52 protein-coding genes, 1 tRNA gene and 1 pseudogene (1 of these 54 only partly in view) are annotated in these 57,671 nt (G+C 39.7%); 28 read left to right on the plus strand and 26 right to left on the minus strand.

Annotation, left to right across the window (positions count from 1 at the left end; all coding sequences use genetic code 11):
• Window positions 1-190 precede the first annotated feature (190 nt).
• Entirely contained in the window at window positions 191-409 is a 219-nt protein-coding gene (locus tag PROVRUST_RS01275; protein ID WP_006812856.1) for an ogr/Delta-like zinc finger family protein, read from the plus strand.
• A 33-nt stretch (window positions 410-442) separates the two neighbouring features.
• Here the strand turns inward: PROVRUST_RS01275 and PROVRUST_RS01280 are convergent, their stop codons facing one another.
• Together PROVRUST_RS01280 and PROVRUST_RS01285 are read right to left on the minus strand one after the other, a co-directional pair.
• Window positions 443-1,027: a hypothetical protein gene (locus PROVRUST_RS01280; RefSeq protein ID WP_006812857.1), complete on the minus strand. Its 585-nt coding sequence runs from the start codon at window positions 1,025-1,027 to the stop codon at window positions 443-445.
• A gap of 325 nt (window positions 1,028-1,352) precedes the next feature.
• Window positions 1,353-1,574 (minus strand): DUF2594 family protein, encoded by a 222-nt coding sequence (locus PROVRUST_RS01285; protein ID WP_006812858.1) that lies wholly within the window; start codon window positions 1,572-1,574, stop codon window positions 1,353-1,355.
• Window positions 1,575-1,813: 239 nt separating this feature from the next.
• Here PROVRUST_RS01285 and PROVRUST_RS01290 point away from each other — a divergent pair, with 239 nt between their 5' ends.
• The 3 genes from PROVRUST_RS01290 (at window position 1,814) to PROVRUST_RS01300 (ending at window position 3,796) form a co-directional block, all read left to right on the plus strand.
• The gene (locus PROVRUST_RS01290) at window positions 1,814-3,013 is read left to right on the plus strand and encodes a sugar transporter (protein WP_006812859.1); all 1,200 of its coding nucleotides are present in this window, start codon (window positions 1,814-1,816) and stop codon (window positions 3,011-3,013) included.
• A 107-nt stretch (window positions 3,014-3,120) separates the two neighbouring features.
• On the plus strand, window positions 3,121-3,453 hold the full coding sequence (locus PROVRUST_RS01295) for a DMT family transporter (protein WP_006812860.1): 333 nt from the start codon (window positions 3,121-3,123) through the stop codon (window positions 3,451-3,453).
• A 37-nt stretch (window positions 3,454-3,490) separates the two neighbouring features.
• Complete coding sequence (locus tag PROVRUST_RS01300; RefSeq protein WP_039854021.1) at window positions 3,491-3,796, plus strand: DUF333 domain-containing protein; 306 nt, start codon at window positions 3,491-3,493, stop codon at window positions 3,794-3,796.
• A 53-nt stretch (window positions 3,797-3,849) separates the two neighbouring features.
• On the opposite strand, the gene dsbB is transcribed toward PROVRUST_RS01300, so the two are convergent.
• Both dsbB and nhaB read right to left on the minus strand, forming a co-directional pair.
• Window positions 3,850-4,365, minus strand: coding sequence for a disulfide bond formation protein DsbB (dsbB, locus tag PROVRUST_RS01305; RefSeq protein ID WP_039854022.1), 516 nt, complete (start codon window positions 4,363-4,365; stop codon window positions 3,850-3,852).
• A 211-nt stretch (window positions 4,366-4,576) separates the two neighbouring features.
• Window positions 4,577-6,127, minus strand: coding sequence for a sodium/proton antiporter NhaB (nhaB, locus tag PROVRUST_RS01310; protein WP_006812863.1), 1,551 nt, complete (start codon window positions 6,125-6,127; stop codon window positions 4,577-4,579).
• Window positions 6,128-6,347: 220 nt separating this feature from the next.
• On the opposite strand from nhaB, the gene fadR reads away from it, so the two are divergent.
• The 4 genes from fadR (at window position 6,348) to PROVRUST_RS01330 (ending at window position 10,852) form a co-directional block, all read left to right on the plus strand.
• Window positions 6,348-7,064 (plus strand): fatty acid metabolism transcriptional regulator FadR, encoded by a 717-nt coding sequence (gene fadR / locus PROVRUST_RS01315; RefSeq protein WP_039854370.1) that lies wholly within the window; start codon window positions 6,348-6,350, stop codon window positions 7,062-7,064.
• A 461-nt stretch (window positions 7,065-7,525) separates the two neighbouring features.
• Complete coding sequence (locus PROVRUST_RS01320) at window positions 7,526-8,827, plus strand: D-amino acid dehydrogenase (protein ID WP_006812866.1); 1,302 nt, start codon at window positions 7,526-7,528, stop codon at window positions 8,825-8,827.
• Window positions 8,828-8,865: 38 nt separating this feature from the next.
• Window positions 8,866-9,930, plus strand: a complete 1,065-nt coding sequence (gene alr / locus PROVRUST_RS01325; RefSeq protein ID WP_006812867.1) for an alanine racemase — start codon at window positions 8,866-8,868, stop codon at window positions 9,928-9,930.
• A 169-nt stretch (window positions 9,931-10,099) separates the two neighbouring features.
• Window positions 10,100-10,852 carry a MipA/OmpV family protein gene (locus PROVRUST_RS01330; RefSeq protein WP_006812868.1) on the plus strand — a complete coding sequence of 251 codons (753 nt, stop codon included), beginning with the start codon at window positions 10,100-10,102 and terminating at the stop codon, window positions 10,850-10,852.
• Window positions 10,853-10,916: 64 nt separating this feature from the next.
• Here the strand turns inward: PROVRUST_RS01330 and PROVRUST_RS01335 are convergent, their stop codons facing one another.
• Window positions 10,917-11,798 (minus strand): D-hexose-6-phosphate mutarotase, encoded by an 882-nt coding sequence (locus PROVRUST_RS01335; RefSeq protein ID WP_006812869.1) that lies wholly within the window; start codon window positions 11,796-11,798, stop codon window positions 10,917-10,919.
• A 199-nt stretch (window positions 11,799-11,997) separates the two neighbouring features.
• A complete protein-coding gene (gene gapA / locus PROVRUST_RS01340) occupies window positions 11,998-12,993 on the minus strand; it encodes a glyceraldehyde-3-phosphate dehydrogenase (RefSeq protein ID WP_006812870.1) in 996 nt (331 codons plus the stop codon).
• Window positions 12,994-13,348: 355 nt separating this feature from the next.
• Here gapA and msrB point away from each other — a divergent pair, with 355 nt between their 5' ends.
• Both msrB and PROVRUST_RS01350 read left to right on the plus strand, forming a co-directional pair.
• On the plus strand, window positions 13,349-13,762 hold the full coding sequence (gene msrB / locus PROVRUST_RS01345; RefSeq protein WP_006812871.1) for a peptide-methionine (R)-S-oxide reductase MsrB: 414 nt from the start codon (window positions 13,349-13,351) through the stop codon (window positions 13,760-13,762).
• A gap of 138 nt (window positions 13,763-13,900) precedes the next feature.
• Entirely contained in the window at window positions 13,901-14,191 is a 291-nt protein-coding gene (locus PROVRUST_RS01350) for a YeaC family protein (RefSeq protein ID WP_006812872.1), read from the plus strand.
• A 41-nt stretch (window positions 14,192-14,232) separates the two neighbouring features.
• Here PROVRUST_RS01350 and pncA read toward each other — a convergent pair whose 3' ends face one another.
• From pncA to sppA, 3 genes are all read right to left on the minus strand, one after another.
• Window positions 14,233-14,856 (minus strand): bifunctional nicotinamidase/pyrazinamidase, encoded by a 624-nt coding sequence (gene pncA / locus PROVRUST_RS01355; protein WP_006812873.1) that lies wholly within the window; start codon window positions 14,854-14,856, stop codon window positions 14,233-14,235.
• 24 nt (window positions 14,857-14,880) lie between these two features.
• Complete coding sequence (ansA, locus tag PROVRUST_RS01360; protein ID WP_006812874.1) at window positions 14,881-15,900, minus strand: asparaginase; 1,020 nt, start codon at window positions 15,898-15,900, stop codon at window positions 14,881-14,883.
• 180 nt (window positions 15,901-16,080) lie between these two features.
• Window positions 16,081-17,934, minus strand: coding sequence for a signal peptide peptidase SppA (gene sppA, locus PROVRUST_RS01365; RefSeq protein WP_039854024.1), 1,854 nt, complete (start codon window positions 17,932-17,934; stop codon window positions 16,081-16,083).
• Window positions 17,935-18,320: 386 nt separating this feature from the next.
• On the opposite strand from sppA, the gene PROVRUST_RS01370 reads away from it, so the two are divergent.
• Genes PROVRUST_RS01370 through PROVRUST_RS01380 form a run of 3 tightly spaced genes read left to right on the plus strand, consistent with a single transcriptional unit; the run spans window position 18,321 to window position 21,877 of the window.
• Window positions 18,321-18,872: an NAD(P)H nitroreductase gene (locus PROVRUST_RS01370; RefSeq protein ID WP_006812876.1), complete on the plus strand. Its 552-nt coding sequence runs from the start codon at window positions 18,321-18,323 to the stop codon at window positions 18,870-18,872.
• An 11-nt stretch (window positions 18,873-18,883) separates the two neighbouring features.
• Entirely contained in the window at window positions 18,884-19,927 is a 1,044-nt protein-coding gene (selD, locus tag PROVRUST_RS01375) for a selenide, water dikinase SelD (RefSeq protein WP_006812877.1), read from the plus strand.
• Between the two features lie 3 nt (window positions 19,928-19,930).
• Window positions 19,931-21,877: a DNA topoisomerase III gene (locus tag PROVRUST_RS01380; RefSeq protein WP_006812878.1), complete on the plus strand. Its 1,947-nt coding sequence runs from the start codon at window positions 19,931-19,933 to the stop codon at window positions 21,875-21,877.
• 60 nt (window positions 21,878-21,937) lie between these two features.
• Here PROVRUST_RS01380 and xthA read toward each other — a convergent pair whose 3' ends face one another.
• Window positions 21,938-22,753 (minus strand): exodeoxyribonuclease III, encoded by an 816-nt coding sequence (xthA, locus tag PROVRUST_RS01385; protein ID WP_006812879.1) that lies wholly within the window; start codon window positions 22,751-22,753, stop codon window positions 21,938-21,940.
• Between the two features lie 443 nt (window positions 22,754-23,196).
• Between xthA and PROVRUST_RS01390 the strand changes: the two genes are divergently transcribed.
• Entirely contained in the window at window positions 23,197-24,072 is an 876-nt protein-coding gene (locus PROVRUST_RS01390) for a LysR family transcriptional regulator (protein WP_006812881.1), read from the plus strand.
• Window position 24,073: 1 nt separating this feature from the next.
• On the opposite strand, the gene PROVRUST_RS01395 is transcribed toward PROVRUST_RS01390, so the two are convergent.
• From PROVRUST_RS01395 to PROVRUST_RS01405, 3 genes are all read right to left on the minus strand, one after another.
• Window positions 24,074-24,158 (minus strand) — tRNA-Tyr (locus tag PROVRUST_RS01395).
• Window positions 24,159-24,297: 139 nt separating this feature from the next.
• The gene (purU, locus tag PROVRUST_RS01400; protein WP_006812882.1) at window positions 24,298-25,146 is read right to left on the minus strand and encodes a formyltetrahydrofolate deformylase; all 849 of its coding nucleotides are present in this window, start codon (window positions 25,144-25,146) and stop codon (window positions 24,298-24,300) included.
• A gap of 86 nt (window positions 25,147-25,232) precedes the next feature.
• Window positions 25,233-25,712 (minus strand): YchJ family protein, encoded by a 480-nt coding sequence (locus tag PROVRUST_RS01405; RefSeq protein ID WP_039854025.1) that lies wholly within the window; start codon window positions 25,710-25,712, stop codon window positions 25,233-25,235.
• A 118-nt stretch (window positions 25,713-25,830) separates the two neighbouring features.
• Here PROVRUST_RS01405 and rssB point away from each other — a divergent pair, with 118 nt between their 5' ends.
• Together rssB and galU are read left to right on the plus strand one after the other, a co-directional pair.
• Window positions 25,831-26,847 carry a two-component system response regulator RssB gene (gene rssB / locus PROVRUST_RS01410; RefSeq protein ID WP_006812884.1) on the plus strand — a complete coding sequence of 339 codons (1,017 nt, stop codon included), beginning with the start codon at window positions 25,831-25,833 and terminating at the stop codon, window positions 26,845-26,847.
• Window positions 26,848-27,002: 155 nt separating this feature from the next.
• Window positions 27,003-27,932 (plus strand): UTP--glucose-1-phosphate uridylyltransferase GalU, encoded by a 930-nt coding sequence (galU, locus tag PROVRUST_RS01415; RefSeq protein WP_006812885.1) that lies wholly within the window; start codon window positions 27,003-27,005, stop codon window positions 27,930-27,932.
• Window positions 27,933-28,285: 353 nt separating this feature from the next.
• Here the strand turns inward: galU and hns are convergent, their stop codons facing one another.
• Window positions 28,286-28,696: a histone-like nucleoid-structuring protein H-NS gene (hns, locus tag PROVRUST_RS01420; RefSeq protein WP_039854026.1), complete on the minus strand. Its 411-nt coding sequence runs from the start codon at window positions 28,694-28,696 to the stop codon at window positions 28,286-28,288.
• 526 nt (window positions 28,697-29,222) lie between these two features.
• Here hns and PROVRUST_RS01425 point away from each other — a divergent pair.
• Entirely contained in the window at window positions 29,223-29,852 is a 630-nt protein-coding gene (locus PROVRUST_RS01425) for a thymidine kinase (protein WP_039854027.1), read from the plus strand.
• Window positions 29,853-30,209: 357 nt separating this feature from the next.
• On the opposite strand, the gene PROVRUST_RS01430 is transcribed toward PROVRUST_RS01425, so the two are convergent.
• Both PROVRUST_RS01430 and adhE read right to left on the minus strand, forming a co-directional pair.
• The gene (locus PROVRUST_RS01430; protein ID WP_039854028.1) at window positions 30,210-30,920 is read right to left on the minus strand and encodes a fimbrial biogenesis chaperone; all 711 of its coding nucleotides are present in this window, start codon (window positions 30,918-30,920) and stop codon (window positions 30,210-30,212) included.
• A 209-nt stretch (window positions 30,921-31,129) separates the two neighbouring features.
• The gene (gene adhE / locus PROVRUST_RS01435; protein WP_006812889.1) at window positions 31,130-33,790 is read right to left on the minus strand and encodes a bifunctional acetaldehyde-CoA/alcohol dehydrogenase; all 2,661 of its coding nucleotides are present in this window, start codon (window positions 33,788-33,790) and stop codon (window positions 31,130-31,132) included.
• A 493-nt stretch (window positions 33,791-34,283) separates the two neighbouring features.
• Between adhE and PROVRUST_RS01440 the strand changes: the two genes are divergently transcribed.
• The 7 genes from PROVRUST_RS01440 to oppF all read left to right on the plus strand — a co-directional run bounded on the left by PROVRUST_RS01440 (window position 34,284) and on the right by oppF (window position 42,728).
• Entirely contained in the window at window positions 34,284-34,928 is a 645-nt protein-coding gene (locus PROVRUST_RS01440; protein WP_006812891.1) for a YchE family NAAT transporter, read from the plus strand.
• Between the two features lie 536 nt (window positions 34,929-35,464).
• Window positions 35,465-37,084 (plus strand): ABC transporter substrate-binding protein, encoded by a 1,620-nt coding sequence (locus PROVRUST_RS01445; RefSeq protein ID WP_006812892.1) that lies wholly within the window; start codon window positions 35,465-35,467, stop codon window positions 37,082-37,084.
• A 94-nt stretch (window positions 37,085-37,178) separates the two neighbouring features.
• Complete coding sequence (oppA, locus tag PROVRUST_RS01450; protein WP_039854029.1) at window positions 37,179-38,819, plus strand: oligopeptide ABC transporter substrate-binding protein OppA; 1,641 nt, start codon at window positions 37,179-37,181, stop codon at window positions 38,817-38,819.
• A 66-nt stretch (window positions 38,820-38,885) separates the two neighbouring features.
• On the plus strand, window positions 38,886-39,806 hold the full coding sequence (gene oppB, locus PROVRUST_RS01455; protein ID WP_006812894.1) for an oligopeptide ABC transporter permease OppB: 921 nt from the start codon (window positions 38,886-38,888) through the stop codon (window positions 39,804-39,806).
• 14 nt (window positions 39,807-39,820) lie between these two features.
• Window positions 39,821-40,729 (plus strand): oligopeptide ABC transporter permease OppC, encoded by a 909-nt coding sequence (gene oppC / locus PROVRUST_RS01460; protein WP_006812895.1) that lies wholly within the window; start codon window positions 39,821-39,823, stop codon window positions 40,727-40,729.
• 11 nt (window positions 40,730-40,740) lie between these two features.
• Complete coding sequence (gene oppD, locus PROVRUST_RS01465; RefSeq protein WP_006812896.1) at window positions 40,741-41,730, plus strand: ABC transporter ATP-binding protein; 990 nt, start codon at window positions 40,741-40,743, stop codon at window positions 41,728-41,730.
• Entirely contained in the window at window positions 41,727-42,728 is a 1,002-nt protein-coding gene (gene oppF / locus PROVRUST_RS01470; protein WP_006812897.1) for a murein tripeptide/oligopeptide ABC transporter ATP binding protein OppF, read from the plus strand. Before oppD ends, oppF begins: the two co-directional genes overlap by 4 nt.
• Window positions 42,729-42,799: 71 nt before the next feature.
• Here the strand turns inward: oppF and PROVRUST_RS01475 are convergent, their stop codons facing one another.
• The gene (locus PROVRUST_RS01475) at window positions 42,800-43,132 is read right to left on the minus strand and encodes an HI1450 family dsDNA-mimic protein (RefSeq protein WP_006812898.1); all 333 of its coding nucleotides are present in this window, start codon (window positions 43,130-43,132) and stop codon (window positions 42,800-42,802) included.
• Window positions 43,133-43,154: 22 nt separating this feature from the next.
• On the minus strand, window positions 43,155-44,615 hold the full coding sequence (gene cls / locus PROVRUST_RS01480; protein ID WP_006812899.1) for a cardiolipin synthase: 1,461 nt from the start codon (window positions 44,613-44,615) through the stop codon (window positions 43,155-43,157).
• Between the two features lie 286 nt (window positions 44,616-44,901).
• On the opposite strand from cls, the gene PROVRUST_RS19695 reads away from it, so the two are divergent.
• On the plus strand, window positions 44,902-45,075 hold the full coding sequence (locus tag PROVRUST_RS19695) for a YciY family protein (RefSeq protein WP_126436873.1): 174 nt from the start codon (window positions 44,902-44,904) through the stop codon (window positions 45,073-45,075).
• A gap of 125 nt (window positions 45,076-45,200) precedes the next feature.
• Window positions 45,201-45,935 (plus strand): TonB family protein, encoded by a 735-nt coding sequence (locus tag PROVRUST_RS01485; protein ID WP_006812901.1) that lies wholly within the window; start codon window positions 45,201-45,203, stop codon window positions 45,933-45,935.
• Between the two features lie 78 nt (window positions 45,936-46,013).
• On the opposite strand, the gene yciA is transcribed toward PROVRUST_RS01485, so the two are convergent.
• Both yciA and PROVRUST_RS01495 read right to left on the minus strand, forming a co-directional pair.
• Entirely contained in the window at window positions 46,014-46,433 is a 420-nt protein-coding gene (gene yciA, locus PROVRUST_RS01490) for an acyl-CoA thioester hydrolase YciA (protein WP_006812902.1), read from the minus strand.
• Window positions 46,434-46,622: 189 nt separating this feature from the next.
• The gene (locus PROVRUST_RS01495) at window positions 46,623-47,183 is read right to left on the minus strand and encodes a septation protein A (protein ID WP_006812903.1); all 561 of its coding nucleotides are present in this window, start codon (window positions 47,181-47,183) and stop codon (window positions 46,623-46,625) included.
• 239 nt (window positions 47,184-47,422) lie between these two features.
• Between PROVRUST_RS01495 and PROVRUST_RS01500 the strand changes: the two genes are divergently transcribed.
• Window positions 47,423-49,162: a SulP family inorganic anion transporter gene (locus PROVRUST_RS01500; RefSeq protein WP_006812904.1), complete on the plus strand. Its 1,740-nt coding sequence runs from the start codon at window positions 47,423-47,425 to the stop codon at window positions 49,160-49,162.
• A gap of 56 nt (window positions 49,163-49,218) precedes the next feature.
• Here PROVRUST_RS01500 and PROVRUST_RS01505 read toward each other — a convergent pair whose 3' ends face one another.
• Window positions 49,219-49,971 carry a YciC family protein gene (locus tag PROVRUST_RS01505; RefSeq protein WP_006812905.1) on the minus strand — a complete coding sequence of 251 codons (753 nt, stop codon included), beginning with the start codon at window positions 49,969-49,971 and terminating at the stop codon, window positions 49,219-49,221.
• A gap of 409 nt (window positions 49,972-50,380) precedes the next feature.
• Here PROVRUST_RS01505 and ompW point away from each other — a divergent pair, with 409 nt between their 5' ends.
• Window positions 50,381-51,031, plus strand: a complete 651-nt coding sequence (gene ompW, locus PROVRUST_RS01510) for an outer membrane protein OmpW (protein WP_039854030.1) — start codon at window positions 50,381-50,383, stop codon at window positions 51,029-51,031.
• A gap of 352 nt (window positions 51,032-51,383) precedes the next feature.
• Here ompW and trpA read toward each other — a convergent pair whose 3' ends face one another.
• From trpA to PROVRUST_RS01540, 5 genes and pseudogenes are all read right to left on the minus strand, one after another.
• A complete protein-coding gene (gene trpA, locus PROVRUST_RS01515) occupies window positions 51,384-52,190 on the minus strand; it encodes a tryptophan synthase subunit alpha (RefSeq protein ID WP_006812907.1) in 807 nt (268 codons plus the stop codon).
• On the minus strand, window positions 52,190-53,380 hold the full coding sequence (trpB, locus tag PROVRUST_RS01520; protein WP_006812908.1) for a tryptophan synthase subunit beta: 1,191 nt from the start codon (window positions 53,378-53,380) through the stop codon (window positions 52,190-52,192). Before trpB ends, trpA begins: the two co-directional genes overlap by 1 nt.
• 47 nt (window positions 53,381-53,427) lie before the next feature.
• Entirely contained in the window at window positions 53,428-54,804 is a 1,377-nt protein-coding gene (gene trpCF, locus PROVRUST_RS01525) for a bifunctional indole-3-glycerol-phosphate synthase TrpC/phosphoribosylanthranilate isomerase TrpF (protein ID WP_006812909.1), read from the minus strand.
• Between the two features lies 1 nt (window position 54,805).
• Window positions 54,806-56,436, minus strand: a pseudogene (trpD, locus tag PROVRUST_RS20085) (bifunctional anthranilate synthase glutamate amidotransferase component TrpG/anthranilate phosphoribosyltransferase TrpD).
• Window positions 56,436-57,671, minus strand: the 3' portion of a protein-coding gene (locus tag PROVRUST_RS01540) for an anthranilate synthase component 1 (RefSeq protein WP_006812912.1). The gene runs 339 nt beyond the window's last position; the window shows 1,236 of its 1,575 coding nt (coding positions 340-1,575); the start codon falls outside the window, past its right edge; the stop codon is at window positions 56,436-56,438. Before PROVRUST_RS01540 ends, trpD begins: the two are co-directional and overlap by 1 nt.

Below are 57,671 nucleotides of genomic sequence, written 5' to 3' on the forward strand. Positions count from 1 at the left end.
GAAATTGATAATGCTGAGTGGACATTAACGCGGGTTGTTCATTCACTCAATGATAGTGGATATATGAGCGCATTAGAGCTTGAGGTAAAAGTTTCAGATCTAGATATGGCAGGAGAAGAAAATTAACACTGTATAAAATCACATGTTATACTGTATGCAATATTAACATCATGACGAAAGGTATATTATCATGATGAATTGTCCTCTTTGCGGTTACGCAGCTCATACCCGTAGTTCTCAGCAAGTCTCAAAAGAAACCAAAGAACGTTATAACCAGTGCCAGAATATTAATTGTGGTACAACGTTTGTGAGTCATGAATCAGTATCAAGATTTGTGGTTAAACCTAAACTTGTAGAAGCTGTAAACCCCCACCCTGATAAATATCAGCAAGCCTCTTTGTCATTATAAAAATATGCCCCTCAATATGAGGGGCAATAATGATTAACCTGCATTGACTAATTCATTAAAGAATTTATCAAAACCTTTCTTGCCACTGTCATCAAATCTCAATTCATTAAACTGGTCAGTGAAAGAGCAGCTTTCATCTATCAGATCATCAAGGTTATGTATTGGAATATATTTTTTAGTGATTTCTAATGCCTGTGGTTTAGTGATGGTTGTTGTGTACTCAGGGGAGCCTTTCAGTTTCTTACCATCAAAATCCACCAAATAAGATGTTACGGTAACTTTATCATTGGGCGTATTAATCAAGGTGCGGTAGATACCATAGATAATTGCACGTTTAGCCAATAATTCTTTTACATCAGTATGATCATCGCTAACAGCTTGAGGAGACAGTCTAATTTTTAACGGTGATTTATTGATAATCTCAAGCGAGTTATTTTCTGGGTAAAAATCACTGAAATATTCCATAGCATCGCTTGCTGTTGCATATGTATGATTTTGTTTTGTGCAGTCATTTTTAGCCAAAAGATAATTAGCGGAATAGGCAAGATTCGAAAATGCACATGATAGGAACGTGAAAGCTACGAGTTTTTTAGTTGAACGTGAAAAGAAGTTAGTCATTACATGCCCTCAATTAAATTGGACTTAAATTAAAGTCTGGTTTTGAGGATAAGTAAAGCCCCTCATGAAGAGGGGCTAAAGCTAAAGGTGGGTTACATCGTGGATGAGATGTGGATGTCGTCTTATAAATCCATTTATAAAACAGTAAATTAGAAGCAAAAAAAAGCCCCCTTCATAGGGATCTGAAGGGGGAGCTAAATGAATAAAGAATGGTTTAATTCGAGATCAAAGATAAAGGATTTTAGATATTGATACTTAGGTTTTTGTGCAGTTTGAAATGCGTTTTACCTACAATAATCCAAAATCGCATTTATCGTTAAATATCTTATTGACGATAACCCGCTTTAATTTGTTCTAAGATATTTTTGTATGTCTCTGCCTGCTTATCGTCTTCCATTGAAGCCACTTCACGTTGCATTTTGATCAGGATTTTACCTGCATCGGCTTGACCAATAGCTTTAAGCATGTGAGTTACTAAATTTTTTAAACAAGTCACTTCATCAGCTAAGGTATTTACGTCTGGCTCTGTTGGAAAATGGGTTTTCATTTATGAATTCCTGTAAGGATAAAAAGTAATTTGCAGATTGTAGCATAGAAGAAACAAATCTGTCGCTTTTCAAACTAGGGGGATATAGGAAGGTAAATGAATTATCCTGCTATGTGGGCATTGAGTGATTATGAGGATTTTCAATCCTTTAAAGATGAATGACTAGTGTGATATTATTCACAAAAATGAACTAAAGGCTATTATTGGCCTTAATTATCATCAATAGGGTGTAGTAAACCATGTCCCAGGTTTCCATAACCACAGCGTGGATACGTGTATTAGCACTTTCCGTTGCTGCTTTTGTCTTTAATACGACCGAATTTGTTCCTGTAGCATTACTCAGTGATATTGCAGAAAGCTTCCACATGACGGTTGCCCACACAGGGTTGATGATCACCATCTATGCATGGGTTGTTGCCGTTATGTCCTTACCTTTAATGTTATTGACGGGCAAGTTTGAGAGGCGAAAGTTATTGGGGATCCTATTTATTATATTTATCCTCAGTCATATTCTGTGCGGGATAGCATGGAGCTTTGAAGTATTGATTATCGCTCGTGTTGGCATTGCATTATCACATGCTATTTTTTGGTCCATTACCGCTTCATTAGCAATCCGTGTTGCACCATCGGGTAAGAAGGCTCAAGCATTGGGCTTATTAGCGACGGGAACGGCACTTGCTACGGTATTGGGGTTACCTCTAGGCAGAGTGATAGGGCAATGGATGGGATGGCGAGTCACATTCTTGTGCATTGGTGTGCTTGCTTTATTTACTATGATTGTGCTCTTACGTTTTTTACCGCGTTTGCCAAGCGAACATTCTGGCTCCTTAAAAAGCTTACCTATTATTTTTAAACGTCCCGCATTAGTCGGTGTATTTGTATTGATTACAGTAGTTATTACGGCACATTTTACGGCGTACAGTTATATTGAGCCTTTTATTCGTGATGTCGCTTTACAGAGTCAAAACTTTGCTACTCTACTATTATTGATTTTTGGTGGCGCGGGTATTTTTGGTAGTGTGTTATTTAGTCGCTACAGTAGCCGTTTTACGCTCACATTCTTACCTGCATCGATTGTCTTACTCACGATTTGTTTGGCTCTGTTTATGCCATTAAGTGGCAACGTTTGGACCATTGTCGGTATTTCTATTTTTTGGGGAATTGCCATTATGTGCATTAGTCTGGGTATTCAAGTCAAGGTTCTTGATTTGGCGCCTGATGCGACGGATGTGGCTATGTCTATTTTCTCTGGATTATTCAATATAGGTATTGGTGCGGGCGCGTTATTAGGCAATCAAGTTATTACACATATGGGTATGACTAACATTGGTTATGTGGGGGCGGTCATCAGTATCTTGGCTCTCACTTGGTGTTTGTTTATCTATATACGTTATAGGACGGTATTTAGTGGCAAACAAGTGTTAGTCACCGATCATTAAGTCTATTTAATTCATTTTGCACTGTATTAATTAAACGTTAGTAGGGTGCTTTTTATTGTGTTAAATTTCTGCAAAATTTTAGATTGATGAATAAATAAAGGTGAATAATGAAAGGACTAGGATTCTTATTAATGTCTATTGTTGCGGAAGTGATTGCCACTACTACATTAAAAGCCTCCGACGGTTTTAGTCGATTCTGGCCCTCATTAATTGTGGTTATTGGTTACGCTATTTCGTTTTGGGGATTATCACAAGTTGTTAAAGTGATGCCATTAGGGATTGCGTATGCTATCTGGTCAGGATTAGGGATTGTCTTGGTTTCTGTGGCTGCGATCTATATTTATAACCAAAAACTCGATTTACCAGCAATTATTGGTATGCTATTAATTATCGTCGGCGTTTTAATCATCAATCTGTTTTCAAAAAGTGGTACTCACTAATGAGGCAAAACAGAGTTTGATATTATTGGAGAAAAGAATGAAAAGGAAAAATCACACTCTGTTAAAAACGGTGATTACGGTGGGAGCGACTACAATGATGGCGATTTTATTGACCGCGTGTAGTAACTCAGAATCGCAAAAAATGACACGGGCTGAAAATTCAGGTGCTCGTTATGCGCAGCAAGTCGTAAATTTAGGACCAGAAGCTCAAGAAGCTTGTGTTTCTGCGGGTGGTTTGCCTTCATTAAACTTAGAGTTGAATGGTGAGAAAACGCCAGTCTGCCAATTTGCCAATGGTCGACGTTGTGCGGTGACGGCGATCCGTAGTGGAGCCTGCATATAAATCAGTGATGAATAGTCCATCAATTAATGAAACGATGGACTATTTATTAAGTGTTATTTTTTGGTAGGGAAAAATAGACTAATAGTGACAATAATACCCACGAGTAAGTAAGCTGCAAAAATACCAATTAGCCACTGTGGCATATCTAAACCTAAAAATGCCCATTGTCTTACAGCACAATCACCGGTCGCTTCAAATACCGATGGAACCCACTCTTGAAGAGGTAGCCAATCAGGGAAGTTGACAAAAAAATCACAAGAAGCAAATGGTGATGGGTACAGCTGTAGCATGGTATGTTCCCATGAAAGCTCTAAGCCTCTCCATGCAGCATACAACCATATACCGATAGCAATCACTTTAACGAGTGTATTTTTAGGTGCAATTGCACCAATTAAGCCTGCCGCAATAATACCCATCAATGCAACGCGTTCATAAATACACATAACACAAGGTTGTAACTTCATAATATGCTGAAAATACAGGGCTGCACACTCAAGCATAAAGGCAGTAAATGCCATGAGTAGCCAAGCAGATCGTCCCTGTGAACAGTAATTAAAAAATCTGAACATAAATAAAATCCCTTAATCAGTGATGCTCCATTTTGCCTTTATCTGAATGATAAAAAAAGCGACAAAATGAGAATAAAATAATAATAGATTAAATTTTACGTTTTATTACAAAAAAGCCGCATTATAAAGAGCCCCCCAGTAATTGGTTGTCCAACTATGGGGGGGCATTTCATTATCATGCGGCTTAAAATAGATGAGTAGATAGGTACTATTAGCGTGGTATGGTGATTAGCCCTATACTTTCCATCCAGTCAGTAGCTGGAATTAACCAAAGTTCTACACCTAATAAACCTGCAATGGTCATCACGATGGTATATGGCAAAGCCATCCATACCATCCGCCCATAAGATAAGCGAATCAATGGCGCTAATGCTGAAGTTAATAGGAACAAGAATGCCGCTTGACCATTTGGTGTCGCTACAGAAGGTAAGTTGGTTCCTGTATTGATTGCTACCGCAAGATGTTGATATTGCTCCATCGAGACTAAGCCTTCATTAGCCGCTTTCATCGCTTCAGTAATATACACCGTTCCTACGAAGACGTTATCAGATACAGCGGATAATAATCCGTTAAATAGATAAAATAATGAAAGCTGTGATGACTCTGAGGATTGAAGTACAAACTGGATAAATGGCGTGAAAAGCTGCTGATCAATGATCACGGCGACAACGCTGAAAAAGACAGTAAGTAGCGCGGTAAATGGTAGCGCTTCTTCAAATGCTTTACCTAAAGCATGTTCTTCGGTGATCCCGCAAAAAGCGGTAGCCATAATAATGACAGAAAGACCAATCAAGCCTACATCCGCCAAATGGAATGCTAAAGCGACAATAAGCCAGATACCAATTATCCCTTGAATGATAAGTTGAGCCTGCTCTTTTTTTGTGCGCTTAGCACTCATTTTTTTATCATGCTCAGTGAGTACTTGGCGAACGGTTTCGGGTAATTCAGCCCCATAACCGAACAGCTTAAATTTTTCGACTAAGAAACAGACTATTAAGCCACAGAAAAAGACAGGGATAGTGACGGGAGCCATACGCAGATAAAAAGTAATAAAATCCCAATCTACATGCTTAGCTATGATGAGGTTTTGAGGTTCTCCCACCATGGTCATGACTCCACCCAGAGCCGTACCGATCCCTGCATGCATCATGAGGCTACGTAAAAAGGCTCTAAATTGCTCTAAAGTTTGTTTTTTCTCAGCGGTATCAATGAAGCTGTCATTTTGCAAATCAGTATTACTGTGCTGACGAGACGCATATTGATGATAGATGGAATAAAAACCAATTGAAACGCTAATTACCACTGCAATGACCGTTAATGCATCTAAAAATGCAGATAAAAACGCACTTGCTAAGCAAAATGATAGCGAGAGAATTCGTTTAGAACGTACGTTTATCAGTAGTTTTGTGAATACAAACAGCAAAAGCTGTTTCATGAAATAGATACCTGCCACCATGAAGATCAATAGCAAGATAACTTCAAGATTATTACTAATTTCATGAGAAATTTGCTTTGGGGTGGTCATGCCAATCAGTACAGCTTCAATGGCTAATAAACCACCAGGTTGAAGCGGATAGCATTTTAAAGCCATGGCTAATGTGAATATGAATTCAACGACTAACAACCAACCGGCAATAAATGGGTTAATAAAATAAAATACAATTGGGTTTATTATTAAAAACAATATGATAACAAGTTTGAACCAATCAGGAGAGTTTCCTAAGAAATTTTTCAAAAATGCTCTTTTTAGACTAAAATCCATTATGATTTATGAACCTCTTTTACTGGTGTTGTGTGACTACACGTTACATACTACTCTTATCTTTTACATAAATTAAGCTTATTCGCTAATAGATAATGCATTAATTATATGAGGTTTTTACGATTAGCCAATGGTTTATTGGAAAGCTAACTATCTCAGATAGTGACAATCTGATATGATTTCTCACAGCCCGTCTAAAAATGTTTGGAATAATAAAAATATGGTTATTAAAGCTCAAAGTCCGGCAGGTTTCGCGGAAGAGTATATTATTGAAAGTATCTGGAACAACCGCTTTCCACCAGGATCAATTTTACCGGCTGAGCGCGAGCTATCTGAGCTAATCGGTGTTACACGAACGACGTTGCGAGAAGTTTTACAGCGTTTAGCTCGTGATGGGTGGCTAACTATCCAGCATGGTAAACCGACTAAAGTGAATAACTATTGGGAGACTTCAGGATTAAATATTCTTGAAACACTTGCCAAACTCGACCATGACAGAGTACCTCAATTAATTGATAATTTACTGGCGGTTCGTACCAATATTGCCGCGATTTTTATCCGTACTGCATTTCGTAATAACCCAGAAGAGTCATTAGAAGTGTTAGCGGGTAAGGATAAAGTAGAAGATAATTCGGATGCATTTAGTGACTTAGATTACAATATTTTCCGTGGTCTAGCATTTGCATCAGGTAACCCTATCTATGGGCTGATCATTAATGGTCTGAGAGGCTTATATACCCGTGTTGGTCGTTACTATTTTTCTAATCCAGAAGCCCGTCGTTTAGCCCTTAGCTTTTACCAGCAGCTGAGCAATTTATGCCGTGAGCAAGCTTATGACCGCATTATGGACTGCGTTAGAAATTATGGTAAGGATAGTGGGGCAATTTGGCATAATATGCAAAGTGCTATGCCATCAGACCTAGCTAAAAATATCTAAACCGAATAATAGTTATCCGTTCTTTTTGTAAGCCAGTGCTAAATAAGCACTGGCTTTTTTATTATTATGATTGGCTTAAATCATCCATATGGTATTTTTTGGTTTTAAATATTGTAATTTTAATTATTTTTGGATGTTAATTCTTCACTGTGTTGGCTTTCGATATTTGGCGATAAAAAAGTTATTCAGGATATTCTATTGAATTTTAAATATAAAACTCTGTTTAATTTATATCACACGTATAACAATAAAAAGAAAATTAAAAGTAACCAATTGATATATAAGGCAAATGAAAAGATTAGGCTATTTTTTGATTGGAATAAAATAGCGAAAGACGAATGAGAATGGAATTTTTGTGGGTTATTTAACTTTTTTGTTAAAAATGTTAATCAACTGTATTGGAAAATAAAAACTAGAATATTATTCTAATCATTAAATACATTTGGTTCTAGAGAGGCTCTATGAAAGTTCTCATTTTAGGTGCGGGTGTTATTGGTGTCACGACAGCATGGTATTTAGCGCAAGAAGGTCATGAAGTGCTAGTGGTTGATAGACAAATGGATGTTGCGGAAGAAACCAGTGCGGGTAACGCAGGGCAAATATCTCCAGGCTATGCAACTCCATGGGGGGCTCCAGGCATTCCGTTAAAAGCAGTCAAATGGATGTTTGAAAAGCATGCTCCTCTAGCGATAAAGCCTGATGGTAGTCTATTTCAGCTTCGTTGGATGTGGCAAATGCTGAAAAATTGCGATATGCAGCATTACACCATGAACAAGAGCCGAATGGTGAGAATTGCTGAGTATAGCCGTGATTGTATTAGGCAGCTTAGGGCGGATACTGGGATCAGTTATGAAGGACGGGAAGGTGGAACGTTACAACTGTTTAGAACTACCAAGCAGTTTGATAATGCTGCAAATGATATCGCAATACTTCAGCAAGAAGGTGTTCCTTATGAGTTACTCTCCGCGGAACAATTAGTGACAGCAGAGCCTGCATTAAAGTTTGTACAGCATAAACTGACAGGAGGATTGCGTTTACCTAATGATGAAACCGGAGATTGTCAGCAATTTACGAAAAAACTCGCTAAAATGGCACAATTAGCGGGGGTTAAATTTAGGTTTGGTTGCCATGTGGAAAATATTTTAACGGATAATAAACGTATCAGCGGTATTCAAATCGATGGAGAAACCTTAGTCGCAGACCGCTACGTTGTTGCTATGGGCTCATACTCTACCGCAATCCTACAGTCATTAGTAAAAATCCCCGTTTATCCCCTTAAAGGCTATTCACTCACCATGCCAATTGTTGACGAAGCACATGCGCCAGTTTCTACCGTTCTTGATGAAACTTATAAAATAGCGGTGACGCGATTTGACGATCGTATCCGTGTTGGTGGAATGGCTGAAGTCGTTGGTTTTAATCTTGATATATTGAAAAAACGCTGTGATACCTTAAAAATGGTGGTACAAGATTTGTATCATGGCGGCGGAGATATCAGTCAGGCTCAGTTTTGGACAGGATTACGCCCTATGACGCCGGATGGTACACCTATCGTCGGCCCGACTGCCTATAGCAATCTATATTTAAATACAGGGCATGGGACATTAGGGTGGACTATGGCGTGTGGTTCAGGGAAACTGCTTGCCGATTTAATCTCTGGAAACACCCCAGATATTGCTGCTGATGATCTATCTATTTTTAGATATATCGATGGTTTTAATACTCAATTGGTAACAAATAATCATTTATCGCCAGCGCGTTAATTGAGCGGTTGAAAATAATTAAATAGTAAGGAAGAGCGATGCCTCGCCCAATTCGTGCGGTTATTCATTTACAAAGTTTAGAACATAATCTATCCGTGATTCGACAGAATATTGGGGCAGCAAAGATTTGGTCAGTACTTAAAGCAGATGCTTATGGGCATGGCATTCATCGGGTTTGGCGTGGGCTGAAAAATACGGATGGATTTGCTGTTCTCGATTTACATGAAGCTATTTTATTACGTGAAGAAGGGTGGGAAGGTCCTATATTGTTGCTGGAAGGTTTTTTCCAACAGGAAGATTTGCAGGTTATTGACCAGTATCAGCTGACAACGAGCGTTCATAGTCACTGGCAATTAACTGCGATTGAGCAAGCGACTCTCCATCAGCCATTATCCGTTTATATTAAGCTAAATAGTGGGATGAATCGTTTAGGATTTACTACGGAAGAATATGTGAGCGTTGTATCCAAATTACAAAGTATGGCGAATGTCAAAAATGTGACGTTAATGAGCCACTTTGCTAACTCAGATATACCTTCTGGAATAGATCAACCATTGCAGAAAATTATGCAATTTGATGGCTTGCATTTGAATACGTGTATCGCTAACTCAGGTGCTGTTTTATGGCACAAAAATACGCATTATGATTGGGTCAGAGCTGGAATAGTGCTGTATGGTGCTTCACCTAGCGGTAAATGGTCGGATATTGAAAAGTATAATTTGCAAGCTGCAATGTCTTTGCAATCAGAAATTATTGCTATTCATGAAATTCAAGCTGGTGAGTCAATAGGCTACGGTAGTAAGTTTACTACGACTAAACCGATGCATATCGCAACAGTAGCCTGTGGTTATGCGGATGGTTATCCACGACATGCCCCATCAGGTACACCCGTATGGTGCAATGGAATGCGTTGTTCATTATTAGGGGCTGTTTCTATGGATATGTTAACCATTGATATCAGTGATTGCCCGGATGCTAAATTAGGCTCTCTCGTTGAATTATGGGGACAAAATATCCCTGTAGATGACGTAGCTGAAGCAGCAGGTACAATCGGTTACGAATTATTATGCGCTCTTGCAAGGCGCGTCCCCATTGATTTTTAATCATAATTTATTATATAGATGGGTTATTAATTTGTAATCATTAATGAGAAAGATAGACAATTCACTGAATTTAGCTTTAAATGTGATGTATACAGCGAATTTGCGGTAAGCTTTCCGCGTAACACATAATTTTTGTCAAACCATCTAAAATTTTTAGGCTTAATTTAATATGTCCAAAACAATTAAAGTAACCACACTTGCTCTTGTTCTGAGTGCAATGTCTAGTGCTGCTATGGCAGGAACTTGGTCTGTTGGTGCATCTGTATTAGCACAAGCAACGCCGTATAAAGGAATTAAGTCCAGCGATTATTTAACGCCAGTTCCGATGGTTAACTATGAAAGTGAGGATTTTTACTTTCGTACCTTAGCGGTTGGATACTATTTATGGAACGACAAAGTCGATCAAATTTCTATCGATGCTTATTATTACCCTCAATTCTTCAAACCAAAAGAAAATGATAACGAATCCATGCGTAAACTGGATCGCCGTCGTGATACGGTGATGGGTGGATTTACCTATAAGCACAATGCGGACTGGGGTACATTAAGATTTATTGGTTCTGGTGATATGCTTGGCGTCAGTAAAGGTTTACGTGGTGAAGCCGCTTATTTATATTCATTCAAAAGCAATGGTTGGGCATTAACCCCAGGTATTGGTATTAAATGGGATAGCGAAAAGCAAAACCGTTATGAATACGGAGTTAGTTCTAAAGAATCGAGAAATAGCGGTTTAGCACGCTATCAGCCGGGCTCTAGTTGGACTCCATATGTTGAGTTATCAGGTAACTACCGTTTTGCTGATAATTGGACATTATTTGCGATGGGGCGTGTTGATAAATTATCAAACGAAGTGAAAGATAGCCCAATGGTTAACAAATCATATTCTGCAATTTTGTGGAGTGGTGTGACTTACACTTTCTAAGTTACGTTTAACAACGTTTCTTAAAATAAACCCCAATATGATTTTTCATTTTGGGGTTTTGTTTTTAGTCTTGGGGTCTATTTTCGCGACAAACCATCACTAAAGATAAACGTGCCGGATTTTGATCTTCTGATTTCATGGGATTGTGGATGCGGGCAGTTTCTACGCATACCATCTGTTTATAGCCATTATTTGGCATATCTTGCATACTGCAAGAGAGTTCCGCCCATGGATTCCAGCAAACGACATCACTATGATGATAATGGTGGAGTTCAATCGTTCTTTCCCAGCCATCATCGCGTAATAAGCTGTATTCCTCAGGTTCAGTATAGATACGGTCTACATGCTTATTGAATTTTAGTGGCTCTGAAGCATAAATTTCTCTGTCAGCAACTTTATCAATATAGTGCCCACCTAAGCCATACACAGTCGCTTTTTGAATATCACTAATATTGAAATAACTGTGTAAAGCTGCTGTCGCTTCAAAGTCACCATGGCTTTCTAACTCTAATTCACAAGTTTCCCCGAGCTTCATGCGTAAAATTAACGTAAATGCATGAGGCCACAGCTTACGAGTCGACTCGCTATCAGATAGCGTAAAGGTGAGGATCACGCCACAGTCATGTTCATTATGAGCGGTGAACTGCCAAGGTGAAATTCGAGCAAAGCCATGGCTAGGGCTACTTACAGGACCAAACCATGGCCAGCAAATTGGGATCCCGCCTCGAATTGCAATACCTTCTTGAAAGGCACTTTCTGGGCTTAGCCAAAGGCACGGTTTTTGACCTGAAGGTTGCCAATCAATTAATTGAGCTCCTTGCAAGCTGACAGCGCCGCGTACTTTCGGATGAGAAATAACAATAAGGGGTAATTCCCCAAGTTGGCGTTGGGTAATGTAAGGAGAAAGTTGCTTAATGACAGGTAAAGCAAAAATTTTATCATGCATAGTCTTGCGCCTGTAGTAATTGGTCTGTAGTCATGGCGATAGCTCAGTGGCTAGAGATAACAATATAACAAACTCACGATACTGCAAGTTGCATACAATTGAAGCTCTACACGCATCTTGGAGTATGTTGAGTCAGACTTCAATGGATACAAAAGAGCCGCCAAAAGGCGGCTCAGTCACACTAATAGCTTAACATTTCTTATTTAGAGATGTGAGCAATCAGGTCAAGAACTTTGTTAGAATAACCAGTTTCGTTGTCATACCAAGAAACCAGTTTAACAAAGTTGTCGTTCAGCGCGATACCTGCTTTAGCATCGAATACTGAAGTCAGTTTTTCGCCGTTGAAATCGGTAGATACAACATCATCTTCAGTGTAGCCCAGAACGCCTTTCAGTTCGCCTTCAGCTGCTTCTTTAATAGAATCACAGATTTGTGCGTAAGTTGCTGGTTTAGCCAGACGTACAGTCAGGTCAACAACAGAAACGTTTGGAGTTGGAACACGGAAAGACATACCAGTCAATTTACCGTTCAGCTCAGGAATAACTTTACCAACTGCTTTAGCCGCACCAGTTGAAGATGGGATGATGTTTTGAGAAGCACCACGACCACCACGCCAGTCTTTGTGAGAAGGACCATCAACAGTTTTTTGAGTAGCTGTCGTTGCGTGAACTGTTGTCATCAGACCTTCAACAATACCGAATTTGTCGTTGATAACTTTAGCCAGTGGAGCCAAGCAGTTAGTTGTGCAAGATGCGTTAGAAACGATTTCTTGACCTGCGTAAGCTTTATGGTTAACACCCATAACGAACATTGGGGTGTCATCTTTAGAAGGACCAGTTAATACAACTTTTTTCGCGCCTGCTTCGATGTGTTTACGAGCAGTTTCGTCAGTTAGGAAGATACCTGTTGCTTCAGCAACAACATCAACACCGACTTCGTTCCACTTCAGGTTTGCAGGATCTCTTTCGGCTGTAACACGGATTTTTTTACCGTTAACAACCAAGTGACCATCTTTAACTTCAACAGTACCGTTGAAACGGCCGTGAGTTGAGTCATATTTCAGCATGTAAGCCATGTATTCTGCGTCGAGCAGGTCGTTGATAGCAACGATTTCGATGTCAGAACGCTCTTGTGCAGCACGGAAAACGATACGGCCAATACGACCAAAACCATTAATACCTACTTTGATAGTCATAGTATTTCCACCAGCTATTTATTCGTGAATTAAGTTGTAGTTAAAGTTACCAAAACCTTGCCAGCCGTCAAGCGGAATCGTGTCAATTATTGAAAAAAATCAATTCTGAAACCACTATCTGCATATTTGTCAGACACTTCAGCAGCAAATCTAGTCGCACGTATTATCGGGATTGTTCAGCATAATGAAACCATCCATCAGTGATATATGTGAGGAATGTCACAAATCAAAACGTAAAGTTCTAACCTTAATAGTCTAGAATAGTTTTCCTCAAAGTGTTGTTAAGTTTTTGTTGCTTGAAATTGGCGTATTATGGCTTTAGTAGGAATCTTGTTCAAAAAAGTATAGGTAATCAATGTCTAGTAAAAATAAACAAACTATTGATTTGTCAAAGCTTAACCAAATCCAACTGCATGTTACACAGCAGGCCGGTACGGAACCTCCTTTTAGTGGTCAATTATTGCATAACCGTAAAGAGGGTGTGTACGAATGCCTATGTTGTGGTACCCCCTTATTTCTCTCTGATACTAAATTTGATGCGGGTTGCGGCTGGCCAAGTTTTTATCAGCCTATTACAGAAAGTTCGATAAAATTTATCGAAGATTTTTCTCATGGAATGCATCGAATTGAAGTCCGTTGTGAACACTGTAATGCGCATTTAGGGCATGTATTTCCCGATGGCCCACAACCAACCGGTCAGCGTTACTGTATTAATTCAGCATCGTTAAGCTTTACCGATGATGAAACTGGCGAGAAGACTGATGGATAGGGTGCTGAAGTTTGCTGAATAAAAATATACTGTTTATAAAAACGATTCAGCCAAGGCATTGGTTTATCTATTCAGAATAAAAAGAATGATCATTATTTTGTTTAATTGATTTTGTGAGGCGTTAACGTGAGCGTAGAAATGGATGAACAACAAATAGAGCACTTACTGTCTGTCATGACCCCTGAAATTTATCAGCGTTTAGTCACTGCAGTGGAATTAGGTAAATGGCCTGATGGAGTGGTACTTACTCCGGAACAGAAAGAAAACACATTGCAGATGGTGATGTTATGGCAATCTCGTCATAACCATGATCCAGAGCATATGACCGTCGGTACTGATGGTCAAATCACCATGAAGAGCAAGCAAGAATTAAAATCCCTATTCCAGGGAGATAGACTCGCAACACTCAAACCACAAGAAAATGATTAAGTTCTCCATTTTCCCCGCTGATTTAGCGGGGATGAACCATCTTATAGTGCATTGATATTGATAAGCTTTGCACCTGCAGTTTGCATTTCAGCTAGTGCATTATCGCTATCCTCAGCATCTAAATTGACGCCGCGGCAACCCTCAGCGAGTACATCTACTCGATAGCCAAGTTTTAATGCATCCAACACCGTAAATTTAACGCAATAGTCCGTTGCAATCCCAAGAATAATTAAATGGTCAATCTGTTGTTGCTGTAGCCAATCATGTAGCTGAGTTTGGCTCACATGGTCATTGTCAAAAAAAGCACTGTAACTATCGACCTGCGGATTTTCCCCTTTGGTGAATACCGCTTGGATAGCATTGATATTGAGCTCAGCATGAAAATCTGCACCATGGGTACCTTGAACACAGTGGACAGGCCACCAGACTTGAGGGTGCCCATTTAGCTGCCCAAGGGTTCCGACGGGCTGACCAGAATTATTGGCAAAGCTTAAATGATCAACTGGATGCCAATCTTGACTGGCGATCACAACAATATCTTTTTGCTGACAGATATCAATTACTTGGTTGGCAATGTGAATCACATGTTCACTTTGTTTGACAGCCAGTGCGCCACCAGTACAAAAATCATTCTGTAAATCGACTAATAGTAAGGCGGATTTCATTATTTCCTCAATTTATTTATCTGGCTATTCATCTGTATAGCTCAGTTCACCACGAAGATTATTTTGCATTAACTCACGAATGTGCTCAGAAGTGTAATTTTGGCTGAGTAAATAATGTAATTTACTTAAAGCGGCTTCAAATGTCATGTCGTAGCCACTGATAACACCCGCTTCGGCTAAAGCATGACCCGTTGCATAGCCTTCCATATTAACCCGTCCAGAAATACATTGGGTTAGATTGACGACAATAATGCCTCGGGAAGTGGCTTCACGGAGGATACGTAATAATTCAGGTTGCTGAGGAGCATTTCCGACGCCATAAGAACGTAGAATTAGCGCCTTAACGGGTTGCTGTAAGATATTTCTAACGATCTCAATAGATAAGCCCGGATATAATGTGACCACTCCAATAGGCTGAGGCGTAATTTGATGCGTGATTAACTCACCAATACCAATCGGTGCAGGGCATGTGTTGAACGTACGTATATGAATCCCAGCCTCCATGAGTGGAGGGCAATTTGGTGAGGTGAAAGCTTCAAAACCATCTGCATGCGCTTTAACGGTACGATTGCCACGGTACAGCTTGTTATTAAAAAATAAGCCAACTTCATTAATCGGGTAATTTGCAGCTAAGTAGAGCGCATTCAGCAGATTAGTTTGACCATCGGAACGCAAAGCTTCCAAGGGTATTTGTGACCCTGTCACAATAATAGGTTTCTTCAGATTTTCAAACATGAAAGAGAGTGCTGACGCAGTAAACGCCATGGTATCGGTACCATGTAAGATCACAAACCCATCATATTGATGGTAATTTTCGCTGATATCATTGGCAATATTTTGCCAATCTTCAGGCGTAATATCAGAAGAGTCGATTAAGGGATGGTGCTCACGGATGGTGAATGTCGGCATTTCTGGGCGATGGAATTCTGGCATTTGTGCCAATTGAGCCTGTAAGTGACCAGAAACGGGGATATAGCCTTGTGGCGAGTGACGCATCCCAATGGTGCCCCCAGTATAGACGACATAAATCGATTTCTTCTGCATTGCTTTACCTAATGATGACAGATGAAGTTCTGTGTATTAATAATTTGGATTATAAGGATTTTGGCCTATTTGAAGGTGATAATCTATGGCTAAAACAATATTTTGCAGATTGATGTTGTGGCAAGAGGGATTTACATGAGTGGAATTCCCCTCTAATTCGAGATTAGAGGGGAACGGTGATCAGTTAATATCGGCGCAGTTTAGGCAAAATGCGTAACGATTTTGAGGATCATTCATTTTTAAGAAAAATTGTGCTTGCTGGCGAATGTCAGTCGCAACAGCCGGTGGTAAGAAACTTTGCAGTACATCCGGCATCATCACTTGAACATTATTGGACAATTCAAGAATTAACTGATCCATAAATGAGAGCTCAGGTTGCATCCAGTCCAGTTCAATGGAATCAACTTTAGCCAGTTCAGCGGCTTTATTTACGGCATCGTCAAAATCACCAAGTTTATCAACTAAGCCAATGTTTAATGCATCTTGACCCGTCCATACACGGCCTTGAGCAATTTTATCAATTTCTGCTGGTGTCTTATTGCGGGACTTAGCAACTAAGCCAATGAATGTTTCATAACCATTTTCGATGGTAATTTGCATCATATCAGCGAATTCTGGACTGATCCCTTTGGTGAGAGAAATATCGGCTAAGGGTGATGTTGAAACACCATCCGTATATACACCAATAGATTCTAGTGAATTTTCAAAGGTATTAATAACTCCGAAGATGCCGATAGAACCCGTTAACGTGCTTGGACTTGCAATGATGTAGTCTGCAGGTGTCGAGATCCAATAACCACCTGATGCCGCCATACCGCCCATGGAAACTACCACAGGCTTACCTGAAGCTTTGGCGGCTGCCAGTTCATTACGGATCAGATCTGAAGCGCTGACGCTTCCTCCAGGACTATTGACCCGCAATACGATGGCTTTGATATCGTCGTTTAATCGTGCATCACGAATTTGAGCTGCGATGGTTTCTCCCCCAGCAATTCCCGGAGTTTGAGGGCCATCCATAATTGCCCCTTGAACCACGATGACAGCAATATTTCCTGCAGCATTACTGGTTTCGGCAATTTTACTTGAGTAGTCATAGATGCTGATGCTGTTAAACGTTTTATCTTCTTTGTTCCATCCAAAATGCTTAGACAAAATATCTTCAGACTGTTCACGTGTATAGATTTTATCCACGAGTTTCTGCTGTAAAGCATATTGTGCGCTGTCTCCCTTAACGGCACGAAGCTGAGTGATCAACTGTTCTGCACCCGGGAAAATTTGGACGGGCTTAGTTTGGCGGTTATCCGCAAGGGCTTTTAAATAATTATCCCAAAGAGTATTTAGCCAAAGAAGGTTGGCTTCACGCGCTTCTGGTGACATATTATCGCGCATCATGGGTTCTACGGCTGATTTATAAGTTCCCACGCGGAACACATGGCTACTGACTTTTAACTTTTCTAATAAGGATTTGTAATACAGTGTATTCGTAGAGAAACCATACACACCGACATTACCGTGTGGTGCAATGAAAACATCATCAGCAAAACTAGCAAGATAATATTGTGATTGGCTATAACTATCACCGACGGCATAGACGGGTTTACCAGAGGCTTTAAACTGTTCAATTGCTTTTCCAATATAAGCAATTGACGGCTGATCTGCGCCAGCAAGGTTATCTAAGCGCAGTACCATGCCAGTGATGCGGTCATCATCTGCAGCGGTACGGATCGTATCCACAATATCAAATAGAGAATTCTCCTGCATGAGGTTGTTGGATGTACCAAGTAGCTCACGGCTCATGCGACCAAAAGGATCTGGAGAGGAAACCTGATCAACCACAACTCCTTGAAGGTCGACAACAAGAGCACCAAAATAATTTTTTTCTGGTTTATCCTCAGATTGAAGTAGGGAGTAGGAACCAATAACTACAAATACCAATACAAAGAAAATGACATTAAAAATCAGTTCCCGAATAAAGTTGATCGCTCGCCAGCTAAATTTAAATATAGTGGCGAAGATGTCCCAGAGTTGTCGCATTTTATCTCCAGTTGAAGGATATTCATCATAGTTTGCATCATCGGCATGACACACGAATAATTTAGAATATCATCTAATTAATTACTGATTAATACTTAAATTAACCAATAGATTCATTCCTATACAATTGTTCACTAATGTAATACAGGATTATTCATAACAAAACCGTTATGAGCGAGGTACAATGGGTGAATGATATTTTTCACTCGTTGGAAATGATATAATTCAATGAATTAATCCTACTAATGAGCCATACTCTGTTGATTAATAAATATGATTAGTACGCTAAGTTCGATTTCATATCATCAACAAAAGTAATCATTTAAATGGATAATAATTCTGTTCTGCTGATTGCTACATCAGCTTACTCTTAATCGGAGACCAATATGGATGCTTTAACGCTTTTGTTGAACCGCCGTTCAGCTTCAAGGCTGACTACCCCAGCACCGCAAGGTGAGCAATTAGATAATATTTTAGCGGCAGGGATGCGAGCACCTGACCATGGGGCTCTGAAACCATGGCATTTTATCGTCATGCAGGGTGAAGGAATCAAGCGTTTTAGTCAATTACTTGAGAAAGCGGCAATTGAAGGTAAGCTTGGTGAAGAAGTTGAAGAAAAAGCACGTAATGCGCCTTTCCGTGCCCCGCTGATTATCACCGTTATCGCCAAAGTTACTGACCATCCTAAAGTTCCTCAATGGGAACAAATTGTCGCAGCAAGCTGTACAGTACAAGCTATGCAAATGGCCGCGGTAGCTCAAGGATTTGGTGGTATCTGGCGTTCAGGCTCTTGGACTGAAGATGCCGTGGTTCGTGAAGGGCTTGGCTGCGAAGAAAATGACCACATTGTTGGCTTCCTTTATCTGGGAACTCCTGAATTAAAAGCGCCATCTAAAGTTCAGTTACCAGACATGAATGGATTTGTGACGCATTTCTAAAGAGATACAACATGACAGAAAAAATTAGATTGACCCAATACAGCCATGGTGCCGGCTGTGGATGTAAAATCGCGCCAAAAGTGTTAGAGCAAATCCTGCATTCAGAACTCGCTAAATTCCATGACCCGCACTTGTTAGTGGGAAATGAAACCAAAGATGATGCCGCGGTTTATGATCTTGGTAATGGTATTGGTATCATCAGTACGACTGATTTTTTTATGCCAATTGTTGATGACCCATTTGAATTTGGGCGTATTGCCGCGACTAATGCGATCAGCGATATTTTTGCTATGGGCGGAAAGCCGATTATGGCGATTGCTATTTTAGGCTGGCCAATTGCTAAATTGCCGCCTGAAGTTGCACGTGAAGTCATTGAGGGTGGACGAGCCGCCTGTGCTGATGCAGGAATATCATTAGCAGGAGGACACTCCATCGATACACTAGAACCTATTTTTGGTCTGGCGGTTACCGGAGTAGTCAATACCGATTTTGTGAAGAAAAATAGTGCTGCAACCGCAGGCTGCGAACTGTTTTTAACCAAACCACTGGGCATTGGTGTATTAACAACAGCGGAGAAAAAAGGCCTTTTACTGCCTGAGCATCAACATCTTGCCGCAGAAATCATGTGCCAAATGAATAAGTTGGGTGCGGTTGTTGCCCCTCTTGATGGCGTTACAGCAATGACTGATGTGACTGGATTTGGTCTTTTAGGTCACTTAAGTGAGATCTGTGAAGGATCCGGTGTACGCGCTGAGATTTCCTTCAGTCAAATCCCTAAACTTGCGGATGTTGAAAAGTATATTGAAGCAGGTTGTGTACCCGGTGGGACACAACGTAATTTTGATAGCTACGGGCATCTCATCGCACCAATGACAGATATGCAACGTAAGTTACTGTGTGATCCTCAAACCTCAGGTGGACTACTGATTGCCGTAAAACCAACGGAAGTCTCTAAAATTAAAGACATTGCACAGCAGCAAGGTGTTTTGTTACAGTCTGTCGGTAAATTATTACCTCCACAGGACAATGTGCCTTTAATTGAAGTGATAGATTAATCTATGCGTTTGTTTATTGCGGAAAAGCCCAGCCTCGCGCGGGCAATTGCGGATGTACTGCCAAAACCTCATCGTCGGGGGGATGGCTTTATTCAATGTGGTGATGACCAAATGGTGACTTGGTGCATTGGACATCTATTAGAACAAGCTGAACCGGATGCTTATGATCCGCGTTATGCGCGTTGGAATCTGCAAGATTTGCCTATTATTCCCGAAAAATGGCAGCTAAAGCCGCGCTCCGCAGTAACCAAACAATTGAAAACGATTGATACGTTACTAAAACAAGCCTCTGAAGTTGTTCACGCAGGAGACCCTGATAGAGAAGGGCAACTGCTGGTGGATGAGGTCTTGGATTACTTTAATCTTCCTTCTGATAAACGTAAGAATGTAAAGCGTTGTTTAATTAACGATTTAAATCCGCAGGCCGTTGAGCGTGCGATCGAGCGCTTACGTGAGAATCGTGAGTTTATTCCGCTTTGTGTTTCGGCGTTGGCACGAGCTCGCGCTGATTGGTTATATGGTATTAATATGACCCGCGCCTATACTTTATTAGGGCAACGAGGCGGTTACCAAGGGGTTCTTTCTGTAGGGCGAGTACAAACGCCAGTATTAGGGTTGGTGGTTAGGCGCGATGAAGAGATAGAACACTTTGTTGCGAAAGATTATTTTGAAGTGAAAGCTCATATTGTTACTCCGCAAGATGAGCACTTTGTAGCAACATGGCAGCCGAGTGAATCCTGTATAGATTTTCAAGATGAGGAAGGACGCTTAATTCATCGTCCTCTCGCTGAGCATGTGGTTTCCCGGATCACTGGGAAACCAGCATTAGTCACTCAATACCAAGATAAACGTGAATCTGAAGTGGCGCCATTGCCATTTTCATTATCCGCACTTCAAATTGAGGCAGCCAAAAAATATGGTTTGAGCGCTCAAGAAGTTTTAGATATCTGCCAAAAGCTCTATGAAACCCATAAGCTCATTACCTATCCCCGTTCGGATAGCCGCTATCTACCTGATGAACACTTTGCCGGTCGTCACGCAGTATTAAATGCGATTGCAGTTCACCAACCAGAACTCACTGAATTTGAGTTACCTGAATTAGATAAGAAAAATCGATGCTGGGATGATAAAAAGGTGGATGCGCACCATGCCATCATTCCCACGGCTAAATCCAGCTCTGTTCGTCTTACAGAGAATGAAAGTAACGTTTATCAGTTGGTTGCTCGCCAATATATTATTCAATTTATGGCTGATGCTGTTTATCGTAAATGCACTATTGATTTAGATATTGAGAACGGTAAGTTTAATGCGAAGGCTCGATTCCTTGCAGAGGCTGGTTGGCGTGTGGTTTTAGGGGGCAAAGAACGTGATGCCGAAAACGACGGTATGCCACTACCTGTCGTCAAAAAGGGGGATGAGCTGTTATGTGAAAAGGGGGAAGTGATTGAAAGACAAACTCAACCTCCGCGTCCATTCACAGATGCAACCTTATTATCAGCGATGACAGGAATTGCCAGATTTGTCCAAGATAAAGCATTAAAAAAAGTATTGCGTGAAACGGATGGATTAGGCACTGAAGCGACAAGAGCAGGGATTATCGATCTCTTATTTAAGCGACAATTTCTCTTTAAGAAAGGGCGTTATATTCACGCTTCTCCCGCTGGGCGAGCACTTATTCACGTTTTACCTGATATGGCAACATTACCCGATATGACCGCTCACTGGGAATCTCGGTTGACTCAAATTAGTGAAAAGCAGACACGCTACGATGATTTTATGCAGCCATTAAGCCAAACTTTAGTGGAGCTAATCCATCAGGCTCGACAGTATACTAACTTGCGTGCATTCAGAGAACTACCGCCAGCACCAAACGCTAAAGGCGCTAAAAAAGGGACGAAAAAATCAGTTAGTGCAGGGAAAACAAAAAAATCGAACCAGTCAGCGACCTGAATATATAAAAAGGAGCTAATGATTAGCTCCTGCTCAATTTAAGTATAAATAATGAATAATTTAGGCTTTTGTTAAATCAAATTCAGCCCAAACAGGGGCGTGGTCAGAGGGTTTCTCCATCCCGCGAATTTCAAGATCGATTCCAGTAGCCGTGCACCGGCTTGCTAATTTCTTAGAAGCGAGTAACAAGTCAATACGCAGACCACGATTGTCATCAAAGCCTTTAGATCGATAGTCAAACCATGAATAGCTGTCAGTCGTGTCAGGATGTTGTTCACGGTATGTATCGACCAAACCCCAATCAAGTAATCTCGCTAGCCATTCACGCTCTTCAGGTAAGAAAGAACATTTTCCTGTTTTTAACCAGCGCTTACGGTTGACTTCACCAATACCAATATCCAGATCTGTTGGGCTGATATTCATGTCACCCATAATTAGCAGTTGTGACTCTGGAGTTTGAGTCGATGTCACATAGTCTTGCAAATCTTGGTAAAATTTTTGTTTTGCAGGAAATTTTGTTGGGTGATCTCGGCTTTCTCCTTGAGGGAAGTAGCCATTTACGACAGTTAATAGCCCTTGGTTGGTTTGGATGTCCGCCATAATGATTCGACGTTGTGCATCTTCGTCATCGTTAGGAAAACCTTTTCTAACAGCAATAGGTTCATTTTTAAGTAACAATGCCACACCATAGTGAGCTTTCTGTCCGTGATAAAAAACATGGTAGCCTAATTTACTCACTTCATCGTACGGGAACATATCATCGTGCACTTTAGTTTCCTGTAGTCCAATGACTTCAGGTTGGTGCTTTTCAATGATAGCTGCCAGTTGATGAGGACGAGCTCGCAGTCCATTAATATTGAACGAAATAAATTTCATGGTTATTTATCACCCATTGATTAGACATAACTGAAGTGATTCTATCAGATGCTACCTATAGTGTAACTATTAAATATATTTTGATTATAATTTATTAGTCTGTTTTAAATTATCTAATTAATAAATTAATGGTTCTTAATTAAAAAATAATTGTTTAAATTATAATTGTAATGCTTTAATTTAATTTAAAGTCAATTGGTTATTTATATTTTAATATGATTTAATGGTAGAGCAATAAAAAATAATTAAATGAAACAGTATAATATATTGCTTTGCTATGTAGGAAATTATAAAAATACTTTTATGAAATATTGTTACTCATCAAATGAAAAAAACGCATTTAATTTTTATTTGATGTTAGAGATTATGGGTCAATCAACATGTTATTACTTAAAAATAATCATGATGGTTTACGTTTCAATAAATAGAATGGGGTCATAGATATGTTCTTTTCAAGAAAATTAGAGGCGTTTATGGCAGTTGTTGAGAATGGCTCGTTAAGCAAGGCTGCAAGGGTGATGAACCGCACGACACCTCCCATCGCAAAATCGATAAAAGACTTTGAAACTAGTCTGGGTAAGCGACTTTTTAAGAGAGAAAAATTTGGAATGACATTAACTAAAGATGGTCAGGAACTTTATAATGATCTCAGGGATCTCTACTTGCAGGAGAAAGAAATAACGAAAAAACATTTCTCTGGTTATATTGTTAATGAGGCGAATATTTATTATGACTGGGGTAAGGAAAATCATTTAATAAATTTATATCAAGCAGCACATAAAAATAATGTACAAGTTAATATATTAAGGTTTAACTATGATGAAGTAGATGAAATTGTTGACTATGATGGTAATACTTTAATTTTAAGTTCTGAATTAGTCATCAGTGAGAGATTTTCATTACAAAAAAAAATCGAAAACTCACCATTGGGTATTTATTGTAGAAAAGAATTATATGAAAAATTTAATCATGATGTGAAGACATTACTGCAACAGAGTACATGGTTATGTGACCCATCATTTTATAAAAGTACATTAATGAGTGATTTGCTTACGAAAGTAGAAGCGATAAACAGTAAATCCAGTATCCGACAGATGGACAATATTGGTTGTTGCCAGAGTTTTATTCAGGATGGGGATTTTATTGGGATTATCGACCACTATCCAGAAGATGAATTGGTGGATAAGTCTCTGATCTATGTATCGCTTAATGGGCTTTTAGAGAGAAGCGATTGTTATATTTATAAATCTAAATCACATTCTAGTGTTTTAAATCGATTTATGGGAGTTGTAGACAAACTAGGAGTCGAAAACATCTAGATGGTGGTGGGAGAAGGATTCGAACCTTCGAAGTCTGTGACGGCAGATTTACAGTCTGCTCCCTTTGGCCGCTTGGGTATCCCACCAGATTTTGAATTGCTGTAATCGTTCACAGCGGGCGGCATCATATCAAATGACGCGCCCCTGTAAAGCATTAATTTTAAAAAAATGTTCGAATGCGGTTTTTTTAATCTTAATGCGTGATAAATCAGCAAATTACTATACTTATAGAATAATTGTACGGTTGCCGTATACAAATACCCGTTGTGCTAAGACCCAATATAATGCATGGCTTAGAACATTTTTTTCAACATCACGACCTGCTCGCATCATATCGTCAGCAGTGAAGGTATGGTCCACATTAATAACATTTTGAGTAATGATTGGCCCTTCATCCAAATTATCATTCACAAAGTGAGCTGTTGCCCCAATAATTTTCACTCCGCGTTCATAAGCTTGGTGGTAAGGACGTGCACCAATAAATGCTGGTAAGAAGGAGTGGTGGATATTGATAATTTGATTTGGATAATGCTGAACAAATGCAGGGGTAAGTACCCGCATGTATTTAGCAAGAACTACGTAATCAGGCTGGTATTGGTCAATTTGCGCCGTGAGTTTTTCATCATGTTGTTCGCGGGTTAAGCCTTCATGACTAATATGATGGAACGGAATACCAAATTGCTCTACGAGGTGTTTTAGTGTGTCGTGGTTACCAATGACAGCTGCAATCTCAACATCTAAGCCGTCATAAGCACTTTTCATGAGTAAGTCACCTAAGCAGTGAGCTTCTTTTGTCACTAAAATTACAATGCGTCGACGACCCGCAGAATTCAGTTCGCGCTTAGAGCCTTCAGGAAGTGCATCATCTAAGTCTGCAAGGAGGGTTTCATCATTAAAGATCCCTTCAAGTTCCGTTCTCATAAAAAAACGACCAGTACGGTGATCAACAAACTCATTATTTTGGATAATATTGAGCTGATGCTTATAACAAATATTGGTGATTTTAGCGATTAATCCCTTAGCGTCAGGACAAATTGTTCTGAGAATTTTTTTCTGTACATTTTTGTGTTGCATGGAACTGTCTAATCCTTAACTAACAAAAGTCCAACTATTTGGACTAAGAGTAATTGTGCAATTGACACGATTTGATATTCATAGAATTAATAACTATCGCAGCACTTTTTAAATTTTTTACCTGAGCCGCATGGACAGTCATCATTACGCCCAACTTTTGGTGTTATTCCATCGATATAATACCAACGCGTATTAATGCGAAGAAAACGGGAGCGTTCATGAATAAGTTGTTTATGATCGACTTTTTCATCAATAAAGCAAGCCGAAAATTCGACATAAGCCTCATCAGGATTTTTGGCATGAGAAGAACTAATGACTCGCAATCCCTGCCATTGAGTGTGCTCAAAGCTTTTGATGATCTCGTCACGCCATTCGTCAGCATGGCAATCTGGGTGCCATGTTTTAATCAAGTAATCCGCATCCTTGTGAACGTAAGCACTATATCTGGAGCGCATTAATTGTTCCGCTGTTTCTGGGATAGTTTGCTCTTGAATGAAGGGAGAGCAGCAATGGTCAAACGGTTTAGGATTACCGCAGCTACAATTATTTTTTAAAGATTGGCTCATTCTTTTCTCGATAAAATAACTATACTTAAAAAATATAGTCTCTAATGATTTTGTAATATGACTATTGTTGGCACAACAAATTATTAATAAAACTAAGTATGGTAGTGGTAGGTATGATATGAAAAATAGAAAAATACTCATAGTTGAAGATGAAAAAATTTTTTGCACTATTCTTCGTGAGTACCTAGAAAGCTTGGAAACTGAAGTCTATATCGCAGACAATGGCGCGTTGGCATTGGATCTAATTACAGAAAAACACCTTACACCCGATGTTATCTTGTGTGATTTAAATATGCCAGTGATGAATGGTGAAACATTTATGGCCGAGCTGGTGGGCCGGAATATTCATATTCCTGTTATTGTCATTTCAGCAACTACCGATTTTACCCAGTTAGACAGGATGTTCCGTTTAGGGGCAAAAGATGCCCTACTGAAACCGATTAAAAATTTAGATGAAGTAAAGATGACTATTCACTCAGCTTTGTATCCTGAGAAGTACGATACAGAAAGTGTTATGGAGCATGAGATCCAAAATATGTCGAATATCCTTCATAGTGATAAATTGGATATGTTGGCTATTCTAAAGCAATTACAACCACCGGTTAGTCAGATTATTAATGGCTATAGAATAAACTATAGGCAATTAAATGAAGCAAATCGATTTGGACTATTACTGGATATTGCAGCGATATCCGAAGAGCAGGTTGGTTTTTATTGCATAGATACAGAACGCTCTCCACAAGAAGGGATCATGGCTGCTTTTTTGATTAGAGTCGTTTTTAATGATTTATTAAAGAGTGCAGTGAGTCACCCAGATAAAAAATTACCTAACATCGATCGTATTATTCACCAAATAAATCATCTTCTTGAAGAGTCTGGTTTTTCAGGGCAGTTTCCGCTTTTACTCGGCTACTTCAATACCAAAACGAAAAATGTAATATTGGCGAGTGCAGGGCTGGAAGCTGAAATAACGACTGAAAACCATCACTATCATTTAGATCGTAATATTCCTTTAGGTACCTTGAAGTCCTACCATTCAAATCGTTTAGATTTTCATGGCGCTCAATGGAAATGCCTTATTCGGAATAATGATCAGCGAATTAAGCTGATGTTTAATCCTGACAGTGAGTTGTAAATCGATTATTAAAAATAACTTCAGATATCATCAATTAGACTCATTACTATTTATTCAGTTTTGATTCCTGATATACTTGCGCGCACTAAAAATGCACCATGGTATATCATTGAATAATAGTGAAGGGTGCTTAGAAAAATTCTGGAGTTATAAAAATGATTAAACGCAAGGTGCGTAAAGCTGTAATCCCAGTAGCGGGTCTAGGAACGCGTATGCTTCCAGCAACAAAAGCGATCCCGAAAGAAATGCTACCAATCGTTGATAAACCTCTGATTCAGTATGTGGTTAATGAGTGTATTGCAGCAGGTATTAATGAAATTGTTTTAGTGACTCACTCATCTAAGAACTCCATTGAAAACCACTTTGATACTAGCTTCGAGCTTGAAGCTATCTTAGAAGCGCGAGTGAAACGTCAGCTCCTTGATGAAGTAAAGTCAATTTGTCCAAGCCATGTCACTATTATGCAAACGCGCCAAGGGATTGCAAAAGGGCTAGGTCACGCTATTTTATGTGCTAAGCCATTAGTGGGGAATGAGCCTTTTGCTGTTATTCTCCCTGATGTAATTTTAGACCGTTACAGTACTGATTTAACGAAGTTTAATCTCAGAGAAATGCTCGAACACTTTGAGGAAACTGGGGCTAGCCAAATTTTAGTTGAGCCTGTACCAGAAGAAGAAGTCTCTAACTACGGTATTGTTGACTGCAATGGCATTACGCTGAATCCTGGAGACAGTAAGCCTGTTTCGCGGATGGTCGAAAAACCAACTAAAGAAGAGGCTCCTTCCAATTTATCGATTGTGGGTCGTTATGTGTTATCCGAAAAAATTTGGGATGCATTAGCAAGAACTGCACCAGGCGCTGGTGATGAAATTCAATTAACTGATGCTATTGCTCTTATGATGGAAAATGATGAACCTGTCGAAGCTTACCATTTATGCGGTAAAAGCCATGACTGTGGAAATAAATTAGGCTATATGAAAGCATTTGTAGAATATGGTATTCAACATGATACTTTAGGAAAAGATTTTTCGTTATGGGTTAAAGAGTTTGCGGCTAAATTAGCAGCATCAGAAACAACGAAATAATCCAACCAGTTAGTTGTTAATTATTAAAAGCTAGCCAATAGGTTAGCTTTTTTTATGTCTAGAAATAAAACCATATACTCATTTTTTAAGCGTCAATTAATGATGATGTACATATATATACTATTACATGCATGACGTGTAAATTAAATGCAAAAATAAGTAATGACTCTTGACGAGATTAAATACGTAACTTTACTTTAACTGAAATTTTATTTCATATAGTTATTTTTTAACTGAAGAGGTAGTAAAGGGATAACTGAATAAAAGAATGTGAAGTCAGTCAGGATTATTATGATATATATAAAAAAACACCCTTATGAAAAGGGTGTTTTTAATAAAGGAGAATTTGGTTATTAGATTAAGAAATCATCTAAAGATTTACCTTGTTCTTCGATTGCTACTTTGATGACGGCTGGAGTACGGCCTTGGCCTGTCCAAGTTTTAGTTTCACCATTTTCATCAACGTATTTATATTTAGCAGGGCGTGCAGCGCGTTTAGCTCTGGTGCTAGTCCCTTTAACTGAATCCATTGTTTGCAGAAGGTCATTTAAATCTACACCTTGCTCTAAAATCATTTCACGAACTTTTTCCAATTTACGGTTACGTTCTTCAACTTCAGCACGAGCTTGGCTTTCTTCTTCTCTGCGTTCTTCAACAACGACAGTTAATTTTTCTAGCATTTCTTCCAATGACTCTAAAGTAACTTCGCGAGCTTGAGCACGAAGAGTACGGATGTTATTTAATGCTTTTAATGATTCGCTCATTTTCCTGGTCTCAATTTTATATGTTGGCATGTGTACAGTAATAATAGAGTGCTATTTTAAATTCTGCAATAGCTAAATTACCTTCTTAGTTTAAAAGTTATCTTTAACGAATGCAATTTTTTTACAAGGGAAATATAAAAATTTTCACTATTATAAATAGCTCTATTATCAATAACAGAATTAATGGAAAAAGGTAATTAGAAACACCCTCTAGCTTTTATATTAATACACATAACAAACAGTTTCACTTTTGGATGCAGAGGAATAAAAGAGAAACCTTTAACTTAAATTTTCTTTTTTTGATACAGTTAATTAGCAATACGTGCTACGGATTATACCTACTGAGGATAATATCAAATAGGAATTTATTGTATTTAACTCATAGATTGCGTTAAATTTATCGTCTAATTTAACATAGTAGTGGAGAACAGTTTTGTATGATTGACTGTAAATGCAGAGTTAGGGTTAATCTTAAAATGCCTTTATGATAAAGTATTTACGAATATTATTTTTAGGGAATAGCCAGATGGCACAGCTATATTTTTATTATTCTGCGATGAACGCAGGTAAGTCAACAGCATTATTGCAGTCTTCATATAACTACCATGAACGTGGTATGCGCACACTTATTTTTACTGCAGAAATTGACAATCGCTTTAGTCATGGAAAAGTCTCTTCTCGAATTGGCTTATCAGCAGATGCGTTATTATTTTCGCCCACAACGGATATGGCTGACATTATCAAAAAAGAAAACAGCGCGCAAAAAGTGAATTGTGTGTTAATTGATGAGTGTCAATTTCTTACCAAATTACAGGTGGAGCAGTTATGTGATGTCGTCGATAATGTCGATATTCCTATCTTATGTTATGGGCTACGTACAGATTTTTCCGGAGAGCTATTTGCTGGAAGTCAGTATTTATTAGCGTGGGCTGATAAGCTCGTTGAGCTTAAAACGGTCTGCTATTGTGGGCGTAAGGCGAATAAAGTTTTACGTATTGGTAGTGATGGGATCCCAATGTATGAAGGAGCGCAGGTCGATATCGGCGGTAATGAAAAGTATATTTCAGTTTGCCGAAAACATTACTCTGATGCCATAAAACAAGCACAGTTAATGAATAGTGGCATTATTCAAAAAAAGCCCATCAATTTCAATTAATGGCTGATTAATATTAATAAACCAAATAATTTACTAATGCTAATATCACGCAATATGGGTGATTTTGTCAGAAAAAGTAAATTAATGATTTAAATTAAAAACTTGATTTGTCGCACTAGATAGTCGAACAGTGTTAAATACTAGAATAATGGTGACATCAATTTATGATAAACCCCATGCCTTTAACATGGGGTTTTCTTTTTATGAGTTCACTTACTTTTTCTTTATAAAGGTGTATTTATCTTTAGTTCATGAGTTTTTCTAACAAATAATAGTGATATGAAGCTATTCGGTTTTATTTTACTCATTCATTTTTTAGTGAGATTAAAGAATAATCTATGAGGATTAGGTTATATCTTATTGATTGTTTCCAGCAGATACCGGATATGTCAAAACTTTAGATAGCCCCCCATAGTCATTGACTACTTGCCAACTTGCATGGGTGATATTACGAGGAGCCTCTGAGAGGGGCATTCTACTCAAAGGGGGCAAAATTAAACTATTTCCGTAGTCATGCTGGTTTAATTTAATTTTTACCAACGTGACATAATAGGGAGTAGGATTATCAAATTGCCACTGAGCATCTTTCTTACTTAGTGTCACTTTCTGGAATATTTGGTTATTAGGAACCGCTAAGTGGCTTGGGCGGTAGATTACCTTAATAATGATATTCATGGTAATTGTCTGCTTGTTATTCTTACTACGGTCGTTGGAGCGCTTATGAGCGGGTATCGCACGAGTACTGAGAAAAAATAGTGATTCAGTATCCGCAGGTAGTTTATTCTTTTCTTTTAATAATACTTGAGGACTAAATTTACTGTTTGCATCCAGCCCAAATAAAGGTGGATTGACTTCAACATGCGAGGATTTTTCACCCTCAATAGTATTCGTTACAGTAGCTTGAATTAAATAGGGAAAACTATCGTCATTGACGACAGTAAAAGTTGTATCAGAATTGGCGTTATTAATGATTAACCGTGTCTGTTCTAAATGTAAGCCCGCACTATGGGCAGCAAAGTTAGCAGCTAGGAGCGGTATAGTGAAGATAAGTTGAGTCAGTTTTTTCATACTACCTCTTCTCATTGATAAAGAAAGTTTGATAGTCCTGACATCAGTATAAATTGAATTATCTATTTGATCCTTACTGATAAATGAGGATCAGATAAGGATTAGTGGCTAATTATTAATAAAAAGGCTCCAATAGACATTGGAAAAAGATCCAACACTATTGAAGCCTTATAACGGGTTAGTTGGCTAAATCACCAAGAAATACCAGTTTATTTTTTAGTGACTTTCTTTTCTGCTTTTGGCGCTGTTGAAGCAACGCTTGGCTCAGAAAATTCGCGACCGTAGTAAGAATCCAGTAACAGCTGTTTAATTTCTGAAATCAGTGGATAACGAGGGTTCGCACCAGTACATTGGTCATCGAACGCATCTTCAGATAACTTGTCTAAACGTGCTAGGAAGTCTGCTTCGGCAACACCCGCTTCACGGATAGATTTAGGAATACCTAAATCTGCTTTCATACTTTCTAACCACTCCAAGAGACGCTCAATTTTAGCACCAGTACGGTCGCCTGCTTTTGATAGACCAAGATGATCTGCAATTTCAGCATATTGGCGGCGTGCTTGTGGGCGGTCATATTGGCTAAATGCAGTTTGCTTAGTTGGGTTATCATTCGCATTAAAGCGGATAACGTTACAGATTAATAACGCATTTGCTAAACCGTGTGGAATGTGGAACTCAGAACCTAATTTATGAGCCATTGAGTGGCATACACCCAAGAAGGCGTTCGCAAACGCAATACCTGCTAAGGTTGCCGCATTATGTACGCGCTCTCTGGCAACTGGATTTTTAGCACCTTCATGATAGCTAGCTGGCAGGAAGTCTTTCAGTAAACTTAGTGCCTTCAGTGCTTGTCCATCAGAGAATTCATTTGCTAGTACAGAAACATAAGATTCTAGTGCATGGGTGACAGCATCCAAACCACCAAAGGCGGTTAAAGATTTTGGCATATTCATGACTAAGTTAGCATCAACAATTGCCATGTTTGGCGTTAATGCATAATCAGCTAATGGATATTTTTGGCCTGTTTTATCATCAGTTACAACCGCAAATGGTGTAACTTCAGAACCTGTACCCGATGTCGTGGTGACAGCAACTAACTTCGCTTTTACGCCCATTTTCGGGAATTTATGAATACGTTTACGAATATCCATAAAGCGTAACGCTAATTCTTCAAAGTGGGTTTCTGGATGTTCATACATAACCCACATGATTTTTGCTGCATCCATTGGAGAGCCACCACCTAATGCGATAATGACATCAGGTTGGAAAGCTTGCATCTGAGCTGCGCCTTTACGGACAACCGATAATGTTGGATCCGCTTCAACTTCAAAGAATACGTCAGTTTCAATGTGATGTTTTTTCAGAACATCGACAATTTCATCGACATAACCATTATTGAATAAATAGCTATCAGTAACGATAAAGACTCGTTTTGCTCCGTCAGTGGCAATTTCCTCTAACGCAATAGGGAGGCATCCACGGCGGAAATAGATTGAGTTAGGAAGTTTATGCCATAACATATTTTCAGCTCTTTTCGCGACCGTTTTCTTATTGATTAAATGTTTTGGTCCTACGTTTTCAGAGATGGAGTTACCACCCCAAGAACCACAACCGAGGGTTAACGATGGTGCCAGTTTAAAGTTATAGAGGTCACCGATACCCCCTTGAGATGCTGGAGTATTAATCAATATACGGGCGGTTTTCATTTTTTCGCCGAAATAGCTGACGCGTTCATGTTGGTTATCTTGGTCGGTATATAGGCAAGACGTATGACCAATACCACCCATTTCAACGAGTTGTTCAGCTTTTTCAACTGCATCTTCAAAGTTTTTTGCGCGGTACATTGCTAACAATGGAGACAGTTTTTCATGAGCAAAAGGTTCTGATTCATCGATGGCTTTGACTTCACCAATCAGGATTTTGGTTGTCTCGGGAACGATAACACCTGCCATTTCTGCAATTTTAAATGCAGGTTGGCCAACAATAGCAGCATTTAAATTACCATCTTTAAGGATGATATTTTGTACGGCTTTAAGTTCTTTGCCTTGTAGCAGATAGCCACCGTGGTTAGAGAAACGTTCACGAACTTGGTCATAAACAGCATCAACGACGACAACTGATTGTTCAGATGCGCAAATTACACCGTTATCGAAAGTTTTTGACATTAAGATTGATGCAACAGCACGTTTAATATCAGCAGTTTCATCGATAACAACAGGGGTATTACCTGCACCCACGCCAATAGCCGGTTTACCTGAACTGTAGGCAGCTTTTACCATACCCGGTCCACCAGTGGCTAAAATCAGATTAATGTCAGGATGGTGCATCAGGGCATTGGATAACTCCACTGAAGGGGAATCAATCCAGCCGATAATATCTTTTGGCGCACCAGCGGCAATCGCGGCATTCAAGACAATTTCAGCGGCACGGTTGGTGGCAATTTTTGCACGAGGATGCGGAGAGAAAATAATTGCGTTACGTGTTTTTAAGCTAATTAATGACTTAAAGATAGCCGTTGAGGTTGGGTTAGTTGTTGGCACGATACCACAAATAATCCCGATAGGTTCGGCGATGGTAATTGTACCAAAAGTTGGATCTTCAGAAAGTATACCGCAGGTTTTTTCATCCTTATAAGCGTTATAAATATATTCCGAAGCAAAGTGGTTTTTAATCACTTTATCTTCCACAATTCCCATTCCAGACTCTTCAACAGCCAGTTTTGCTAATGGAATACGCGCATCGGCAGCTGCTAGTGCAGCGGCACGGAAGATTCTATCCACTTTCTCTTGAGAGAAGTTGGCAAATTCACGTTGTGCTTTTTTGACTCGAGCAACAAGTTCATTGAGTTCAGTAACATTAGTTACGGACATAGATTACTCCTGATAAAGTTAAAATTTTTAAGCCAATGAGCAAATTATCTATAAAAAACTATTGTAATAAGACCACCCAAAACAAAAGTATAGATAAACTTAGCAATAAGTCCTTACTTCACTGCCGATTGGCTTATAAATCTCAACTAAATAGCTCTAAAAGTAAAAGCACGGATAAACTAACTTATCGATTTCTTAAGTGTAGATTAGCAAAAAAGGAATTTTATAAAGTGATCTAAATCACAAATATTGCATGCTGACACCATTCAGCATGCCTGTTTTTCTGTATTGAGAGATTTATGAAAAATTGATTAATTTATCGATAAAAAATGGTGAAGAAATAACTAATTTTTATCGATTGTGTGCAGTTGAAATAAATAATGTCAGTAACACGCACAAAATGATTCTTTCTCTAAGGAATTTAATTGGTTCAGTGATAAAATAAGAAGGGATGACCATGTCGTATTTAAGCATTTTATGAGGATATTAATGGGTGAGCGCAACATTACTTGATTTATCAGGCTATATTAAATTTTTTATTGGTCTATTTGCGTTGGTAAACCCAGTTGGCATCTTGCCTGTGTTTATTAGTATGACGAACTATCAAACGAATGCGAGTCGCAATAGAACCAATACCATCGCTAATACCTCAGTGGCGATTATTTTATGTACTTCACTACTTGTTGGTGACTCTATATTGCAACTTTTTGGTATTTCAATTGATTCATTCCGGATTGCGGGCGGAATCTTGATTGTGACCATCGCGTTATCGATGATTAGCGGTAAGATTGGGGAAGATAAACAAAATAAACAAGAAAAAACAGAAACAGCAATAAGAGACAGTATTGGTGTTGTCCCATTAGCACTCCCATTGATGGCTGGACCTGGTGCGATCAGTTCCTGTATTGTTTGGTCTTCTAGATGGACTGGCTGGCAAAATTTTCTTGGACTAGCATTAACCAGTATTTTATTCGCTTTTTGTTGCTGGTTATTGTTCCGTTCTGCCTCACTGTTGGTGCGTTATCTGGGGCAAACAGGCATTAACGTTATTACTCGTATTATGGGCTTGCTATTAATGTCCCTAGGTATTGAAATTGCAGTGACTGGCGTGAAAGCGATATTCCCAGGCCTTTTATAATCGATTGAAGTAAGCCGCTATCTTTATGCGGCTGCTTTTCTTCTTTGCTTCAATAAACCATCCTCTTCTCGACGTTATAAAATCTTCCACCTATTAAACCAAAGTACATAGCCCAAATAGTTCACTATTGGGATGAATTTTTTTTGTGATTATATGTCGCATAATTTACAAAATTAGGCGAAAAAAGTAAGGAATTGTGAGCTGCGTAAATTTATTCACTATTCTCATCACTGATTGTTAATGATATGTTTGGATTATGAAGATTGAGCTGATTATCTGTATTTTATAATAAAAACTCTATCCAATTGTTTTATTAAAATAAAAATAAATTCTAACCTCAATTTACTTTTAAAAAATAAACAAATAAATCAAAAAATGTTAATAAATTGTATGTTTTTTATTGGTTGTTCACGGGAGCTCATAGCGGAATGGGGCGTTGAATTGTCTATGTTCTGACCATGAAGTTCTGTTTATGAGTTTTTCATCGCCTGTAATAAAGTGAGACAGCTATCCCCTTATCCCAGAAAGGAGCTACGATGAAGTTAACCACAAAATTCAGTCTACTTTCTTATTTAGCCATTTCATTTCTCACCTCAGCTCACGCAGCCGAAACTTTAAAAGTTGATAAAACGCTACAGTCCATCACCATCAATAATGGCTCTGAAGTAACTTCTCTTGATCCCCATAAAGTAGAAGGTGTTCCTGAAGGGAATATTATTTTAAATTTGTTAGAGGGGCTGGTATATGACGATATAAATGGCCAGCCTGTCGCGGGAATGGCAACGAGTTGGGAACATCAAAATTATACGGTATGGACATTTAAATTAAGAAATGGAGCGAAATGGAGTGATGGAACTCCGGTCGTTGCAGAGGATTTTGTATATAGCTGGCAAAGGTTAGCTGACCCCAAAACAGGCTCTCCGTACTCGAGTTATCTACAAAATGCTTATATTGAAAACGCGGATGAGATTTTAAAAGGTAACAAACCAAAAGAGTCCTTAGGCGTGAAAGCGCTAAATAATCAGACGTTACAGGTTACTCTTAGTCATCCGGTACCTTATTTTATCGATATGCTGTCTCATACATCGATGAAGCCAGTTAATCGAAAATCCATTGAAAAATATGGCGATAAATGGACTCAACCCGGAAATTTTGTTGGCAATGGCGCGTATATATTGGATGAGTGGACTGTGAATGAAAGAATCGTTGTAAAGCGCAATCCTCTCTATTGGAATAATCAACAGACTCAAATTGATCATGCGACCTTTTTAGCGATAACATCGGAAGTCAGCGATAATAACCGTTATCGTAGTGGTGAAATTGATATTAGTAATTCTGCTATTCCGCCTAATTTATATCAAAAAATGCTCGCTGAGAAACCGAAAGAGCTCTATGTTCGCCCATATCTTTGTACTTTCTATTATGAAATTAATAACCAAAAAGCGCCGTTTACCGATCCTCGAGTTAGAGAAGCGATTAAATTGGGTTTAGACCGTGAAACAATTACTCATAAAATCATCAATCAGGGACAAACAGTCGCGTATGGCTTTACACCTACTTTTATTAATAATGGTAATTTTGCTCTACCCGAGTGGACAAAATTATCGGCGCAACAACGTTACCAGCGTGCAAAACAATTACTCGCTGATGCAGGATACACACCACAGAATCCATTAAAATTTAATTTGTTATACAACACTTCTGATCAAAATAAACAGCAAGCTATTGTTGCCGCATCTATGTGGAAAAAAAATATCGGCGCAGAGGTCACTCTACAGAATCAAGAATGGAAAACGACGCTACAAAATCGTCATGAAGGAAACTATCAAGTGGCGAGAGCTACATGGTGTGCAGACTATAATGAACCGTCTTCCTTCTTAAATATGATGCTATCGGAAAACAGTAATAATACCGGTTTTTATCAAAACAAAGCTTTCGATAAATTACTACTCGAAGCTTTAACCGCGCCTAATGATACTGAACGCCAAAAAATTTACCAACAAGCTGAATCCTTATTAGATCAAGACTCTGCGATAGTGCCTGTTTATTATCGAGTGAGTGCAAGAATGATCAAACCCACAATCGCAGGATTTAAAGGAAATGACCCCCTTGATCATATGGATATTAAGCGGTTATATATAAGCACAACTAATTAATAATATCTAAATAAACACAATAACTGTTTACTTACAAAGTAAACAGAAATATCCACAACACAACCAAAACAAGAGTATGGGAGTAACCAAAATAATGAGCAAATTATTGAATAAATCCTTTGTTGCTTTAAGCGTTGCCGCTGGATTGCTCGCGACAACGATGGCAACCAGTTATGCCGCGGTTGTTCCTGCTGGGGTTGAACTGTCTAATAAACAAATGCTAGTAAGAAATAATGGTTCTGAGCCTCAATCCCTTGATCCTCATAAAATTGAAGGGGTTCCTGAATCTGCACTCGCAAGAGATCTTTTGGAAGGGATTACGATTATTGGACCTAATGGGGAGATTTTACCGGGATCCGCAGTGAGTTGGGATAACAAAGATTTTACGGAATGGACATTTAAAATTCGCGATGGTGCCAAATGGTCTAATGGTGATCCCGTTACTGCTCAAGATTTTGTGTATAGCTGGCAACGCTTAGCTTCTCCAGATACAGCATCTCCGTATGCGAGCTATTTACAATATGCTCATATTAAAAATGTTGATGACGTTATTGCAGGCAAAAAGAAGCCTGAAGAATTAGGTGTAAAAGCGCTAGATGACAAAACGCTCGTGATTACATTGAGTGAAGCCGTCCCTTACATTCCAAAATTATTAGCTCACTCATCGATGTCCCCAGTCAATAAAAAAGCCATTGAGCAACATGGCGCTAAATGGACTCAGCCCGCAAATTTTGTGGGTAATGGTGCATATAAGCTGAAAGATTGGACGGTGAATGAACGTATTGTATTAGAGCGCAGCCCAACATATTGGGACAATGGAAATACAGTTATCGAACAAGTGACATTCTTGCCAATTTCATCAGAGGTGACGGATGTTAACCGTTATCGTAGCGGTGAAATTGACATGACTTATAGTAATTTACCGATTGAGCAGTTTAAAAGCTTACAACAAAACATGCCAAAAGAGCTGAAAGTCAGCCCATACTTATGTACGTACTACTATGAAATTAATAACGAAAAACCGCCATTTAATGACCCAAGAGTCAGAGAAGCATTAAAGCTTTCTATGGATAGAGATACCATTACCTATAAAGTTAAAGCGCAGGGAGATATTCCCGCTTATGGTTTCACTCCGCCATTTACGAGCGGCATGAAAGCAGAAAAACCGGATTGGTATGCCAATATGACCCAAGAACAACGTAACGAAAAGGCAAAGAAATTATTAGAAGAAGCGGGCTATAACAAATCTAATCCATTGAAATTTAACTTATTATATAATACATCCGATTTGCATAAACGCATTGCTATCGCGGCGTCCTCCATGTGGAAGAAAAATATTGGCGCTGAAGTTAAATTGGAAAACCAAGAATGGAAAACTTTCTTAGATAGCCGTCACCAAGGTGCTTATGATGTTGCGCGAGCAGGCTGGTGTGCGGATTATAATGAACCATCCTCATTCTTAAATATGTTGTTGTCTTATAGCAGTAATAATACCGTGCATTATAAAAATAAAGACTTCGATGCCGCCATGAAAAAAACCTTACAGGTCAAAACGGATGAAGAACGTGCTGCACTGTATCAACAAGCAGAAAAAATCTTAGATAAAGATTCCGGTATCGTTCCTCTTTATTACTATGTAAATACCCGCTTAGTGAAGCCATATGTGGGTGGATACACGGGTAAAGATCCATTAGATAACTTGCATACAAAAGATCTGTATATCATCAAACATTAATTACAACAGGCGGGCTGAATGCTAGCCCGCCATTTGCCAACTTGGCGTATGAAGTAGGAAAGGGCAATGTTTAAATTTATTGTGCGTCGTTTGCTTGAGGCAATTCCGACCCTGTTGATTCTTATCACTATCTCATTTTTTATGATGAGATTAGCACCGGGAAGCCCTTTCACAGGAGAACGAAAACTGCCTCCTGAAGTCATGGCGAACATTGAGGCGAAATATCACCTGAATGACCCAATGTATAAGCAATATTTCAACTATTTGGTTCAGCTTTCTAAAGGGGATTTTGGTCCCTCTTTTAAATATAAAGATTATAGTGTCAATGAGTTAGTTGCAAAAGCCTTCCCTGTATCAGCAAAACTTGGTGCCACAGCATTTGTCGTCGCTGTGCTCTTTGGGGTTTCTGCAGGGGTGATTGCGGCATTAAATCAAAATACGAAATGGGATTTTACAGTCATGGGATTTGCCATGACGGGGGTTGTCATCCCAAGCTTTGTTGTTGCACCGTTATTGGTGCTGATTTTTGCTATTCATTTGAAATGGCTCCCCGGTGGAGGTTGGGATGGCGGTAATTTAACGCATATGATTTTGCCGATGGTGGCATTGTCGCTCGCTTATATCGCCAGTATCTCCCGTATTACGCGTGGTTCAATGATTGAAGTTATGCACTCTAACTTTATCCGTACGGCGAGAGCGAAAGGTTTACCGCTACGCACTATCATTTTACGCCATGCTTTGAAGCCTGCATTATTACCTGTTTTATCGTACATGGGACCTGCATTTGTCGGGATCATTACTGGTTCAATGGTGATTGAAACAATTTTTGGATTACCGGGTATTGGACAGCTCTTTGTCAATGGTGCGCTTAATCGTGACTATTCATTAGTATTGAGCTTAACCATTTTAGTGGGCGTACTGACGATTGCTTTTAATGCGATTGTGGATGTGTTGTATGCCGTTATTGATCCTAAAATTCGTTATTAAACCGGAGGAGCACTATGTTATTAAATAAAAAAAATAGTGAAGCTCTGGAAAACTTTTCTGAGCAATTGGATATTGAAGGACGTAGCCTCTGGCAAGATGCGAGACGCCGGTTTATCCATAACCGAGCTGCAATTTTTAGTTTATGCCTGCTATTTTGCATTACATTATTCGTTATTTTTGCTCCCATGTTATCGCCATTTTTGTATGACGATACGGATTGGGAAATGATGTCCATGCCACCAGATATGGCGACGGGGCATTATTTTGGTACCGATGCCTCGGGTCGAGATTTGCTAGTCCGTGTTGCGATTGGTGGACGGATCTCATTGATGGTCGGTGTGGCGGCAGCATTGGTGGCGGTCGTGGTAGGAACATTATATGGCTCGCTGGCTGGTTATGTAGGCGGGAAAGTTGACTCCATTATGATGCGATTACTGGAGATCTTAAATTCCTTCCCATTTATGTTCTTTGTCATTTTATTAGTGACACTGTTCGGAACCAATATTCTACTCATTTTCGTCGCAATTGGGATGGTGTCATGGCTCGATATGGCGCGTATCGTTCGGGGTCAGACACTAGGTTTAAAGCGTAAAGAATTTATTGAAGCGGCATTAGTGTGTGGTGTAAGTACACGACATATTATTTTACGTCATATTGTTCCCAACGTATTAGGTGTCGTCGTGGTTTATGCATCGTTATTAGTGCCTAGCATGATCTTATTTGAATCATTCTTAAGCTTTTTGGGACTAGGAACTCAAGAGCCTCTGAGTAGCTGGGGAGCATTACTTAGCGATGGTGCTAACTCAATGGAAGTGACACCATGGCTGCTGTTAATACCCGCAGGATTCTTAGTGGTGACACTGTTTTGTTTTAACTTTATCGGCGATGGCTTACGTGATGCCCTCGACCCGAAAGACCGCTAGAGGGATGAAATATGCAAAATTCAACATTCAGTAGCCCTCTGTTATCGGTCAAAGACTTAAATGTCAGTTTTACGACCCAAGATGGTGATGTAACCGCAGTAAATAAACTCAATTTTGAACTTAGTGCTGGGGAAACCTTGGGGATTGTTGGGGAATCGGGTTCAGGAAAATCACAAACTGCTTTTGCATTGATGGGATTATTGGCAAAAAATGGACGGATCGGCGGTTCCGCTGTCTTTAATGGCCGTGAAATTTTAAATTTAAAGGAAAAAGCCCTTAATCGGATGCGTGCTGAAGAAATCGCCATGATTTTTCAGGATCCAATGACGTCGCTCAATCCATACTTAAAAATTGGTATTCAGCTTTCTGAAGTGTTAATGCTACACAAAGGGATGAGCAGAAAACAGGCTTTTGATGAATCAGTACGTATGCTTGATGCGGTAAAAATGCCAGAAGCCCGTAATCGGATGAATATGTACCCTCATGAATTTTCAGGAGGAATGCGCCAAAGAGTTATGATTGCAATGGCGTTATTATGCCAGCCTAAATTATTGATCGCCGATGAACCAACAACCGCGTTAGATGTGACGGTTCAAGCGCAGATTATGACGTTACTTAATGAACTGAAACGAGAATTTGATACGGCAATTATCTTAATCACCCATGACTTGGGAGTTGTTGCGGGTGTTTGTGACAAGGTGTTGGTGATGTATGCCGGCCGAACGATGGAATATGGGAGTGCCCGAGATATTTTCTATCGGCCATCTCATCCGTATTCATTAGGGTTACTTGCGGCTGTGCCTCGGTTGGATGGGGATGATGATAACTTGGCGACGATTCCAGGTAATCCCCCTAATTTATTAAGATTACCTAAAGGCTGTCCATTCTCACCTCGTTGCCAATATGCCAATCAAACTTGTATGGATCAGGAGCCGCAATTATCTGCGTTTGCTCAATCTCGTTTGCGTGCCTGCTTTAAGCCTGTGGAGGAGTTAGTATGACCGATCAAAAAAATAGGCAGGTTCTGCTAGAAGTGAATGATTTAAAAGTTCACTTTTCAATACGAGATAAAAAACAATGGTTTTGGCAACCAGATAAAAGCCTCAAAGCCGTCGACGGGGTAACGCTTCGTTTATATGAAGGGGAAACCTTGGGCGTAGTCGGGGAATCTGGGTGCGGTAAATCGACGTTTGCGAGAGCAATTATTGGATTAGTCAAAGCCACTGGTGGTACGGTGACTTGGTTGGGGCAAGATCTATTATCGATGAATGATAAGCAGTGGCGCAATGTACGCAATGATATTCAGATGATATTTCAAGATCCGCTTGCATCGTTAAACCCACGCATGACGATTGGCGATATTATTGCCGAGCCACTCAAAACCTATCATCCCAAAATGCCCCAGAAACAAATCACTGAAAAAGTGAAAAACATGATGATGAAGGTAGGATTACTGCCAAACTTGATCAACCGTTATCCTCATGAGTTTTCGGGGGGACAATGTCAGCGAATTGGGATTGCTCGTGCATTAATTTTGGAACCTAAGTTGGTGATATGCGATGAGCCAGTTTCAGCCTTGGATGTATCAATTCAGGCGCAAGTTGTGAATTTACTACAAGAATTACAGCGGGAAATGAAGTTATCGCTGATTTTTATTGCCCATGACCTTGCGGTTGTTAAGCATATCTCTGACCGCGTGTTAGTCATGTATTTGGGGCATGCAGTTGAGTTAGGTACTTATGATGAGGTGTATAACAATCCGCTACATCCTTATACACGAGCACTGATGTCAGCTGTTCCTGTTCCCGATCCTGATAAAGAAAAAAATAAGCAAATTGAGTTATTGGAAGGGGAATTACCTTCACCGATCAATCCACCATCAGGTTGTGTATTTCGTACTCGTTGCCCAATTGCAGATGAAGAGTGTGGAAGAACCCGGCCATTGTTGGAGGGAAGCTTCAAGCATGGGGTTTCTTGCTTAAAAATTGATCCTTTATAATTTTTAATCTGTAGAAATGGAAAAAGGACCTATGCAGGTCCTTTTTCTCGTTTAGAACAGCAAGGTGATTTTTACTGTTTCCATTCAATATGCTGGAAAGGATGTTGAGGATTTCGGCTGATCAGAATACGTGCAAAAATATCTTCAATATCATCTTCAGGACTTTTGGCTAGTCCAATGATGATTTCACTCATTTGCTCTAAAGGTAAGCCTTGAGTCGCAAGGATATGCCAGTTTTGACTGAAAGGCACGACTTCAGCTGCACCACATTCTTCAAATTGTAAAGCAAAAATAACTTGATCAGCGGGCTCAAGATTGTCCATTGCGCCTTCAAGGAAAAGGTCATAGGCAATTTCGATGATTTCATCTTCATCGATCAGATTGATATTGGGTGTGTGGCTCATGACTTTTCCCTAAAAAGCAAAACTACAATAATGGACTAAAGAAGTAACAGAGGCGCTCAACAACACGGTTCCAGAAAGGACGTTGTTCCCATTCTTCAATCTCTAAGCGGGTAGAGCGCGCCATATAATCATACTGAACCAGCGTCAGATCGCTACCAAAACTTTTATCATCGATGACCACTGTAATTTCAAAATTTAGCCATAGGCTGCGCATATCAAGGTTTACTGAACCGACTAAACTGAGTTCACCATCTACGGATACACTCTTGGTATGGAGTAAACCATCTTCAAATTGATAAATTTTAACGCCAGCTTCCAGTAACTCGGTGTAGAAAGAGCGGCTTGCCCAGCGAACGAGGAATGAATCATTGTGGCGAGGCATAATTATACTGACATCAACACCTCGCATTGCTGCGGTACAGATAGCATGCAGCAAGTCGTCGCTAGGAACAAAGTACGGGGTAGTCATGATCAGCTGCTTACGCGCGGAAAACATGGCGGTCATTAATGATTGTTGGATTAAGTCATCTGGGAAACCAGGGCCCGATGCAATCATTTGGGTGGTGTGACCGTTATCCTGCTCAAATGGCATAACATTGGAATCAGGTGGAGGAGGGAGCAGACGCTTTCCGGTTTCCATTTCCCAGTCAAAAGCATACACAATACCCAGCGTAGTACTGACGGGACCTTCCATTCTCACTAAAATATCTATCCATTCTCCAACACCGGAGTCTTGCTTAAAATAGCGAGGATCCACCATGTTCATACTGCCGGTATAAGAGATATAGTTATCGATGATCACAATTTTACGGTGTTGACGTAAATCCATACGGCGTAAGAAAAAACGCATCAGATTAACTTTTAATGATTCAACAAACTCTATACCTGCCGCCCGCATTTTGTCTGGATAATCACTGCGGAAAAAATGCCAGCTACCAGCAGAGTCAACCATAATACGGCATTTAACTCCGCGTTTAGCAGCATTCAATAAGGCTTCAGTCACTTCATCGACTAACCCGCCTGGTTGCCAAATATAAAACACCATTTCGATGGAGTTCTGTGCATTATTGATATCATTAGCAATTGCTTTTAATGAATCTTCGCTGGTGGTCAATAGCTGGATACGATTACCTTTTACTCCGGCAATTCCTTGGCGTTTCTCACATAGCTGGAATAATGGCTCGGCAACGGGGCTATTATCATTGGCAAAAATATGTTTGGAATGACGCAAGTTTTCGAGCCATGTGGCGACAGAAGGCCACATTTGGTGAGCTTTATCAATGCGACGTCGTCCTAGGTGTAACTCCCCAAAAGCGGCATACGCGATAATTCCCACTAAAGGCAGGATATAAATAATTAGCAGCCAAGTCATTGCCGACGTTACCGGTCTTCTGGTGACCAGAATACGAACGGTTACTGCTGCAACAATCAACCAATATAGGAAAAACAGGAGCCAACTCATTAAGGTGTAGACGGTTGCCATAATTGATAACAAGCCTCACGGACAGAGAGAAAAAAGTGTCATAAAACGAAAATATGTCTTATTAAATATAGACTAAGACTAAACATACCAGAATTTAGCAAAAACACTGAATAAAAACTCTGATAAATAAATAAAAACGCAATTAATGATAATTGCTCAGCGTAATAACAATGAGATTTTTGATCTTGCAAAGGTGTATTAGTATTAAAAGTTCTGCTTGGTTCTCTTGAGTAAAGGAATATAATATTTCGCCATCACGATTATTCATAGGATAAGGATTAAAGAAATGAGACGCAGCAGGCAAGAAGTGGGTCGTTGGAGAATGCTAAGACAAGTTGTTCGCAGACGTCGCCGTTGGTTAGAAAGTCACTCTCGCCGTAATATGCACATTTATACGATCCGTAAACTCGATATCTATCGACGTCGTCATTCTTTGCTGTTCAGCCAGTGGATTGAGTAAGGATATTCACGTTTTTACTCACATTTTTCACTTTGATCGCTAAACCTTATTGAATATGATTGCTATTTGCATTTAAACTATCAGTCATATTCGATAAGTAAACAGCTGTAGGGTAAAAATTACATATGCGTGGGATCAGACTCGTTGTCATCATTGGTATCTCATTATCAATTCATGCCGGCTTAGCGATGGCATGGATTTTTAATCAACCTAAATTTCCTCAACCCGAGGAACCTATCTCGATAGCGATGCTCTCGTTTGCTGAGCCTGCGGCAGAAACTCCAGTGGAAACATCCTCAGAACCGGAACCAGTTGTTGAGCCAGAACCCGAACCGGTCATTGAACCTGTTGTAGAACCCGTGATTGCTCTCCCTCAGAAAAAGCCGGAAGTAAAGAAAAAACCGGAACCGAAGAAAGAACCTAAAAAAGAACAGAAAAAAATTAAAGAAGAGCAAAAGCCTGTTGAGAAAAAATTGGCGATGAATAATTCTTCCTCATCGAATCAAGAGCCAACAAATAAAGAGTTAACTAATAAGGTTGGAGATACTACAGCTAAAAATACGTCACCAGTGGCAAGTCAGACTCAAGGTAGTCGTGGGCCAAAAGCGCTGAATAAACAATTACCTGAATATCCAGACCGTGCTCGTCGCTTAGGTAAAAATGGTTATGTCAAAGTACGTTATGATATCGATGAAGATGGCCGAGTGCAGAATGTTGAATTTGTTGAAACATCCCCGAAAGGGCTTTTTGAGCGGGATGTTAAACGCGCTATGAATCGCTGGCGTTATGAAAAACTCCCTGCTAAAGGGTATGTGACAGAAATCCATTTCAATATTGATGGTTCGGTGAAGCAAGTATAATTTACTATAAAAAATTAATAAAAATGGCGCTTAGGTTAGCGCCATTTTTATAGAAAACATTTCGATGTCACTAAGAAATTATGACTCTGAACTTTCTAATTCAAAATGCTGCTTACCTTCAGGTAATGGACGAGGGGTATTATCATCGTTTACCGCAACATAGGTAAACACTGCATCCGTCGCTTGATAACGTTGACCTACTGGATGAGTTGCTACCTTCTTTACCCATACTTCAATATTGATGGTGATTGAGCTTTTACCTGTTTTTAAACAGCGAGCATAGCAGCAAACCACATCACCCACAGCAACAGGCTTTTGAAATTTAATACCATTGACTGCTACTGTAACTACGCGACCTAAAGCAATCTCTTTTGCTAAAATAGCACCACCAATGTCCATTTGAGACATTAGCCAACCACCAAAAATATCGCCATTCGCATTCGTATCTGAAGGCATAGCTAAAGTACGTAAAACTAGTTCACCGTTAGGTAATTGCATATCCAACTCTTTGTTAAAATTAAATAATGACTATGATTCATTGCTGTTTATAGCAAACAATCGTTAGCATAGTAAACTACAAGGATACATTCAGTCACGATGATTTGTAACAAATCACAACGATAGGTAAAAAAAAAAGCTGCGACAATGCGCAGCTTATTTATATGGTTGATAATCCAAAAGAGTTTATTACTCTTCAGGCTTCTCCGTATGGGGTTCTTTAATCATATGTTTGAAAATATACACCACACTGAGAATAGTAAAAATTAAAGTTGCTGCGGTTAGTCCGAAGACTTTAAAGTTTACCCAGACATCTTGAGCCATCCAAAATGCGACATAAATATTAATCCCTGAACATGCGATAAAAAATATCGCCCACGCAGTATTCAATTTTAACCAGTAACTATCGTCTAGCTTAATTTCTTGATTACTGCCCAGCATCCTTTGAATAATCGGCTTTTTAGTGAACCACTGGCTAATTAATAATGCTAACGCGAACAGACCATAAATAATGGTCACTTTCCATTTAATAAATGCATCGCTATGGAAAATAAGCGTTAATGCTGCAAATGCCATAACAATGACACAGGTAATTTTAGCCACTTTTTCGACTTTCTTATAAATAAGGTAAGTCGCCAGTAAAGCAAGAGGCGTCGTGACCATTAAGGCACCACTGGCATAAAAAATATCATATCTTTTGTAAACAATAAAAAAGATAACTAGAGGAATAAAATCAATAAGTTGTTTCATAACAGTGGATTCAGATCCTTGACGTAAATATATTCAACTTAAACATAGTGGAATAGTTTAACGTATTTTGTGGAGATTGTTAAAAGTTTGCGGTTATTTATCCATAATTGATGGCGATAATCTATCGAATTTTCACTATTTTACCTTTATTTGACTTACTCCTAGATAAACTTTATTAGTTCGGATATAAATAGTCTATATAATAAATTAACTTGCTAATTTTTAGAGATTTTTCATCCATGATAAAGGCTAGGTTATATAGTTGGATGCCAGGTTTGCAGACGCTATTTAATTATCAATTGGCGGATTTGGGGCCGGATATTAAAGCGGGGCTATCCGTTGCAGCAGTGGCATTACCCGTTGCTATAGCCTATGCCGAACTGATGGGGATCAATGCTATTGTTGGGTTGTATGCGTGCGTTTTACCCATGCTGATGTACGCCTTATTCGGTACATCAAAACAACTGATTATTGGTCCTGATGCAGCAACCTGTGCAGTGATCGCAGCTGCCGTAGCGCCTTTGGCGATGGGCGATGAAAATATCCGCTGGCAGCTGATTATTGTGATGAGTTTAATGACGGGAATCTGGTGTTTAATTGCCGCTAGATTCCGTTTCGGTATGTTTGCAGATTTTTTATCTGGACCAATTTTACAAGGCTTACTTAATGGCGTGGCATTAACCATTGTCGTCAGCCAATTAGGTAAAATTTTTGGTATTAATTCTTTGCCTTCAGGATTTATTGAGCGACTTGTTGCTTTCCCACTCTCATTATCAGAAACCCATATTCCTACATTTATTGTTGCAGCACTCACTTTAGTGGTGACCATTTTTATCAAGCGGGTGCGTAGCAAGTGGCCTTCGTTACTGATTGCAATGGTATTAGCAACAGGGGCGAGCATGCTTTTTAATCTTGAACAATATGGCATCCATACAGTAGGTAATTTAGGCGATGGTTTGCCTTTTATTGGTACGCCTGATTTTGCACCAGGATTGCTTCGTGACTTGGTCACACCATCCTTAAACTTAGCGGTTATCAGTTTTGTGAGCTTCATGATGACGGCTCGAAGTTTTGCGAGTAAGAATGGCTATGCTGTGGATGCAGATCAAGAATTAAGGGCATTAGGGATTGCGAATATTGCATCGGCACTCTCTCAAGGATTTGCCGTGAGTGCTGCGAGTAGCCGCACTGCAGTAAATGATATGATGGGCGGAAAAACCCAAATGGTTTCCGTGGTGGCGGCATTAAGTATTTTAGTCGTTTTATTATTTTCTGTGGATCTGCTCGGTTATATTCCTATGCCAGCATTAGGCATGGTGCTGATTATCTCCACATTTTCATTAATTAGCTTTCGCAGTATTTATGCGATGCGTAAGCGTAACAGACAAGCGTTTTTCCTGTGCGTATTTACGCTTTGTGCGGTGTTACTTGTCGGGTTGATCAGTGGTGTAGGCTTTGCGGTGTTATTAGGGTTATTGCAATTTATTCGCATTATTTTTAGGCCTACAGATCAGTTATTGGGTGTCGATGAGCAGGGAATGCTACATTCTATGAATCCAGATAATGAAATCCAGCCTGTCGATGATGTGCTGATTTATCGGTTTAATTCCCCATTAACCTATTTCAATGTTAACTATTTTAAAGAAAGACTGAATAAGCATATTGATAGTCAACATAAACGTCCTGCATGGGTAATAATCGATGCTGCGGTGAGTTTTACGCACAATGATGTCAGCGTTTTTTCGGCGTTAAATGATCTGGTCACATCGTTAAAATCTAAAGGCGTCACATTAGTTCTTGCAGGGCGACGTACATCACTTAATCGCTGGCTAGAGCAGAATAAAATTAATCGTTCAGATGATGATCTACTAGTAGTGCCTGATATCTACTTTGCAATCCGTTTAATTCAAAGTAAACAGCATATACAGCAAAAAAGTGTTGATGATCGTCAGAATGAGGAGCACAGATTATTAGATTAAAGGCAAACAAAAGGGCGTACTTATACGCCCTTAAGAGATAAATAAAAACTTAGTTTTTATTGTTTGCTGGTTAGCATATATAAACGGAAAAAGTAAATTAATGCAAAAGCCGCCACCATATTGTTAGCCAAAAATGAAATTCCATTTAAGACGATATGGTTAATCTGCAAATTACTTAAGATCACGCTCACTAACATTTGTGTTGCCATCCAGATTAAAATCATCGGTACAGCCACTCGCCAATTTGCATAAGCTAGCTTCCAACTTTTCCCCATCGCGCCAAATGGATTTATTTTTTCGGTCATTAGAATGGCAGGGGCGAGAGAAAAGCCAATTGCCAATATAACTCCGGGTAAGACCATGAGGGTGATGCCTAATTGAATTAGGAGGGAACAGACGACTAAGAGCAGGAACATCGATGGAGCTTTACTTAGCGAGGAGACCAGCGCTTGAGTTCCCGTCATTGCCTCACCACGGGATAAACCAGCAATATAAGCGAGCACGCCACATATCAGGACTAAACTACCCAGTGTCACGGATAAAATCAAACCAAAAGACACACGTAGAATACTGTTTTTCTCTTCCTCTGGTAAGTTCAGAACCCAGTTCTGCAACCCTGCATTGCCAGCTTCAAGGAGCTGACTTTGGGCTTCAACTAGGACACCAATCATTCGTTCATTGGGGATCAGTACCGCGTAAACAATAACGCTAACGACAGTGGCTAATAGCACGATGGTGAATAGGCCATTCAGCTGGTTTTTGAAAAAATTGACACTATCGCTGAAGAGTGAATTGGCCGAAATGGACATGTAACTGCTCCTATCTACAGACGGAATAAAAATTTGAGGGTGATTGTAACTGAGTATCTGGCTTAGAGGTAGAGAAAGATAAGAAAAGTCTGGGAGTTAATAGGCATGCGTGCATTGAATAACTAATCGGCGTAATTTTATGAATAAGATACACGCTTTAAAGATGTATTTTAAATATATATTTAAAATCGATATTAATTAACCTCAAATATAGAATCATTTTTTATTTTAATAGTTACTTATTAAAAATTGATTCAAATCAAAATAGAAAAAATCAGTAATGGAATAATAAACTCAGATTTATCGCACTGTATATAAATTAGCAAAAGATGTGATCTTGATTTGAATATGGATTCTAATAATAGGCTATATTTTTGCTAAAATAATAAACATAGGAATGGGATTGACAATGAAAAAACTCACTGCGCTTGTATTAGCGGCTGCAACTTTAGCTCCAGCTGCTTCTTTTGCTCATGAAGCTGGCGACTTTTTATTTCGTGCGGGTACCGCAACAGTAAGACCAAATGCTGGCGGCGACGATGTTAAAATTAATGGCCTTGGCAATTTAGGTCATTTCGATGCAAATAATAATACCCAATTAGGTTTAACTTTCGGTTATATGATTACCGATAATATTGGTGTGGAATTATTAGCGGCAACTCCGTTTGAACACAAAGTCGGTACAGGTCCAACAGGTAATATTGCAAGTGTTAAGCATTTACCACCAACCTTAATGGCACAGTATTATTTCGGTAGCAAAGAAGATAAATTGCGTCCTTATTTAGGTGCTGGTATTAACTATACCTTCTTCTTTGATGAAAAATTCAATAATACAGGTAAAGCAGCTGGTCTTTCAGACTTAGATTTATCAAGCTCTTGGGGCTTTGCAGCTCAAGCAGGTATGGACTATATGCTTGATGAAAACTGGATGTTAAACGCCTCTGTATGGTGGATGAATATTGAAACGGATGTTAAATTTAAAGCGGGTGGCGAGCAATATAAAGTTGATACTCGTTTAGACCCATTTGTCTTTATGCTTGGTGTGGGTTACCGCTTCTAATATTTAAAGGATATAAGCAAGTTAACGCTTGAACTAATGGATTAGAAAGCAGTAAGAAATCCGGGAATAAATATATTCTCGGATTTTTTTGTTTTTACAGATAAATAATTTTTAAACGATATTATAAATTCTGAATGTTAAAAATGACAAATAATAATTAACAAGTCATAAACAAGTTTGGCGTTCGCCCTAAGGAAATATAACTAAATTAAAATTATTTAATTTGGAAAGTTCTCTATTTATTAGTTTTGTGATGTCAATTTTTGACACATTTAATATATTGAACTAAAGAAAAAATAAAAATAAAAAGCCATCAAATAGATGATGGCTAAATTAAAATAAAGTTAGGAAATTATTTCGCTGTGGCCGCTTTCATTTTAGAAACAAACTCCGTTAATTTATCGAGCATCACATTGGGTTGGTTTAGATTATTTTCAATAATTTTAACCACAGCAGAACCGGAAATTGCACCCGCAGCACCATTACGAATAGCTTCTGCAACTTGTGCGGGTTCTGAAATACCAAAACCTTGTAGAGCAGGGGCTGCACCATATTGTGTGAGCTTATTCACTAAATGAGTTAATGGCATTTGTGCTCGTTGCTCTGTGCCTGTCACTCCAGCGCGTGAAAGTAAATATGTATACCCCTGACTGTACTTGCCGATGTCTTGCAGTAATTCTTCATCTCCATTTGGTGGGCAGATAAAGATTGGAGCAATACCATGGGAGGCTGCGGACTCACGAAATGGCTTAGATTCGCGCATTGGAACATCGGCAACTAAAACCGAATCAACACCAGCTTGTTGGCAACGTTGATAAAAATTATCGATACCATTAGAAAACACTAAATTTGCATACACTAATAAGCCGATTGGCATCTCTGGATGCTTAGCGCGAATTCGCTTTAACAGTTCAAAACAGAGAGTCGGCGTAATTTCGCTTTTAAAAGCTCTTAGGTTTGCATTTTGAATGGTAGGACCATCCGCTAAAGGATCAGAAAAAGGGATACCAATTTCAAGAGCATCAGCACCACCTGCAATTAAGGCATCCACAATCTTTAATGATTGCTCAGCATCGGGATCACCCAACGTCACAAAAGGGACGAATGCGCCTTGGTTTTTATTCTCTAGGCGTTGAAAAAGTTGAGTATAACGTTCCATTAGATTTCCCCTTTGCTAGCCAAAATATCATGCACAGTAAAAATGTCTTTATCGCCACGTCCGGATAGGTTGACGATCAACAATTGTTCTTTATTTGGTTCTTGCTCTGCCATTTTTAATGCGTAAGCGAGGGCATGGGAAGACTCTAATGCGGGAATAATACCTTCTTTACGGGAAAGTAGCTTAAATGCATTTAGGGCTTCATCATCAGTAATTGAAACGTATTCAGCGCGCCCAATACTGTTTAAATGTGCATGCTGTGGGCCAACTGAGGGAAAATCTAGCCCAGCAGAAATAGAGTAAGATTCCTCAATTTGTCCTTCAGACGTTTGCATCATGGGTGATTTCATTCCGAAATAGATCCCGACTCGTCCATGTTTTAGAGGCGCTCCATGTTGTCCGGACTCGATACCTAATCCTGCGGGCTCAACACCAATCAGACCGACATTCTCTTCAGGTATAAAAGATGCAAATAAACCGATAGCATTAGATCCGCCGCCAATACAGGCGATCACGGCATCAGGTAAGCGACCCTCTCTGTCTAAGATTTGTTGCTTAGCTTCATCACCAATCATCCGCTGAAATTCGCGTACAATGGTTGGATAAGGATGGGGGCCCGCGGCGGTACCCAGTAAATAGTGGGCTTTATCATAGCTACCAGACCAGTCTCTTAATGCTTCATTACAGGCATCTTTTAATGTGGCTGAGCCGCTATGAACAGGGATCACTTCAGCCCCCATGAGTTTCATGCGAAACACATTAGGAGACTGACGCTCAACATCTTTTGCTCCCATATAGATACGGCATTTCATATTCAATAAAGCACAAGCTAGAGCTGTTGCTACACCGTGTTGGCCTGCACCTGTTTCGGCAATAATTTCACTTTTACCCATGCGTTTTGCCAATAAAGCTTGCCCTAAAACCTGATTAGTTTTATGAGCACCGCCATGGAGTAAATCCTCGCGTTTTAGGTACAGTTTAGTTTTTGTACCGGCGGTGAGATTACGGCACAACGTTAATGCGGTTGGACGACCCGCATAGTTTTTCAGTAAGTCATGAAATTCAGTTAAAAAGTCTGGGTCACTTTGCGCTTCAATAAAGGCATCTTCAAGTTGGTTGAGTGCTGGGATTAAAATCTCTGGGACGTATTGTCCACCAAACTCACCGAAATAGGGGTCTAATTTGCTCATTGTCTGTTATCCATTTTATACGTTATTCATTGTTCGTTGGTTGACTATTAACTTACCGAACGAGCGCTTTTTAGCGAAGTAAAAACTTGATTAATTTTTTGCTCAGATTTAATGCCAGGTTCGACTTCAACACCGGAATTAAAATCTAATCCGTTGCAGACCAGCTGTGCAGCATGCTGGCAGTTTTCAGGTGTTAGCCCGCCTGCAATCATTAATTTATGTTGGCTATGTTTAGGGATTGATGACCAATCAAATGTCTCTCCTGTTCCACCAGCACCGTTATCCAGCAGTAAAATATCAATCAATGGGGTGTCGTACTCCGCCAGTTGAGCTTGGGACATATTCACAGCTTTCCAGATTTGGCAGTGCGTAGGTAACAGCTGACGTAATTGCTCAATATAGGGATTATCTTCATTGCCATGGAGTTGTACTGCGTGCAGAGCGAGTTGTTGTGCAATGTGCGCGACAAAATCGACGGATTGATTACGAAAAACGCCGACATAGTGAAGTGGTGCAGAATGAATAATCTGCTTCGCTTGTGACAGCGTCACTTTTCGTGGTGACTGTTCTGCAAAAATAAGCCCGCCAAACATCGCTCCAGCATCGAAAGCTGATTTAGCGTCTTGCTCTCGGGTTAAACCACACACTTTATGCTCGCCCACCAATAAATTACGTAATGCTTGCTGCAAGTCTGTTTGCTCCATGAGTGCGCTGCCAATCAGAAAACCATTGGCGACATCTTTGAGAGCTTGAATATGCTGGTGCTGATGAATTCCAGATTCACTGATAACAATAGTTTCAGCGGACAGCTGCGGTGCTAATTGACGAGTACGATTGAGATCAATAGACAGGTCTCGTAAGTCGCGATTATTAATTCCTACCACTTTGGATTTCAGCGTAATCGCGCGTTGCAACTCATCCTCATTACTCACTTCGGTTAATACGCCCATATTGAGTTGATGAGCAACGTCCGCCAGTAAAATGTATTGTTCATCGCTTAATACTGAGAGCATCAGTAAAATCGCATCCGCTTGGTAATAGCGAGCAAGATAAATTTGATAAGGGTCAACAATAAAATCTTTGCACAGTACGGGTTGAGCCACGGTGTTACTGACAATCGTCAGATACTCCATATTTCCTTGGAAATATTTTTCATCGGTTAATACTGAAATAGCAGATGCATAGGGAGCATAAATACTGGCAATTTCAGCGGGATCAAAATTTTCTCGAATTAAACCTTTTGATGGAGAGGCTTTTTTACACTCCAGAATAAAAACAGGACGTTTGGCCTGTAACGCAGTGTAAAAACTGCGTTGACTCGGTTGTATTTGGGACTGAAAACTGCTTAATGGTTGGCGCGCTTTGCGTTCCACCAAATACACCATTTTATCGTCAACAATCTTTTGTAATACAGTGCCTTTCATCTTAATGCTCCCTTGCAGCTAGTGCTGTCACACGGCTAAATGCCTTTCCACTACGAATAATATTAAGTGCGTGTTCGCTGTTTTCTTTTAAATCTTCATAACCATTAATGCGCAATAACATAGCAACATTGGCAGCAACGGCAGCTTCATGAGCGGCTTGACCGTGACCTTGTAATAATTGAGTGAGTAAGATGCGGTTTTCGTCCGGCGTACCGCCTTCTAAATCTTTCAATTGATACGGTGCTAACCCAAAATCCTCAGCGGTGAGGATATATTGGTGTACCTCACCATTTTTTAGCTCAGCAACGTGGGTGGGTGCATGTAATGAAACTTCATCCATCCCTCCACTGTGTACCACAGCTGCACGTGTAAACCCAAGCATTTGCATTGTTTTTGCTACAGGTTCTACAAGAGAATCTTGGTAAACACCGACCAATGATAAAGGTGGTCGAGCAGGGTTAATCAATGGACCCAGAACATTAAATAGCGTTCGCGTTTTTAATTGAGTTCGTACCGGCGCGGCATGACGAAAACCACTGTGGTATTGCGGTGCGAATAAGAAACAAATACCTAATTCATCCAGTGCATCGCGAGCACTCTGTGCACTTAAATCTAACGCGATCCCAAATGCAGCTAATAGATCCGATGAACCTGAGCGGCTGGAGACGCTGCGATTACCGTGTTTTGCTACTTTAATTCCACACTCTGCGGCAACAAATGCGCTCGCTGTTGAGATGTTGATGCTGTTTGCACCATCGCCACCGGTACCAACGATATCGCTGAATAGGTAATCAGGACGAGGAAACGGCTGCGCATTTTCTAAGCAGGCTAATGCAGCACCTGCAATTTCTTGTGGTTGTTCACCACGCATTTTCATGCTGATTAATACGGCGGCCAATTGGGCCTCAGTCAGTTCACCCTGAATAATGGCGTTAAATAAATACTGGCTCTCTTGCTGTGTTAATGCTTGAGCTTTAAATAATTTGTCATAAATATTTTGCATGATTGGCTCTCTCTGTCCCATTAGTGCGAATGTGATGTTGTTTTCTTGGGGGTAGAAAGAGCCCACGCCACCGTATTTTCTAACAACTGCTTTCCTTGTGTGGTTAAGATAGATTCCGGATGAAATTGGAACCCGCACACTCGCTGTTCATCATTACGTACTGCCATAACCATGCCATTGGATTGTGCACAGATGGTTAATGCCTCTGGGATCTGACTTCCGACTAAGGAGTGATAACGTGCCACTGAAATTGGATTTTCTAATCCTGCAAACATAGCTTGTTCATCATGAGTTGCCATAGAAGCTTTGCCATGTAAGATTTCTCCTGCGGGAGAGACCAATCCGCCATAAGCTTCCACTATCGCTTGATGCCCTAAGCAAATCCCAATAACTGGGATAGTGCCTTTTACTTTATGTAAGACTTCCGGCATACAGCCTGCTTCACTTGGTTTTCCCGGACCTGGCGATAGCACAAGAATGGGATTTTCCAATGTCTTCAGTACCGTTAAAATATGCTCAGCACAAACGGTGTTACGGTAAATAACCACTTGATGACCGCTAGCACGTAATTGATCTACAAGGTTATAAGTAAAGGAGTCAACGTTATCGAGCAGTAAGATATTTGCCATTAGAATAACTCCTCAACTTGATGGGCTTGGGCAATAGCTCTGATCACCGCACGTGCTTTATTTCGGGTTTCATCCGCTTCTGCTTGTGGGGAAGAATCCAGCACGACACCACCGCCTGCTTGTACAGTCGCCACACCATTTTCGACATAAGCTGAGCGGATCACGATGCAGGTATCAAAATCACCTTTACCATTAAAGTAGCCCACTGCACCGCCGTAGGAGCCACGACGCTCTTGCTCACACAGTGCAATTAATTGCATCGCTTTTACCTTTGGTGCACCAGTGAGTGTGCCCATATTCATACAGGCTTGATAAGCATGAAAAACATCTAAATCGTGACGTAATGTGCCAACAACATGGGAAACTAAATGCATGACAAAAGAGTAGCGATCAACTTTGGTCAAATTGTCGACATAGCGGCTACCAGCTTCACAAATTCGAGCTAAATCATTACGGGCTAAGTCCACCAACATAATGTGTTCAGCCAACTCTTTTTCATCGGTGCGCATTGCCAACTCGATACGGCTATCTAAATCTAAATCAATTTCGCCCAGAGCATTACGACCGCGAGGACGAGTACCCGCAATAGGGTAAATTTCAACAAGACGCGTTTGGGTGTTATATTTTAGTGCGCTTTCAGGAGAGGCGCCGAACAGAGTGAAATCGTTGTCTTGCATATAAAACATATATGGGCTAGGGTTTTGCGCCTTGAGTTTTTGGTAAGCGATTAGGGGCTCTGCACAAGGCATACTGAATTTACGTGATGGTACAACTTGGAAAATATCACCGCGATAAATGGCTTCTTTGAGTGTATTCACTACAGTGCGGTACTCATCATCTTCTTTATTGGTGGTGACAGAAAAAGTTGATTTTTCACCTAATGGTAAAGCGGGTAAAAAAGGGCGGCACAAAGCAATAATCTGGCTGTGACGCTGGTGGATGTTTTCGATAGTTGCCGGGTCATGGGTGAACATTAGCGTTTTTAGGCGGGCGGCTTGGTTCTGATGGTCGATCACTAAATAGTGTTCGGCGACAAAAAAACAAAAATCTGGACATTGATTTGTCGCTTTAACCTCCGGCAATGCTTCAAAGTTAGCAACCAGGTCATAAGCAAATAAACCGCCCATAAATAGCATTTCAGGTTTGGTCAAATAAGCTTGCGCTAAAGCAGGTAATGCCCGTAAGACATCAAGGCATGATGCGCTTTTCAGACGATTATCTTCATCAAGTTGATT

Origin of the sequence: Providencia rustigianii DSM 4541 (genome assembly GCF_000156395.1) — a bacterium.
GTDB lineage: Bacteria > Pseudomonadota > Gammaproteobacteria > Enterobacterales > Enterobacteriaceae > Providencia > Providencia rustigianii.

Coding starts and splice junctions, on each gene's coding strand:
- oppC (WP_006812895.1), top strand. CDS start 39,821: ATGTTATTAAATAAAAAAAATAGTGAAGCTCTGGAAAACTTTTCTGAG.
- hns (WP_039854026.1), bottom strand. CDS start 28,696: ATGAGCGAATCATTAAAAGCATTAAATAACATCCGTACTCTTCGTGCT.
- pncA (WP_006812873.1), bottom strand. CDS start 14,856: ATGAAATCCGCCTTACTATTAGTCGATTTACAGAATGATTTTTGTACT.
- yciA (WP_006812902.1), bottom strand. CDS start 46,433: ATGCAATTACCTAACGGTGAACTAGTTTTACGTACTTTAGCTATGCCT.
- PROVRUST_RS01295 (WP_006812860.1), top strand. CDS start 3,121: ATGAAAGGACTAGGATTCTTATTAATGTCTATTGTTGCGGAAGTGATT.
- msrB (WP_006812871.1), top strand. CDS start 13,349: ATGTCTAGTAAAAATAAACAAACTATTGATTTGTCAAAGCTTAACCAA.
- ompW (WP_039854030.1), top strand. CDS start 50,381: ATGAAAAAACTCACTGCGCTTGTATTAGCGGCTGCAACTTTAGCTCCA.
- PROVRUST_RS01380 (WP_006812878.1), top strand. CDS start 19,931: ATGCGTTTGTTTATTGCGGAAAAGCCCAGCCTCGCGCGGGCAATTGCG.
- PROVRUST_RS01500 (WP_006812904.1), top strand. CDS start 47,423: ATGATAAAGGCTAGGTTATATAGTTGGATGCCAGGTTTGCAGACGCTA.
- PROVRUST_RS01495 (WP_006812903.1), bottom strand. CDS start 47,183: ATGAAACAACTTATTGATTTTATTCCTCTAGTTATCTTTTTTATTGTT.
- sppA (WP_039854024.1), bottom strand. CDS start 17,934: ATGCGACAACTCTGGGACATCTTCGCCACTATATTTAAATTTAGCTGG.
- rssB (WP_006812884.1), top strand. CDS start 25,831: ATGAAAAATAGAAAAATACTCATAGTTGAAGATGAAAAAATTTTTTGC.
- PROVRUST_RS01280 (WP_006812857.1), bottom strand. CDS start 1,027: ATGACTAACTTCTTTTCACGTTCAACTAAAAAACTCGTAGCTTTCACG.
- selD (WP_006812877.1), top strand. CDS start 18,884: ATGACAGAAAAAATTAGATTGACCCAATACAGCCATGGTGCCGGCTGT.
- PROVRUST_RS01330 (WP_006812868.1), top strand. CDS start 10,100: ATGTCCAAAACAATTAAAGTAACCACACTTGCTCTTGTTCTGAGTGCA.
- oppF (WP_006812897.1), top strand. CDS start 41,727: ATGACCGATCAAAAAAATAGGCAGGTTCTGCTAGAAGTGAATGATTTA.
- trpB (WP_006812908.1), bottom strand. CDS start 53,380: ATGAGCAAATTAGACCCCTATTTCGGTGAGTTTGGTGGACAATACGTC.
- PROVRUST_RS01405 (WP_039854025.1), bottom strand. CDS start 25,712: ATGAGCCAATCTTTAAAAAATAATTGTAGCTGCGGTAATCCTAAACCG.
- trpCF (WP_006812909.1), bottom strand. CDS start 54,804: ATGAAAGGCACTGTATTACAAAAGATTGTTGACGATAAAATGGTGTAT.
- ansA (WP_006812874.1), bottom strand. CDS start 15,900: ATGCAGAAGAAATCGATTTATGTCGTCTATACTGGGGGCACCATTGGG.
- purU (WP_006812882.1), bottom strand. CDS start 25,146: ATGCAACACAAAAATGTACAGAAAAAAATTCTCAGAACAATTTGTCCT.
- PROVRUST_RS01445 (WP_006812892.1), top strand. CDS start 35,465: ATGAAGTTAACCACAAAATTCAGTCTACTTTCTTATTTAGCCATTTCA.
- nhaB (WP_006812863.1), bottom strand. CDS start 6,127: ATGGATTTTAGTCTAAAAAGAGCATTTTTGAAAAATTTCTTAGGAAAC.
- PROVRUST_RS01300 (WP_039854021.1), top strand. CDS start 3,491: ATGAAAAGGAAAAATCACACTCTGTTAAAAACGGTGATTACGGTGGGA.
- oppD (WP_006812896.1), top strand. CDS start 40,741: ATGCAAAATTCAACATTCAGTAGCCCTCTGTTATCGGTCAAAGACTTA.
- adhE (WP_006812889.1), bottom strand. CDS start 33,790: ATGTCCGTAACTAATGTTACTGAACTCAATGAACTTGTTGCTCGAGTC.
- PROVRUST_RS01505 (WP_006812905.1), bottom strand. CDS start 49,971: ATGTCCATTTCGGCCAATTCACTCTTCAGCGATAGTGTCAATTTTTTC.
- PROVRUST_RS01475 (WP_006812898.1), bottom strand. CDS start 43,132: ATGAGCCACACACCCAATATCAATCTGATCGATGAAGATGAAATCATC.
- PROVRUST_RS01390 (WP_006812881.1), top strand. CDS start 23,197: ATGTTCTTTTCAAGAAAATTAGAGGCGTTTATGGCAGTTGTTGAGAAT.
- PROVRUST_RS01275 (WP_006812856.1), top strand. CDS start 191: ATGATGAATTGTCCTCTTTGCGGTTACGCAGCTCATACCCGTAGTTCT.
- oppA (WP_039854029.1), top strand. CDS start 37,179: ATGAGCAAATTATTGAATAAATCCTTTGTTGCTTTAAGCGTTGCCGCT.
- PROVRUST_RS01430 (WP_039854028.1), bottom strand. CDS start 30,920: ATGAAAAAACTGACTCAACTTATCTTCACTATACCGCTCCTAGCTGCT.
- PROVRUST_RS19695 (WP_126436873.1), top strand. CDS start 44,902: ATGAGACGCAGCAGGCAAGAAGTGGGTCGTTGGAGAATGCTAAGACAA.
- galU (WP_006812885.1), top strand. CDS start 27,003: ATGATTAAACGCAAGGTGCGTAAAGCTGTAATCCCAGTAGCGGGTCTA.
- cls (WP_006812899.1), bottom strand. CDS start 44,615: ATGGCAACCGTCTACACCTTAATGAGTTGGCTCCTGTTTTTCCTATAT.
- PROVRUST_RS01485 (WP_006812901.1), top strand. CDS start 45,201: ATGCGTGGGATCAGACTCGTTGTCATCATTGGTATCTCATTATCAATT.
- PROVRUST_RS01320 (WP_006812866.1), top strand. CDS start 7,526: ATGAAAGTTCTCATTTTAGGTGCGGGTGTTATTGGTGTCACGACAGCA.
- PROVRUST_RS01285 (WP_006812858.1), bottom strand. CDS start 1,574: ATGAAAACCCATTTTCCAACAGAGCCAGACGTAAATACCTTAGCTGAT.
- PROVRUST_RS01350 (WP_006812872.1), top strand. CDS start 13,901: ATGGATGAACAACAAATAGAGCACTTACTGTCTGTCATGACCCCTGAA.
- xthA (WP_006812879.1), bottom strand. CDS start 22,753: ATGAAATTTATTTCGTTCAATATTAATGGACTGCGAGCTCGTCCTCAT.
- dsbB (WP_039854022.1), bottom strand. CDS start 4,365: ATGTTCAGATTTTTTAATTACTGTTCACAGGGACGATCTGCTTGGCTA.
- gapA (WP_006812870.1), bottom strand. CDS start 12,993: ATGACTATCAAAGTAGGTATTAATGGTTTTGGTCGTATTGGCCGTATC.
- oppB (WP_006812894.1), top strand. CDS start 38,886: ATGTTTAAATTTATTGTGCGTCGTTTGCTTGAGGCAATTCCGACCCTG.
- PROVRUST_RS01370 (WP_006812876.1), top strand. CDS start 18,321: ATGGATGCTTTAACGCTTTTGTTGAACCGCCGTTCAGCTTCAAGGCTG.
- alr (WP_006812867.1), top strand. CDS start 8,866: ATGCCTCGCCCAATTCGTGCGGTTATTCATTTACAAAGTTTAGAACAT.
- trpA (WP_006812907.1), bottom strand. CDS start 52,190: ATGGAACGTTATACTCAACTTTTTCAACGCCTAGAGAATAAAAACCAA.
- fadR (WP_039854370.1), top strand. CDS start 6,348: ATGGTTATTAAAGCTCAAAGTCCGGCAGGTTTCGCGGAAGAGTATATT.
- PROVRUST_RS01290 (WP_006812859.1), top strand. CDS start 1,814: ATGTCCCAGGTTTCCATAACCACAGCGTGGATACGTGTATTAGCACTT.
- PROVRUST_RS01425 (WP_039854027.1), top strand. CDS start 29,223: ATGGCACAGCTATATTTTTATTATTCTGCGATGAACGCAGGTAAGTCA.
- PROVRUST_RS01335 (WP_006812869.1), bottom strand. CDS start 11,798: ATGCATGATAAAATTTTTGCTTTACCTGTCATTAAGCAACTTTCTCCT.